The following is a 54,907-nucleotide window of genomic DNA, read 5'->3' as shown; positions in this document are numbered from 1 at the left end:
AGAGCAGGACAACGGCACGCTGCACGGGGTGATTGTGCAGTTCGGTGGACAGACGCCGCTGAAACTGGCCAATGCGCTTCAGGACGAGGGTATCCCAATCCTCGGCACGAGCCCCGATGCGATTGACCTTGCAGAAGACCGCGAGCGTTTTCAGGCGCTGCTGAACAAGCTAGGCTTGCGTCAACCGGTCAACGGCATTGCGTCCAGCCCCGAACAGGCGTTCAAGATCGCGCAACAGGTGGGCTACCCGTTGGTAATCCGCCCGTCCTATGTGCTGGGTGGCCGCGCAATGGAGATCGTGCGCGACGACGCGCATCTGGAACGCTATATCCGCGACGCGGTGGTCGTGTCCGGCAAGAACCCCGTTCTGCTGGACAGCTACCTGATCGGCGCGGTCGAGGTGGATGTCGATGCTCTTTGCGACGGAGAGAACGTGCATGTGGCAGGCATCATGCAGCATATCGAGGAGGCGGGCGTGCATTCGGGCGACAGCGCCTGTTCGCTGCCCCCTTACTCGCTGGATGCTGCGACCATTGCCGAGTTGCGCGTGCAGACCGAAGCCATGGCGCGCGGTCTGAACGTGGTGGGGCTGATGAATGTGCAATTCGCCATCAAGGATGGCGAAATCTATGTGCTGGAAGTGAACCCGCGTGCCTCGCGGACGGTGCCGTTTGTGGCCAAGGCAACCGACAGCGCGATTGCGTCCATCGCCGCGCGGCTGATGGCGGGAGAGCCTCTGTCGAACTTCGCGCAGCGCGCGCCGATCTCGACCGATGTTGCCCCGTCAGACCCGCTGCCCATGGGCGACCCGATGACACTGGCGGACCCGCAAACACCGTGGTTCTCGGTCAAGGAAGCCGTGCTGCCCTTCGCACGCTTCCCCGGTGTCGACACGTTGCTGGGGCCGGAGATGCGCTCCACCGGCGAGGTGATGGGCTGGGCGCGCCGCTTTGACCGCGCATTCTACAAAGCGCAGCTGGGCGCTGGCGTAGACCTGCCCGCCTCGGGCCGCGTGTTCCTGTCGATCAAGGACTATGACAAAGGCCCGATGATGGTCGAAGCCGCGAAACTGCTGGTCGAAATGGGCTTTGCCATTGTCGCCACACGCGGCACGGCCGACTGGCTGGGCACGCAGGATGTGCCCTGCGAGGTGGTCAACAAAGTTTATGAGGGGCGTCCGAATATCGTGGACCTGCTGAAAAGCGGCGAGATCGCGATGGTGCTGAACACGACCGAGGGCGCGCAAGCCATAGAGGACAGCCGCGAAATCCGCGCGGTCGCGCTCTATGACAAGATCCCCTATTACACGACGGCGGCTGGCAGCCACGCGGCGGTGCAGGCTATCCGCGCCATGCTGGAGGGCAATATCGGGGTGCGCGCGCTGCAACACGCTGCGGCGGAATAAACCGCCGCGGTCGCGGGCACGCTGCGCCCTATTCGGCGAGCGGCAAACCACTGGGCAGGCTGTCGGGCGCGCCTATGCGCCCGTCCAGCGAGGCAGGGTCGGACAACGCGTCCAGAAATGCCATCAGCATGTCCATCTCGCCCTCTGCCAACGCTGGCATGCCGTAACGCTTCATGGTGCGGGCGGCGGCAGCTTTGACAGCCCCCACTTGCATCCGGTTGGACAGCGCACCGTAATCCGGCAGCGCGCTGGCCAGTTGCGGCAACACGGCTTGGGGGCTGTAGCGTTCCAGCCCTGCGACAGGGTCCATGTGATGGGTCACGAAATCGCGCAGATCAGAGAACGCGCCTGCGTGGCCCCATGGCCCGTTATGGACAACATTGCGCAGCATCGGCGTGCGAAAGGCATAGGCATCGCCCCGCGATAACGTGACAGCCGCGCGCCCGATATCGCGGGTATAGCCATCGGCGTCCCGCTCTTTTCCCGGCCCGATGGGCGGCTCACCCATGGCGTGGAACTCTTGGTCGCTTAGCAGCGCACCAGAGTGACATTCGGCGCAGCGCGCCTTGCCGAAAAACAGGCGCATCCCCTCGCCCGCTTCGGGCGAAAGCGCGGCCTCTTCGCGCATATACCGGTCGAACGCCGTGTCGTTGGCCCGGAATTCATGGCTGATAAAGGCCGCGATAGCATTGGCGATCTCGTCCATGCGGACACGCGCATCCTGCCCGCGCCACGCCGAAAATGACGTGCGGTAGTCGTCGATCCCGTCAATCCGGGCCGATAGCAGCGCCCATGCACCATCATCGCCATGAATGCGCTCTTCTTTGACGGCTGTCGCAACCCTGTTCTCTGTCGCGCGGCCAGCCATTTCTGCGTGTGACAGCACCGGAAACAGGGCTTGCGCGGCCAAAACAGAGTCGAGCGCCATGTAATCCAACGGCCCCTGCGGGGTGAGCAGCGTCGCGGGGTCGGTGGGGTCACGCTCCACGCGCCCGTCATGGAACAAGACGCGCAGATCGGATACGCCCAAATTCCAAAGCGCGGGCGCGTTGCGCGGAATACGCTCTTGCGCGCTATAGGGGCCAGCGACACTTCGCTCCGGCCCAAGCCCTGCCGCGCCGGTCCCAAGACCCAGTGATACCCCATCGCCGGACCCAAGCGTGGGGTGGTGACAGGTCGCGCAAGAGACATCCTTGTTGCCCGAAAGGATCGGGTCAAAGAACAGATCGCGCCCGATTTCCGCCAAAGCCATATCGATCTGCGCGAACATGTCATCATTCAGCGCCATCGGGGCCGACGGGACGGCAAAGGGGCGCGGCGGCGGACGGCGTATGACCAGCGGCGCCAGCAAACGGCCGCGTTCTGCGGGCAGCACGGCGGGTTGTTGCGGTGCAACGCGCGGGGCTGTCTGCGCCCCGGCATCCGGAGCCTCGACCGTGGCATCAGGGGTGCGCGCGTAAGGCCCTGTGCCAAAGATCTCACCCATCAGCGCGCCGGCACGCGCGTCGCCATGTGCCGCTGCTTGGCGCAAGGCACGATAGGCGGTCGCGAAATCCCCGTCCGACATGGCGGTGAAGCCGGATTCGACTGATTGTGCAATCCCGCCGGATGCCATGACGACCGACATGGCGGCCGCAGGTAAGAGTGATTTGAAAACGCTGCGCATAAAATATCCCCGAGAATTGGCTTCAACAATCCGTGATGACGCCACTCTAGACCAGCCGGTCACACGACCAAAGGAATTTTCGGGTTTGCGGCCATAAAGAGCCGGTTCGCATGAAAAAAGGCCGCCCTGAAGGGCGGCCTTTCGACGTGTTTCATGTGCCGGGCTGGCTTACATCATGCCGCCCATGCCACCCATGCCGCCCATGTCGGGCATACCGCCGCCGCCGTTCGAGCCTTTTGGCTCTGGCTTGTCGGCGATCATGGCTTCGGTCGTGATCAGCAGACCAGCCACCGAAGAGGCGTCTTGCAACGCGGTGCGCACAACCTTGGCGGGGTCGATAACGCCGAATTTGAACATGTCGCCATATTCATCGGTCTGAGCGTTGAAGCCAAAGGTTTTGTCGTTCGATTCGCGGATCTTGCCGGCAACGACAGACCCGTCCACACCAGCATTTTCAGCAATCTGGCGCAGCGGCGCTTCAAGCGCACGGCGCACGATAGAGATACCGACGGTCTGATCGGGGTTCTCGCCTTCCAGACCTTCGAGCGCTTTTGCCCCTTGAACGAGCGACACGCCACCGCCGACAACGATGCCTTCCTGAACGGCCGCGCGGGTTGCGTTCAGAGCGTCATCGACACGGTCCTTGCGCTCTTTCACTTCCACTTCGCTCATGCCGCCCACGCGGATAACGGCAACACCGCCTGCCAGTTTGGCCAGACGCTCTTGCAGCTTCTCGCGGTCGTAATCGCTGGTGGTTTCTTCGATCTGCGCACGGATCTGGGACACGCGTGCCTCGATCTCGGCCTTTTCGCCAGCGCCGTCCACGATCGTGGTTTCGTCCTTGGTGATATTGACGGTCTTGGCAGAGCCAAGCATGTCCATGGTCACGCTTTCCAGCTTCATGCCCAGATCTTCGCTGATCACCTGACCACCGGTCAGAACAGCGATATCCTGCAGCATGGCCTTGCGACGATCACCAAAGCCCGGTGCTTTGACGGCGGCAATTTTCAGACCACCGCGCAGTTTGTTGACCACGAGGGTCGCCAGTGCTTCGCCTTCGACGTCTTCGGCAATGATCAGCAGCGGCTTTTGCGACTGGATCACTTGCTCCAGCAGCGGAACCATCGGCTGCAGCGAGGACAGCTTCTTCTCGTGGATCAGGATGAGACAGTCATCCAACTCGGCGATCATCTTGTCGCCGTTGGTCACGAAATAGGGCGACAGGTAACCGCGGTCGAACTGCATGCCTTCGACAACATCGGTCTCGGTTTCCAGACCTTTGTTTTCCTCGACGGTGATCACACCCTCGTTGCCGACTTTCTGCATTGCATCTGCGATCTGGCGGCCGATTTCGGATTCGCCGTTCGCGGAGATGGTGCCGACCTGCGCCACTTCATCGCTGTCATTGACGGGACGAGCCGATGCCATGATCGATTCGACGACTTTCTTGGTCGCAAGATCGATGCCGCGCTTCAGGTCCATCGGGTTCATGCCAGCGGCAACCGATTTCAGACCTTCGCGCACGATGGCTTGGGCCAGAACGGTCGCGGTGGTGGTGCCGTCACCGGCTTCGTCATTGGTGCGCGAGGCCACTTCTTTGACCATCTGCGCGCCCATGTTCTCGAACTTGTCTTCCAGTTCGATTTCCTTGGCGACCGTGACACCGTCTTTGGTGATACGGGGTGCGCCGAAGGATTTGTCGATCACGACGTTACGGCCTTTGGGGCCAAGCGTGACCTTTACGGCATCGGCAAGAATGTTCACGCCTTTGAGCATACGGTCGCGGGCATTGGTGTTGAATTTGACGTCCTTAGCAGCCATTTCGGTGCCTCCTGGTTGTCTGAATTGGGTTGGTCAGGTGCGAGATCAGGCGATAACGCCCAGAATGTCGCCTTCCTTCATGATCAGCAGCTCTTCACCATCGACGGTGACTTCGGTGCCGGACCATTTGCCGAACAGAACGCGGTCGCCTGCCTTGACGGCGGGCGCGATCAATTCGCCCGAATCCTTGCGGGCGCCATCACCGGTCGAGATGATCTCGCCTTCGGCAGGCTTTTCCTTGGCGGTTTCGGGGATGATAAGGCCACCCTTGGTCTTTTCTTCGCCTTCGACACGGCGGACAAGCACACGATCGTGCAGCGGTTTAAATGCCATCTGAGAACACTCCCTTGGTTCCAGGTTGAATTTGATTAGCACTCATAGGCAGCGAGTGCTAACGGCGCATAGGTAGGCAGGGTGCGACAGGCTGTCAAGCAGCCATCTGTCAAAAATCTTTATGCACGGAACCCTTGAAATTCGGCCTGTCAAACCCTTGTCGCAACAGTGGATGACAAGGCTCAACGCAGCGCCTATAACGCGCCCGAAAACCACAAACATACGGGACAGCACGACATGACCACGCTTGTTTTCGGCCATCTTTCGCCCGACACTGATTCCACTGGCTCGCCCATCATCTGGGCTTGGTTCCTGAACGAGGTGCGGAAAACTCCGGCAGAGGCCGTATTGCTAGGCGAACCCAACACCGAAGCGGCGTTTGTGCTGAAACATTGGGACTGTCCCAAGCCCCGCATCATGACCGAGATTGCCGATGGTACCACCGCCGTCGTCGTCGATACCAACAACCCCGGCGAATTGCCCGGCAATATCAACGAACTGGATGTGGCAGCGATCATAGACCACCACAAGCTGGTCGGCGGACTTGAAACCAAGGGGCCGATCGACATCACCATCCGCCCGCTGGCCTGTACCGCGACCATCATGAACAGCCTGATCGGCAAGCACATGGCGCAAGCCCCCGCATGGGTGAAGGGGCTGATGTTGTCGTGCATCCTGTCGGACACGCTGGAATTCCGCTCGCCAACCACGACCCAGGAAGACCGCGCCATTGCGCATGCTTTGGCCGATGATCTGGGCGTGGACATGGGGGCGCTGGCCAGCGCCATGTTTGCCGCAAAGTCGGACGTGTCAGCGTTTTCAGATGCCGAGCTGTTGCGGATGGATTCGAAGAACTACGAAGTGGGCGGCAAGAAATTCCGCGTCTCGGTGCTGGAAACCACCTCGCCAGAGCAGATCCTGTCGCGCAAGGACAGCCTGATGGCCAGCATGGACAGTGTCGCCAACGAGGATGGCGCCGATCAGGTTCTGCTGTTCATTGTCGATATTCTGCGCGAAGAGGCGACCATGCTGGTGCCCAATGACGTGACGCGCAATGTCGCGGAAAAGTCCTTTGGCGTGTCCGTGTCAGGCGACACTGTCACCCTGCCCGGCGTCATGAGCCGCAAGAAGCAGATCATTCCCGTTCTGGCCGTTTGAAAGACCCGATATGACCCGTATTCTGAGCAGCTTCTCCGAAGTATCGGCAACCTATGACCTTGCCTTGGTAGACCTATGGGGCTGCGTGCATAATGGCGAGGTCATTTACCCGGCCGCCGAGGCCGCGTTGATCGCGTATCGCAAAGCTGGCGGAAAGGTCATTCTGGTCACGAACGCCCCGCGCCCTGAAGCGGGCGTGCGTGAACGGCTCGACGCGATGGGCCTGTCCACCGACGCCTATGATGCGATTGCAACCTCTGGCGATGCCGCACAACAGGCCATGCTGATGGGCGCGGTGGGCACGAAGGTCTGGCATCTGGGGCCGGACAAGGATGACGGGTTCTTCACCGACCTGCCCGATTGGGCCAAGGACCGCCCCGCCATCGAACGCGTCAGCTTTGACGAGGCCGAAGGCATCGTCTGCACAGGTCCGTTCAACGAGTTGACCGAAACCCCCGAAGATTATCGCGGACGATTTCTGGCCGCCAAGGCGCGCGGGTTAAAGCTGCTTTGTGCAAATCCCGATATTGTCGTGGATTATGGCGAAACCCGGATTTATTGCGCGGGCGCGCTGGCGCAGCTTTACGACCAGATGGGGGGCGAAAGCCTGTATTTCGGCAAGCCGCACCCGCCGATCTATGATCTGGCCCGCCGCCACGCACAAAAGCTGGGACTTGCCTTTGCCGAAGACCGGGTGATCGCGATTGGCGACGGCATCCAGACCGATATCAAGGGCGGCATGGCCGAAGGGGTCGATACGTTGTTCATAACTGGCGGGTTGGCAGCGGACGCCTTCGGCGCGGATGTCGAGCAGCCGGAGCAAGCCGCGCTGGACGCTTGGCTGCAATCCGAAGCGCAGTCGCCCAGTTTCGCAATCGGCCGCCTTAGGTAATTGCGGCAGAATGCCGCGCAACATAATTACACCATAAACCCGCCACACTGACATTTTATTACGCAAGCCACTTGCGCGACTCGGCCCAATGGGCTAGTGCTGCACTGCAACATGGCCCGGAACCTTTGAAAGGCGTGATACGATGTTGGACAATGGCATGAATGACAATTTCCCGCGTGGCACGATCTGCATTGAAGATCTTGAGATCGGCATGGCGCGCCATCTGCAAAAGGAAATCACCGACCGCGACATCGAATTGTTCGCAGAGGTGTCCACCGACCGGAACCCCGTTCATCTCGACGATGCTTACGCGCAGGACACGATTTTCGAGGGGCGCATCGCCCACGGAATGCTGACTGCGGGTCTGATTTCGGCCGTGATCGGCGAGCAACTGCCAGGTCATGGCACCATCTATATGGGCCAGTCGTTGAAATTCATGGCCCCCGTCCGCCCCGGCGACGTGGTGCATGCCGAGGTGACGGTTCTGACCATCGACTATGGCAAACGCCGCGTGACCCTTGATTGTCGCTGCACTGTGGGGGATATGACGGTCTTGAAGGGTGAGGCCACGGTACTCGCCCCCAGCCGCAAATTCGACTAAGGGGCGCATTTGCCCCAACGAGGGCAGATGCAGGTTTTCCATCACTGGACAGGGCTTGACGCAAATGCCCGTGGCGCATCCGTCGCCATGGGCAATTTCGATGGGCTGCACCTTGGCCACCGTGCCGTGATCGACATGGCGCGCCGGCCCGACGCGCCTTTGGGCGTGGTCACGTTTGAGCCGCATCCGCGTGAATACTTCGCCCCCGATGCGCCGCCTTTCCGGCTGATGAACGCGCAAGCGCGGGCGCACCGTCTGCAAGTGCTTGGGGTCGACCGGCTGTATGAGCTGCCCTTTGACGAGACGCTCTCGACCCTCACGGCGCGCGCGTTCGCCCAGCAGGTTTTGCATATCGGGCTCGGCATTCGCCATGTCGTGATCGGGGCGGATTTCTGCTTTGGCAAAGGGCGCACGGGCACCGCCGCAGATTTGCAGGCTTTGGGCCATGAGCTTGGCTTTGATGTGACGGTGGCAGAACTCGTCGCGCAGGGCGATGACGTATTTTCATCCACCGCCATCCGCGCGGCGCTGACAGAGGGCGCCCCGCGCCGGGCCGCGCATATGCTGGGCCATTGGCACCGGATCGAGGGACCGGTTCTGCACGGCGAAAAGCGCGGGCGCGACTTGGGCTACCCCACCGCGAACATGTCCATCGAAGGATTGCACCCGCCGCGTTTCGGGGTCTATGCCGTTCTGGTCGATGTGATGGACGGCCCCCATGCCGGGCGCTATCACGGTGTCGCCTCTATGGGTGTGCGGCCCATGTTCGGGGTGAATACGCCCAATCTGGAGACATTCCTGTTCGATTTCACAGGCGACCTCTACGGCGCGCGCCTGTCGGTCGCTTTGGTCGAACATCTGCGCGACGAGGTAGCCTATGCGGGCGTCGACAAGTTAATCACTCAGATGGATGCCGACAGCCTTCAGGCCCGCGCAATCCTGTCGGCGCTTTAGGGTTACTTCAAACGCTGCACGACATAGGTCGACAACTCCGACAGCATCGCGCGCAAGGGCGTGTCTGGCAGGGCCGACAGCGCCTCTTTGGCCGTATCCGACCACGCCAGCGCTTCGGCACGCGTCTCTTCCAATGTCCCGTGGTGGGCGATGATCGCGCAAGCTTGCTCGAAATCACCGTCCTGCTGGTCACCCTTGGCGATGGTGCGCTGCCAGAATGCGCGCTCACCCTCGTCAGCGCGTGCGACCGCGCGGATGACCGGCAGTGTCACCTTGCGCTCGCGGAAATCGTCGCCAATGCGTTTGCCGATACCGTCACCGGCACCGCCAAAATCCAGAAAATCATCGACCATCTGGAAACTGATACCCAACGCGTCGCCATAGGTGCACAGCGCGCGGACCTTGTCCTCGGACGCGCCGGCCAGCACCGCGCCGGATTCGGTTGCCGCCGAAAACAGCGCCGCTGTCTTGCCGCGGATCACGCGCAGATACTGGTCTTCGGTCGTGCCTAGGTTCTGCGCGGTGGTCAGTTGCAGCACTTCGCCCTCTGCGATCGTGGCAGACGCGTTGGACAGAATATCCAACACCCGAAGCGACCCGCAGGCGACCATAAGCTGGAATGCGCGGGCAAACAGGTAGTCGCCCACCAGCACCGAGGATTTGTTATCCCACAGCAGGTTGGCGGTGGCGCGCCCGCGCCTCTGTGCGCTTTCATCGACCACGTCGTCATGAAGCAATGTGGCCGTGTGGATAAATTCGACCGTTGCGGCCAGATGGTGGTGATGCGCGCCTTGATAGTCACACAGTTCCGCCGCCGCCAGCACCAGCATAGGGCGAATGCGCTTGCCGCCCGCCTCTATCAGATGCGCCGTCACTTCGGGAATGCGCGGCGCATGCTCGGACGCCATGGTCTTGCGGATCAGCGCATTCACCGCTGCAAGATCATCGGCCAGATGATCCGCGAGCGCGTCATGTGGCCGGTCTTGTATGTGCTGAGTATCCATCATTTGCATCCTGTCTCGACAAACACCGGGCGGCGCCCCTAAACTATCGCCATGAAAGAGCTTTTGCGCACCACGAACCCGACGATCATTCCGTTTGCCACGGCCTTGTTACAAGGCGAGGGTATAGAGGTGTTCGACGTGGACGTCCATATGCACACACTCGAATCGACCTTGGGCATGATGCCGCGCCGGTTGCTGGTGCGCCGCGAAGATCATTTCATAGCGACTTCCATCTTGCGAGAGAATGGTATCCCGCTGCATGACTGAGTCAAACGACGCGGGTCTGACCCATGATGCCTTTCTGAACGGGCATGTGCGGGCATGGCAGCCGCGCACAGGATACCGCGCAGCAACTGACCCGGTGTTTCTGGCCGCCAGCCTGCCCGCACGTTCCGGTCAATCGGTGCTGGAGCTGGGCTGCGGCGTGGGCGTGGCAAGCCTGTGCCTGAATGCGCGGGTGCCGGGGCTATCGCTGACCGGCGTGGAAGTGCAGGCAGACTATGCCGCCCTTGCGCGACGCAATGCCGCAGAGAACGGCGCAGCGCTGACCGTGGTCGAAAACGACTTGCGCAGCCTACCACGCGACCTGCGCGCCCAAAGCTACGACCATGTGATCGCCAACCCGCCCTATTACGCCAGCAATACACCAGCCGCACAGGATGCGGGTCGGGACCGCGCCCTGCGCGAGGACACGCCCCTTGCCGACTGGCTGGATGTGGGCTTTCGGCGGCTGCGCGATGGGGGCTGGCTAAGTATCATACACCTGACCGAACGCTTGCCCGACATTCTGACACTGCTGAAAGGGCGCACCAGCGTCATGGCACTGCCACTGGCTGCGCGTGCGCAACGACCCGCCCGACGGGTGATCGTGCAGGCCCGCAAGGGCGGGCGCAGCCCGTTTGTGCTGCTGCCACCTTTTGTGATCCATCAAGGCGACCACCACCCCGGCGATGGCGACCACTTCACCGACGCCGTGCGCGCTGTCATGCGCGATCTGGGCGCATTGGACCTTGCGGCGATGGCGCGCGGCTAGGGGATTGCCCCTAAACAGCCCGCGTTGCATAGAAGGGCGATGACCAAGCAACTCGACTACCCCACGATCCGCGAGATCTTTCGCCGCTTCCGCGCGGCGGACCCGGAACCCGAGGGCGAGTTGGAGCATGTCAACGCCTACACGCTGGTGGTAGCCGTAGCGCTATCGGCTCAGGCAACTGATGTCGGGGTAAACCGCGCCACGCGCGGGTTGTTCGCGGTTGCAGATACACCCGAGAAAATGCTCGCCCTTGGGGAAGAGGGTGTCATTGAGCACATCAAGACCATTGGCCTTTATCGCAACAAGGCCAAGAACGTCATCAAGCTAAGCCGCATTCTGGTCGATGACTATGGCGGCGAGGTGCCATCCTCTCGCGCCGCGTTGCAATCCTTGCCGGGTGTGGGGCGCAAGACCGCCAACGTGGTTTTGAACATGTGGTGGCGCATGCCGGCGCAAGCCGTCGATACGCATATCTTCCGTGTCGGAAATCGCACCGGCATTTGCCCCGGACGCAACGTCGATATGGTCGAACGCGCGATCGAGGACCACATTCCCGCAGAATACCAACGACACGCGCATCACTGGCTGATCCTGCATGGGCGCTACACCTGCAAGGCCCGCAAGCCTGCCTGTGGCACCTGCCTGATCCGTGACCTGTGCCAATTCGAGGACAAAACGCTATGAAAACCTATCAGCTTGCCGGGATCGGCAATGCCATTGTCGATGTCATCAGCACCGTGGATGACCGCTTTTTGGAACAAATGGACATCCACAAAGCCATTATGCAATTGGTCGAACGCGACCGTGCAGAGGCGCTTTTTGCTGCCATGGATGACCGCGCTCAAGCCTCTGGCGGATCGGTCGCAAATACCCTTGCAGGCGCGGGCGCGTTGGGCTTGCGGGCCGCGTTTGTCGGACGGGTGAATGACGACGAGTTGGGGCGCTTTTACGCGCAGGATTCGGACGCTGTCGGCGCCAAATTCGTCAACACCCCCGTGACCGGCGGCGAGTTGCCAACCTCGCGCAGCATGATTTTCGTCACCCCCGATGGCGAGCGGTCGATGAACACTTATCTGGGCATGTCGGCAGAGCTTGGCCCCGAGGACGTGGACGAATCCGTCATGGCAGATAGTGAGATCGTCTTTCTGGAAGGCTACCTGTTCGACAAGGACAAGGGCAAAGAGGCCTTCCTGAAAGCCGCGCGCGCCTGTCGCAGCACAGGCGGCATGGCCGGCATCGCGCTGTCGGACCCGTTCTGCGTGGACCGCCACCGCGCCGATTTTCGCAAACTGGTGGCCGACGATATGGATTATGTCATCGGCAATGAGCAGGAATGGATATCGCTATACGAGGCGAATGACCTTGAAGACGCGCTGGCGCAAGCCACGTCCGACTGCAATCTGGTGGTGTGCACCCGCTCTGGCGACCCGGTTTGGATCATCCGCGACGGGGTGCGCGTTGAAATCCCCGTGCAAACCGTGACACCTGTGGACGCCACGGGTGCAGGCGACCAGTTCGCCGCCGGGTTCCTGTTCGGGCTGGCTTTGGGCCGCGACATGGACACCGCCGGCCGCATGGGCTGCATAGCGGCCGCCGAAGTGATCGGCCATCTTGGCGCGCGCCCCAAATCAGACCTGCGTGCGGCGTTCCGTCAGGCAGGTTTGCTGGACAGCTGATCGCGCCGCTTGCGCAGCCCCGGCGCCTTCCCCATATGATAGCGGGACAACTCTGCGGGGGGAAGCAAGATGATGGGCTACACGAAAACCGCCATGCTGATGGCCGCCATGACCGCGCTTTTCATGGGTGTGGGCTATGCCTTGGGCGGCGGTGCGGGCTTGCTGATCGCGCTGGTGGTGGCCGTGGGCATGAACGGCTATTCCTATTGGAATTCCGACAAGGCGGTGTTGCGCATGCACAACGCGCAGGAATGCAACAGCCAGATCCATCCCGAACTGGAACGGATGGTGCATCGGATGGCCGACGCCGCAGACATGCCGCGCCCGCGCGTTTTTGTCATAAACGAGGACCAACCCAACGCCTTTGCAACTGGCCGCAACCCCGAGAACGCCGCCGTAGCCGCGACCACGGGGCTTTTGCAGCGCATGTCGGATGAAGAGGTGGCGGCGGTGATGGCGCATGAATTGGCGCATATCCGCAATTTCGACACACTGATCATGACGATCACCGCGACCTTCGCCGGGGCGATCTCGATGCTGGCGAATTTCGCGATGTTCTTTGGTGGGCGGAATCGGGGGAATATCATCGTGACGCTTCTGGTGATGATCCTTGCGCCCATGGCGGCGGCGGTGGTGCAAATGGCGATCTCCCGCTCGCGCGAATACGAGGCCGACCGGGTGGGTGCCGCGATTTGCGGCAACCCGCTCTGGCTGGCCTCTGCGCTTGAAAAGATTCAGGGCTTTGCCAGCCGGATTGACTATGACCGCGCTGAACAGAACCCGCAAACCGCGCATATGTTCATCATAAACCCGCTGCACGCGTTCAAACGCGACAAGCTGTTTTCGACCCATCCGAACACCGAAAACCGGATCGCGGAACTGGTAAAGCTGGCCGAAGCGCAGGGGCAACGCTTTCAACGCGAGCGCGCGAACCCCTGGGGGTAAGCGCGGTTTTGATGGTTTGACCAAAAGGAGCGGCTGCGCCGCAAGTCTGTGTGTCACCCCCCGCCCTTCGGGCAGGGGGTTCCGGTTTTTTGAGTATTTAGGGCAAGATGAAGGGGCTTATTCTGCCGCAAGGCGGGTGTCGGAAGGGGCCGCGAGTTCCTCCAGGTAGTCGGCGATGGCGCTGGCGATACGGGCTTTGCCCTCGATCGGCGTGACGCCATCCCGGCGCACCATGAGCGCGCGTTGGGCGCGGCCTTTGGTATCCTCGCCGCGCGTGGCGACGACAAGACCTGCGCGGTCCAGCCGTTTGCTTGCAACGCGGATCAGGTCTTCCTCTGTGACCTGTTCAAGGTATTTGAAGGCGACCGTGTGCATGCCGCCGCCCGCATCCATGGCCATGTCGATGACCTTTTCGGTCGGTTCCAGCAGCAAAGGCAGTTCCGCGCTGCCCGAGACGATCTTGCCATCGACCACCTGTTTGGGGCGGTAATCGGCGACACCTGCCGAAAAGATGCCCGCGAACAGGCCCCGTTCGGCGCGCGCAACCACCATATCGCGGTAGTCGTCATAGGTGCGCGCAATGCTCAGCCGCATGGGTGCAGAGGGCCGCCAGGCGCCATCGCCTAGCAAGAGTTCGGCATCGGCGCCGCGCCATGTCAATTCGTCGGCGATATCGGCCCCCAGCCGCCCCCGGAACCGGTTGACGATGCGGCGCACCCCGTCGATGGGCACGGGCGTGGGCCCGGCCGTGACAAGGATGGGTTTACCCCTGAGCGGGGATGTTGACAGCGCGCGGCCGACCGCCGTGCAGATGACATTCGTGTCGGGCAGGTTGTGTTTGCCGTAGGCGTCGCGCGGGGCAATGAAATGCACGCCTTGCCCGGCAAGGCGTTTGGCATTGTCCACAAGCTGGGCATTGTGCATGGACCCATGCATCGTGGGCGCGACCAGAACTTTGGTGCGCCCCTGCTGCAACCGTCCCAAGGCCGAGATAAGGGCGGAAGTCACCAGCGTATCACCGATCCCATGCGCCATTTTGGCGATGGTGTTGTGCGTGGCCGGCGCAACGAGATAGGCGTCGAACGGCGCGTCATCGGACAGGTGTTCGGCGCGCCATGTCAGCCCGTCGACCACGTGCCCAAGACAGGCCCATTCCAGCGCCTCTCGCGCGACATAGCGCAGTGCATCGGTGCTGGCGAACGCGACCACATCGGCCCCGTGACGGCGCAAGGCACGCGCAATTTGTGGGGTCTTCATCGCCGCGATTCCGCCAGTCACCAGAAGCGCGATACGCTTGCCTGCCAGCCGAGTGCTGGCAGGCGGCACGTCATGGTCGCCCATATCGCTCGGGGTGGGGGCGGTATAGTCCCAGTCGAAGCTCATGCGGTTCCGCCTTTAGCTGACAATGCGCAATCCTGCGCCCAGATCGGGATGATCTTCCTCGACCCAATTGCGCCACGAACCCTGCGCGCGGTCAAGCCGTGTATTGAGCGCCTCGAACTGCGCGGGCGAGAAGCGGCTTTTCTTGCTCATCTCGGCGTTCAGATGGGGCACGACCTGAATGTCGAACGGATCCATGTCGTTTTTCTCCGCCGTTGGGCTGTAGGGCTGGCCGTCGGACAGGCGCGCGGGCAGCAGATGCGCGTAGTCGGGGAAGTTCTCGAGGTAAATGCCCATGCTGTCGTCATTATAGGACGAATCGGCGGCGTGCCAGCGTCCGCCCAGTTTCACCGCGCCAAAATAGTGGCGCACGGTCGGGCGCATCATGGCCAGCCACGCTGCCGGCATGAGCTTGCCCAGCACCGACATGGACATCGGCATTTCCACGAACCCGGCTTCCAGACCGGCGGCGCGCATGAGCGTGACTTGCAGGTTCGCCTTGGTCGTGCACATGCCATTGCCGCGTGCCAGTGTTTCGGATGCACGTTCCTGCCAGTTGCCGAAGCGGTAAGGCATGGCCTGCACGAACAGGAAGATCGCCTCTGCCGTGGCGGCGTGTGTTGTCCTACGCAGGCGGGCGGCCTGACGGCGGATTTGCGGATGATCGACATCGCTGAGTGTTTCGGGGTCGGGTAGCTCTTCGGCAGGGGTCGCGGCGGTGAGCGCGCGCGCCGCGGCTTTCAGCGCATTGTCGAGTGCGACATGCATAGGGCGACCGGCTGCACCCTTCCATGCTTCGCCGCTGCGGTCCAGCACCCAGACCACCGCCTTGTCGCCCTTGACGGCATAGCGCGTATTGTCGCCTGTGACATGGCACCCCGGTCCTTGCCACCCCTGTTCTGACACCAGCACACCATCGAGCACGATGTTCAGAGTCTGCGGGCCGCCGAATGTGAAGCTGTCGCCTTCGCAGAGGTGACATACGGCACCAAGGCCAAAAATCCGGGCCGCGACCTGCCCCAGATAAAGCGCGAGGATACTGTCCTCGAACAGCGCAAGTTCACGCGATGCGGGGCGGGCCTGCTGCAATTGGTGCAGATGCATGACAATCTCCTTGTTTCGGGCGCAAAGACCGATTCTTGTTTCGTAACCATGGCCAATTTACAACCATAGGTTACATTGGCACAGATTATTTCTGAACCGTATAGAATTTTGAACAAATTCAGAGAGTGTCGCTAGTTCGGAACCAGTTCCGATCGCCCTTCGGGCGTCAAAAGCCATGCTTTGCGCCCTTCCAGCACCACCGCAGATAGCGGCCCGCCATAGGCGGCGGAGCTGTCTATATTCAGCCGGTTGCGGTAGTGCCGCGCACGAACCAAGGCCGTATGCCCATGCACCACCAATGGCCCGTGATTGCGCGGGTCCAGCAAGAAGGGATCGCGGATCCAGAGCAGATCATCCTCTGACTGCTGGTCCAGCGCCACACCCGGGCGGATACCTGCATGCACGAAGAGCTGTTCGCCCATGTCGATCATGCGCGGACGGGTGGCGATAAACTCCAGATCAGAGTCTGGGACCAGTTCGAGGGCCTCGGCCCGTGCGGTCGCCAGGTCGTCAAGCGCGCGGGCATCGACCCCATAGCTTTGCAAGGTTGTTCGGCCGCCAATGCCAGGGTGCAGGTAGTCCAGCCCCCTGCGCAATCCGGGGTCGTGCCACTCTGGCTGGCGAATGAAATTCACAAGCAGGCGGTCGTGGTTGCCAATCAAAACCTGCCAGTTTTCACCGCGCGCCACGCCCTCGCGCAGGTAGCGTAGCAAACCGGCACTGTCGGGGCCGCGGTCGACCAGATCACCAATATGGATGATCGGGGCCACCGCGCTGCCATTTGCCGCACGGTCACGCGCGATCAGGTCATGCGCGCCTTGCAACAGGGACAGATGCCCGTGAATATCGCCAATCGCGTAAACCTGCTGCACTGCTTTTGTTCCGGATCTGAGTTTCGGGCGCACTCAACACCGCAAAAGGCCCCGGGTCAACCGGGGCCTTTGATGTCGTGTCGCAGCGACTAGTTGGTTTCAAATTCGAGCGGGCGCACCTGCTGGAACAGGTTGGTGCCGCGCAAGGCGGTTAGCGCCGCATCGTTCGGGGCGGCATCCAGATACAGCAGCGCGATTGCATCGCCGCCGGAATCCTTGCGACCAAGGGTAAAGTTGGCAATGTTCACGCCATTGCCGCCCAGCGTGCCGCCCAAGGTGCCGATGATGCCCGGCACGTCCTTGTTGGTGGTGTAGAGCATGTGCGCGCCCACCTCTGCGTCGATATTGATGCCCTTGATCTGGATGAAGCGCGGCTTGCCATCGGAAAACACAGTGCCAGCGATGGACCGCTCGCGCGTTTCCGTTACGACGGTCAGCTTGATATAGGCGTCGAACACGCCCGACTTGGCCTGCGTGGTGGTCGATATCTTGACCCCGCGTTCTTTAGCCAAAACAGGGGCAGAGACCATGTTCACATCGGGGTTGGTGGCTTTCATCACACCCGCGATGGCCGCGCAGCCCAACGCGTCCAGGTTCATTTCCGTGACGACCCCGTCATACAGGATGTTGATCGCCTTGATCGGCTCATCCGTCAATTGCCCTGCGAACGCACCCAGATGCCCCGCCAGCTTGACCCACGGACCCATGACGCGCGCTTCCTCTGCGGTCACGGAGGGCATGTTCAACGCGTTTTCCACGGCCCCGGTCAGCAGGTAATCCGACATCTGCTCGGCCACTTGCAGCGCGACGTTTTCTTGCGCTTCGGTGGTGGAAGCGCCCAGATGCGGGGTGACAACAACACCGGGCAGGTTGAACAGCGGGCTGTCGGTCGCGGGCTCGGTCTGGAACACGTCAAAGCCCGCACCGGCAACATGGCCCGACTTGATCGCCTCGGCCAAAGCCGCCTCATCGACCAGACCGCCGCGCGCGCAGTTGACGATCCGCACGCCCTTTTTGGTCTTGGCAAGGGTCTCTGCCGACAAAATGTTGCGGGTCTTGTCGGTCAGCGGCACGTGCAGGGTGATGAAATCGGCGCGAGCCAGCAATTCATCCAGCTCGACCTTCGTCACGCCCAGCTTTGCCGCGCGCTCTTCCGACAGGAAGGGGTCGTAGGCCACAACTTTCATCCGCAGACCCAGCGCACGGTCGCAGACGATACCGCCGATATTGCCCGCGCCGATCACGCCAAGGGTCTTGTTGAAAAGCTCGACGCCCATGAAACGGGATTTTTCCCATTTCCCGGCATGGGTAGATTCGTTTGCCTCGGGGATTTGCCGCGCAACGGCCATCATAAGCGAGATTGCGTGTTCGGCGGTGGTAACAGAATTGCCGAAGGGCGTGTTCATTACGATCACGCCCTTTTTGGACGCGGCGGGGATATCGACATTGTCGACACCGATCCCGGCGCGGCCGATGACCTTGAGGTTGGTTGCGGCCTCGATCAGCTTTTCGGTGGCCTTGGTGGCGGACCGGATGGCCAGGCCATCATACTGGCCGATGACCTCTAGCAGCTTGTCCTTGTCCTTGCCGATGGACGGGTCGAAGGTCACGTCAATGCCGCGGTCGCGGAAAATCTGGACGGCGGTTTCGGATAGCTTGTCGGATACGAGAACTTTGGGTGCGGTCATGTTGGTCGCGCCCCGGACCTGATCCGGGGCCTCCTGTTGAGGGGGTAAGGGAGAGGTCCCGGGTCAAGCCCGGGACGGGTGTTTGCTTATATCTTGGCGGGCCGTTCAGGCCGCCGTGGAAAGTGCTGCACGCTCGGTGTGATAAGCCCAGTCGAGCCACGGCATCAGCGCCTCGAGATCAGCGGTTTCCACCGTCGCCCCGCACCAGATGCGCAAGCCAGCCGGAGCGTCGCGATACGCACCGATATCCAGCGCCACGCCTTCGGCTTCCAACCTTTTGGCAACTGCCTTGGCAAAAGCCGCGCCGTCGGGAATGCTGTCATCGGTGAACTTGAGGCAAACACTCGTGGTTGACGCCGTCGCCGGGTCCTCGGCCAGATTGGCAATCCACTCATTGGCGGCACAGAACTGGTCGATCACAGCGGCATTGGCGTCGCAACGGGCGATCAGCGCGGGCAGGCCGCCAAGATCGCGCGCCCAGTCAAGTGCCAGCAGGTAATCCTCGACAGCCAGCATCGAGGGCGTATTGATCGTCTCGCCTTTGAAGATGCCCTCAATCAGCTTGCCACCCTTGGTTAAACGGAAGATCTTGGGCAATGGCCACGCAGGCGTGTAGTTTTCCAGCCGTTCGACGGCGCGGGGGCTCAGGATCAGCATCCCATGCGCAGCCTCGCCGCCCATGACCTTCTGCCAAGAGAAGGTCACTACATCCAGCTTGTCCCATGGCAGGTCCATGGCGAAGGCGGCAGAGGTCGCGTCGCAAATGGTCAGGCCCGTGCGGTCCGCAGGGATCATGTCGCCATGCGGCATGCGCACGCCAGAGGTGGTGCCGTTCCAAGTGAAGACCACGTCGGTGTCGTAATCCAGCGCGGCCATGTCAACGATCTGGCCATAATCGGCGGTCTTGACCTCTGCATCCAGCTTGAGTTGCTTGACGGCATCCGTCACCCAGCCCGCGCCAAAGCTTTCCCACGCGACCATCGTGGTCTTGCGTTCGCCCAGCAGCGACCACATCGCCATTTCCACGGCGCCGGTGTCCGACGCGGGCACGATGCCGATGCGGTAATCATCCGGCACGCCAAGGATGTCGCGGGTGCCGTCGATCGCGGCTTTCAGCTTGGCTTTGCCCACGGCAGCCCGGTGAGAGCGACCCAAGGGCGCATCGGCCAGCTTTGTTAATTCAAATGTGGGGATTTTGGCGCAGGGGCCAGAAGAAAAGCGCGGATTGACCGGGCGCTTGGCCGGTTGAACGGGGTCTGTCATGGTATCCTTCCAGATATGTGCCCTTCGTTGGGGAAGGGTGTCCCGCCGCTGGCATTACGCTCGTTCCCGGGGTGGTGCAAGCAAAACTTTTGCTCTAAAGCGCCGCTTGAGCGCGCGAAAACGACGCGCCCCAAAGCCAGAGAGAATCGCCAATGTATGTCGTTACGCTGCTTGCCAATCCGAAGGCTGCCAATCTGAGCGCGGCAACTGTCGAATCGCTGCGCAATGCATGGGGCGGCGGCGTGGCCGAATGGCTAAACCCCGATATCGCCGCCGAATTCCCGCTGGAAGAGGTGCCCGCGAATCGCTGGCAGGTCTGGGAAGACCTGCAAACCATGGGCGTGGACATGGTGCTGCGCCTCTCGCACGGGCGGCGCAAGATGATGTTGCTTGCCGATATGGACAGCACCATGATCGGGCAAGAGTGCATTGACGAGCTGGCCGATGAAGCTGGCGTCGGCACGCATGTCGCTGGTATCACCGCGCGTGCAATGAATGGCGAGTTGGAGTTCGAGGATGCATTGCGCGAGCGGGTTGCCCTGCTGCGCGACCTGCCCGACAGCGTGATTGCCAAGGTTCTGTCGGACCGCATCACCTTTACCCCCGGCGGGCGGGAACTGATCGCCACCATGAAGGCTCATGGCGGGTATGCAGCACTTGTATCCGGCGGGTTCACGGCCTTTACCGCGCATGTTGCCGACGCGCTGGGGTTCGATGAACACCGGGCGAACACTTTGCACACCACCGATGGCAAACTGGCGGGCACGGTGGCAGAGCCGATCTTGGGCCGCGAAGCGAAGGTTGCGGCGCTGCAAGAGATTGCGGCGCGCTTGGGGATTACCCCTTACGAGGTTATCGCCGTCGGCGACGGCGCGAATGATCTTGGCATGCTGGGGCTGGCCGGCGCAGGCGTCGCGCTGCACGCAAAACCCAGCGTTTCAGCGCAATGCGACATTCGCGTCAACCACGGTGATCTGACCGCGCTTTTGTATATTCAGGGCTACCGTGCGGATGAGTTCGTCTGCGAGTGACCGAATGCTCCGTTGCCGGATGCGGCCATGACCGCCAAGCAGGAAATACTTGGTCGGGACGGTGCCGCGATGTCAGCGTAACATTTGCCGGATGCGCGCGTCGATCCGCCGCTGAAAATACCGCTGAACCGGCTTCAGACGCAGCTTGCTGGCTAGACGCGCCCCGAAAAACGGCACCACACCGTAATTTCGAATGCCAAAGCTCCATTTGCCCAGCTTGTGGCGCAAGGTAAGCTGTGCGCGCCGAAAGCGGCTTGGGGCGACCAGGGGTGCCGTGCTGGGCGTATAGCCGCGTGCCGACATCATCGCACCGATTTTGCTTTCCAATTCGGCCACATCGCGCGGAGCGCAGCGATGGGTCCATTGGCGGGCCACGCTCGGGTCCGGCGGCGCATAGGTGGAATGCGACGGGTAACTCAGCATCTTGTCCGAGTATGGCACCCCGATAAACGCGCATATTCGCGCCAATTCGTCGGTCGGGGCATCCATCAGCCCCTCGAAACTCAGCTCGATCCAGTCACCGGCACCCAGCATCGCGCAACTGCGCTCCCAATCCAGTTCGGATTTCACCCAATGGTCGCAAGCATGGTAGAGCGTCCCCGCCCAACCCATGTCGACGCTGGAGCGCGCCACATCGCGCGGGTCGCGCAGGAGGTGAACAACCCGCGCCCCCGGCAATAGCTGCACCGCCAAGGGCAAATCGCGATGCATGCTGACGCATAGAACACCGCGCGATTTGGCGGCAAGCAACCGCAACAGCGCTTGTAGCAGGTCCAGCCCGTCCAGCCCCTCGGGGATCTCTATTTTCTGCGCGCGAAACATCCGGTCCGCGCGCATGGCGGGAATGTCGTAGCGCCACCCTGTCGGTGCATCCGGCGCGGGGCGAATATGGTCGGTCAGGAAGTCGACCTCTCCGGGGTTGTTCAGTTCGGGATGCGCATTCAACATCAGACGCAGCAGGGTCGTGCCCGAACGCAGCGCGCCAAAGACGATGACCGGCGCAAGCAACTCCTGCAGTGCCGCGTCGGCTTGCTTGTTGGACTGGTCTATCGCACTACTATCAGGCATCATCACTTCAAATGGTCTGGTCAACAGGTTGGCGCGCAGTCTGCGTTCATTCTGGTGCAGCGTCCAGTCGCGGATAGGAAAACAATGCAGGTTCCCGAACGAATTACCACCCTTTTGCCCCGAATAACCGCGCTTCGGCAAGACCTGCACGCGCATCCTGAGATTCTGTTCGACTGCCACCGCACCAGCGCGGTCGTGGCCCAGCATCTGCGCGCCATTGGTTGCGACGCGGTGGAAACCGGTATCGGGCGCACCGGTGTGGTTGGTTTGATCCACGGCAAACGTGGTGCGGGCCGCTGCATTGGCCTGCGCGCAGACATGGATGCTTTGCCGATACACGAGGCGACGGGGCTGCCTTACGCCTCTACCGAAGCCGGAAAAATGCATGCCTGTGGCCATGACGGACACACCGCAATGCTACTGGGTGCGGCGCAATACCTGGCCGAAACCCGCGCCTTTGACGGAACGGTGGCCGTGATCTTCCAACCCGCCGAAGAAGGCGGCGGTGGCGGGCGCGAAATGTGTGCCGACGGACTGATGGAGCGTTTTGCCATAACCGAGGTCTACGGCATGCATAATTGGCCCGGTGTTCCGACCGGCCAGTTTGCCATCCGCCCCGGACCGTTCTTTGCCGCCACCGACCAGTTCGAAATTGCCGTCGAGGGGCGCGGCGGCCATGCAGCAAAACCGCATCATTGCGTGGATACCACGGTTGTTGCTGCGCATATCGTGCTTGCGCTGCAATCCATCGTCAGCCGCAATGCGGACCCGACTCAGGAAATGGTCGTTTCGGTCACGTCCTTCGTTACGGAATCGCAGGCGTTCAACGTGATCCCGCAACATGTCACCCTGCGTGGCACCATTCGGACGCTGTCGCCCGAAATGCGCGAACTGGCCGAAAAGCGCCTGCCACAACTGGCAGAGGCCACCGCACAAGCCTATGGCGCCACCGCGCGCGTAAATTATATGCGCGGCTATCCGGTCATGGTGAACACAGGCGCGGAAACAGACTATGCCGTGCAGGCTGCCCGCGCGGTCGCTGGCGATTGTGCCACCGCGCCTTTGGTTATGGGCGGCGAAGATTTCGCCTACATGCTGGAAGAGCGTCCCGGTGCGTATATTCTGGTCGGCAACGGCGACAGCGCCGATGTGCACCACCCCGAATATAACTTCAATGACGACGCCATCCCTGCCGGGTGTAGCTATTGGGCGGAATTGGTTGCCCAACGCCTGCCGCTGGCGGGTTAGGGTTCAACAAAGCGGGGCGATCAGCGCGCGAAGCTGCGCGAGCGGGTCGTCAGTGCCCCAGATCTCTGGCCCGATGGCGAAGAAATCTGTCACGGGTGCCAGATTTTCAACCAGCGCAGGGGTCAGGAACCCATCTGCGACCACAGGCACCTCGATCAGTTCGGACCACCATTCGAACAATTCGCGTTCGGCATGCGCGCCATCGCCCAGCAGGGTCTCGCCCACAGGGCCAAACGCGATGTAATCCGCCCCGGCCTCTCCCGCGGCCATGCCGTCATGGCGTAGGTTGCCGCAATGCGCGCCAATGATGGCATCCGCGCCCAAACTGTCGCGCAGCTTGCGGATGCCGGTGCCAGGGTCAGACAGGTGCACCCCGTCCAGCCCCAACCGTTCAACCATCAGCACATGGTCGGTTATCACCAGTGGAATATCGCGCGCATGCGACAGCTCGCGCAAGGCGTCGCCCGCGCGCAGGATCGCATCCTCGTCCCGGCTCGCAAGTTCCAGCCGCAGGCAAGCCACGGCCTGCGCATCCAGAATGCTGGCCAATTGCGGGATAAAGCTGTCCAGATCAAAGCTGGGCGGCGTGACAAGGTAAAGCTGCGGGATATCCTCGGCCATTGGCTGGGTCTTTCGTCAAAAGGGCTATGGGCCTTCTAGACCGCGCAAAGGCGGGAAACAAGCGTGCCTGACTTGCGACGAAGGGCGCGCCCCGCTAACAGCAGCATAACCGAAAAGGACCGCGCATGACCCCGCAAGACGACGAGATTTTCGAGCAAAACACTCCGCTGATGGTGCTGGTGCGCCCACAGATGGGGCGCAATATCGGGGCGGCAGCGCGCGCCATGCTCAATTTCGGATGCGCCCGCATGCGGGTGGTTGCCCCGCGCGATGGCTGGCCGAACCCGGATGCGGTGGCGCTGGCGTCCGGTGCTTCGCCGGTGCTTGACCGCGCGGGCGTATTCGACGACCTTCCCAGCGCCATTGGCGATTGCGATTATGTCTATGCCACCACTGCACGCGGGCGCGGGCTGACCAAGCCCATCCTGACACCCGAACGCGCAATGGCAGAAGCCCGCGCCATGACCGCAGAGGGTAAGCGCGTGGCGGTGCTGTTCGGACCAGAGCGAGCAGGACTGGAGAATGACGACGTGGCACGGGCCAATGCCATCATCACCGTGCCCGTGAACCCGGCGTTTTATTCGCTGAACCTTGCGCAATGCGTGTTGCTGGTGGCCTATGAATTCCTGCGCCAGACCACGGACACACCGCCCGAAGTGCAGGCGATGGCGGGCACCGATTTCGCCAATGCCGTCGAGCGCGAGAAACTTGGCGACCATGTCGAGGAGCAGTTGGGCGCGACAGGCTTTTTCTTTCCGCCCGCGAAAGCCGCCAGCATGAAAATGGCGCTGCGCAACATGTGGTCCCGCCTGCCGATGACCCGCGCCGATGTTCAGACCTTGCACGGCATCTTGCGGCATATGGCCCGCGCCCGCGACAAGGACTGACGCTTGAACAAGACGCGCGCGGGCACTAGCTTGCGCCGCATATAGCAGGAGTGCGCAGATGGCCGCCAAACGCGCGATTTTCGAAGATGTAAGCGACAGCAAGAAATCCGCCGCTCCACCCCAAGGCGGCGTGATCGACCGGGCGCCGAAAGGCGCGCGCGGCGCGATCCGTGTCTGGCTGATGGTGCTCTTTGCGCTGGTCTGCGTCATGATCGCCGTGGGCGGCATGACCCGGCTGACCGATAGCGGCTTGTCAATTACAGAGTGGCGGCCCGTGACCGGCGCACTGCCACCCCTCTCGGCCGAGGATTGGGCTGCCGAATTCGAGAAATACCGCCAGATCGACCAATACCGCCTGATGAACCAAGGCATGAGCCTTGCTGAATTTCAGGTCATCTATTGGTGGGAATGGGGCCACCGCCAGCTTGGCCGCGTGATCGGGCTGGTCTGGGGCTTGGGGTTCTTGTTCTTCTGGCTGACCAAGCGCATCCCTACCGGCTGGACGCCGCGCCTGCTACTTCTGGGCGGCTTGGGGGGGCTGCAAGGGGCAATCGGCTGGTGGATGGTCGCATCCGGCCTAAACGCGGGGATGGTGTCTGTCGCAAGCTACCGGCTGGCAACGCATCTGGGGCTGGCATTCGTAATCCTTGGGTTCATCGCATGGTACACGTTCCTGCTGAACCGGACCGAAGCCGATCTGCTGAAAGCCCGCCGCGCACGCGAGGGCAAGCTCTTTTCGTTGTCCACCGGCCTGATGCATTTCGCGTTTCTGCAAATCCTGCTTGGCGCGCTTGTCGCAGGTATTGACGCCGGGCGCAGCTATACCGACTGGCCGTTGATGAATGGCGTGTTCTTCCCGCCAGAGGCGTTGGACATGGTGCCGATCTGGCAGAATTTCTTCGAAAACCCAGCCATGGCGCAATTCGTACACCGTATGGCAGGCTATCTGCTGGCGGTCTTCGCGGTGATCGTCTGGCTGCGCGGGCGCAAATCGGCCTATGGGGCCACGCGCGCGGCGTTTAACACGCTCGGGCTGGTGGTGCTGGCGCAGATTGTGCTGGGCATTGTGACGGTGGTGTATGCTGCGCCGTGGCAACTTGGCATCGCCCATCAAGCCACTGCCGTGTTGCTCTGGGTGCTTGTCATCCGCGCGCGGCACCTGTCGCAGTACCCACGTTTCGACAACCTGAGAGGGGCCAAGGCATGAGCGCCTATCACGAGCTTCGCGCGCATCTACGCCAGACCGCCGCTTTAAGCGAAGTCGCGGGGCGGCTGGGATGGGACCAGCAAACCGTCATGCCGCGCGGGGCCAACGGGCAACGTGCCGAAGAGATGGGCGCGATGGAAGATGTGCTGCACGCACGGCGCACCGACCCGGCCTTGGGCGATCTGCTGGAGCAAGCCGAAGCCCCCGACACCGTTGGCACAGCCATTCTGCGCGAGGCAAAGCGCGACTATGCCCGCAACACCCGTGTGCCCGCCAGACTGGCCTCTGAACTTGCGCGCGTGACGGCCCTGGCCCAAACGGCATGGGAAGACGCGCGCGCCAATGATGATGTGGCCGCATTCCTGCCTTGGCTTGAACAGGTGGTCGCGCTGCGCCGCGAGGAAGGTCACGCGATCGCTCAGGGCGGCGACGCCTATGACGCGCTGATGCAGGATTACGAGCCGGGAAGCTCTGCCGCGCAGGTTGCCGCGATCTTTGACCGCATGCGCCCTCGTCTGGTCGATTTGCGCGACCGCATCCTTGGCGCGCCCACGCCCCCTGCCCTGCAAGGCCATTTCCCCCAAGAGGGTCAGTTGCGGCTGGCGCATGATCTGGCGCGCCGCTTCGGGTATGATTTCGAGCGCGGGCGCATTGATCTGGCCGTGCACCCGTTCTCAAGCGGGTCCGGCTCTGATGTGCGGATCACCACGCGCGTCGCAACGGATGACCCGTTCAATTGCCTGTATTCCACACTGCACGAGGTCGGCCACGCCACCTACGAGCAGAATATTGACCCCGACTACGCGCTAACCCCTTTGGGCCATGGTGTGTCGATGGGCGTGCATGAAAGCCAGAGCCGGATTTATGAAAACCAGCTTGGCCGCTCGGCTGCCTTCACGGGCTGGCTGTTCGGTGCCATGCAATCCGAATTCGGCGCACTGAACATCGACAGTGCGGATGCCTTCCACGCTGCCGTCAACCGCGTGCATCAGGGCTATATCCGCACCGAATCTGACGAGGTGCAGTATAACCTGCACATCATGCTGCGGTTCGATCTGGAACGCGCGCTGATCGACGGCTCGCTTGCCCCGTCAGATCTGGAAGAGGCGTGGAATACCCGCTTCCGGGCCGATTTCGGCTTTGCGGTGGACCGCCCCGCCAACGGCGTGTTGCAGGATGTCCATTGGTCTGTCGGGCTGTTTGGCTATTTCCCGACCTACGCGCTGGGCAATATCTATGCAGGTTGCCTGAACGGCACGATGCGCGCCGACTTGCCCGATCTGAACCAGCATGTGGCCAAGGGCGATCTTTCCGCCGCCACCGGCTGGCTGGCCGACCGCGTTCAGAGGCATGGCGGTCTGCGCCCGTCGGTCGAGACAATTGCCCATGCCTGCGACGGCACGCCCCCCGATGAAGAGCCCTTGCTGGCGTATCTGGAGGCGAAATTCGGCGCGATCTACGACCTGTGACGCAAGTGCGCGTCGCGCCTGACACACAAAAACGGCGCCGATCCCGGCGCCGTTTCTCTTTTCTGCAAGGCACCAAGGTCAGCCAAAAATATCGGCGGTGATCCCGTTGTACCAGCCGATGCTCTCCTCGTAGGTCTGGCGGCGCAGATCGGCCTCTTCGCCGGTCTGGCTGATAAAGCTGGACACGGATTCGATCTGTTCCGAACCCGCCTCATAGCTTGCGCCAACCTTGACACCGTCATCAGTGGCGATCAGCGACCAGCAGGTGTTCGAATAGCGCGCCGGGAAGATGCGGCTGCCCGTCAATTCGCCGCGCACCACATTGGCAACGACCTTGGCTTGGCTGTTGGCCGAGAAGCCCGATTTCGGCATTGCACCCTGCTGTGCGGCATCGCCCAGAACGAACACGTTCTCATCCATGGTAGAGCGCATGTCGGACGGTGTGACCGGTGCCCAGCCCGCATCGTTGGTCAGGCCCGCAAGTTCCGCGATCTTGCCCGCCTTTTGCGCGGGGATCACGTTGCACACATCGACGGATTCAACCTGACCGTCGATGACGACTTCCATGGAATCGGGGCGCACTTCCACATTCGCACCGCCAAAGTCTGGGCCGATACGCGTGATCATGCCGCCGTAGTGCTTGGCCCAGCCTTCCTCGAACAAAGCCTGCTTCGAGAAGTTCTGCTTCGGATCCACGATCAGGATTTTCGCGGTCGGATTGGACTGCGACAGCATATGCGCAACCATCGACACACGTTCGCCCGGGCCGGGAGGGCAACGGTAGGGGTTGGGCGGTGCGACCATGCAGAATGTGCCGCCTTCGCGCATGTTCTCTATCTGGTTTTTCAGCAATTGGACCTGCGTGCCGGACTTGTAGGCATGCGGCATCATGCTTTGCTTCGTGATATCCCAGCCCGCCACAGCATTGTCGACAAAGTCGATACCGGGTGCCACGACCAGCTTGTCATAGGGAACAGAAGAGCCGGATGCGAGCGTGACGGTCCGCGCGTCGCGGTCCACACCAATCGCCCAGTCATGAATGACGTTGACACCGGCTTGTGCAATGCCTTCATAGCCATGGCCAAGTGCATTGTAATCCCAGAACCCGCCCAGATACAGGTTAGAGAAATAGCAGGTGTAATACCGTTTTGTCGGTTCGATCAGTGTGACATCGACCGCGCCATCACTGTCTTTTGCGACATAGCGCGCGACGGTGCCGCCACCCGAGCCGCCGCCGATCACGACCACACGCGGGCGCGCTTGTCCCATGACCGCCGGCGCCGCCATAACCGCGCTCGCCGCCGAGACGCTGGCCAGAAATGTTCTGCGTTGAAGCTTCATTGGTTCTCTCTCCCATGTTTCGCCACGGTTCGCGGCGAATTTGCGCCCATCTCCTCCCGTCGTCCAGCCTCCCCCGCGCCAGTGGCGCACCGCAGGACGGGTCAGGGTTCCGCGCAGGGCGTAGAGCGTGGAACCGGATTATTGGCCGCACGCGATCCGCGGAACGGCACTTGGGACCACGCCAAAACGGCGTGGTCCCGCGTTTTTATTCATCCAACGCCGCGAAATATGCGGCAAGAGATGCGATTTCCTCTTCACCCAACCGGGCCGATACGGATTGCATGACAGCATGCGGGCGTAGCTTTTCCTTGTAGGCGTGCATTGCTACAACGAAGTCTTCCTCGGGCCAGCCGACAATGCCGGGAATCCCCTCATTCGCGCCACTGCGCTGGTGGCAGGTGCTGCATTCCTGACTTAGGTATTCACCATATTCCACGTCACCTACGATGGCCAATATCTCTGGCGACAAATCGACCTCTGGACGTATTGCCGTTGGCGCGGCTTCAGGAATGTTCTGCGGCTGATCCGAGAATACGCGCAGATAGGCGACCAGATCAGAGCGGCGCTCTTCGTCCTTCAACCCGCGATAGGACATGCGGGTGCCCGACACCAAGGCCCGCGGGTTTTCGATATAGGCATGCAGGCGGCGCAGATCCCATGTCAGACCGTCACGCCCCTGCCGTTCCAATGCGCCGGAATAGCGGAAATCTTCATGGCTGGCGGCGCCACGGTCGAAAATATGGTTCAGATGCGGGCCGATCCGGTGGGTCGCGCCCTCACCGACCTGATGGCAACTGGCGCATTCGCGGCGATAAACCTCTGCCCCTGCTTCGGCGTCGCCAATGGCAACGGCCTGCCCAAGCGACGCGGACGGGGCCAGAACGGCCCCGACGCTGAGTGATACGGAAAGGAACAGTCCCTTCATACAAGCCCGCTCAGTTAGAGTGAGAGGTAAGATACGCGATCAGCGCCGCGCGTTCATCCGCATCGCGCACGCCACGGAATGCCATACGATTTCGATCAATGTAGTCTCGCGGATTTTCTAGGAACGCGTCAAGGGCTTCGTCGGTCCAGACCATGCCCTCCTCGGCTTTCTCTGCAAAGGCAGGGGAGTAGCGGAACCCGTCGACTTGACCGGCCACCCGCCCGACCACGCCGTTCAGCATGGGTCCGGTGCCGTTGCGGGCCCCGTCGCCAACCTGATGGCACGACCGGCACTGGCGGAATGCGCTTTCGCCTGCTTCGACCATTGCCGGGTCAAGGCTTGCGACCTGAACCTCTTCGGCAGCGGGTTCGGCGGCGGCCTCTTCCATAGGCGCGGCATCCGTCGCCGTGTGGTCCATGGACGCTTCTTCAACCATCTCGCCCGGTTCGACCACCGTGCCATCCAGCAACAGGCGCGGGAAGGGTGGCGTCACGGCAATGTCGCTTGCTCGCTTGCTGATTTCCACGGGCTCGCCGCAATCGCTCATGCAGGGTTCTGTCACGAATAGCGGGAACTCGGTGTCCAGACGGTCATCGACAATGAACCCGTCGGCATTGGGCATCTGGATATCGGTGAAGTTCTCATGGCTCAGTTCAAAGTCATCCTCGACGATCCCGTTGGAATACAGGATGTATGCGGTGATCGCATATGTCTCGTCATAGGTAAGGATCTGGGCCGCGCCGAAGGGCATGGACCGGTGAACATAGTCAAATACGGTCGAAAGGTACGGCCAGTAAGACCCAACGGTTTTGACCGGGCGCGGGTTTGTCAAAGTGCCCTGCCCGCCTGCGATCACAGGCCATGCGCCAGCACCTTCGGCGAAATCGCCGTGGCATGATGCACAATTGTTGATCCAGGCTTCTTCGCCGTCATAGACGTCGCCACGGCCCTCTGGCAGGCCAGTGCCATCGGGCAGGACAGCGACGTCCCAGGCCTCTATCTCTTCGGGCAATGCGGGGCGGCCCAAGCCGAATTCCTGCGCCAGAACCGGCGCAGACGCCAAGGTTGCAAGCGCCGTGGCAGCAATCAGTTTACGACACTTCGACATTTTCAGCTTCCCCATTCTCGTTGACATGCCAAGTCTGGATGCCGTTGTTGTGGTAGACGGATTGCAGGCCGCGCACCGCGCGCAACTGGTCCTTGGTGGGCTGGACATAGCCGGTTTCATCCACCGCACGCGATTGCAGCAGCATCGGCTTTCCGTCCCAGACATGGTCGACATAAAAACGCGTCAGCGCCATCGACTGGGCGTCGCCCGCGATACGGGCCTCGACCCAGTTGACGCCCCCATCCATGGACACATCAACGCGGGTGATCTTGCCACGCCCGGACCATGCCAGCCCGGTGATGACCATCGGGCCGGGGCCATGGCTGGCAGGGGCCTGCGGCGAGGGAGAGGTGACGACGGATTTCGCGTCCATCTCCCACGTCCATTTGCGGGCTGTGCCATCGGCCAGCAGATCGGTATATTTGCTGGTTTCCTCACGGGCTTCGACGGCCTGGTCATAGACACCAATGCGGCGCAGCCATTTGACCCACATGTTGCCTTCCCAGCCGGGCACGATCAGGCGGACGGGGTAGCCATGCTCCATACGCAGCGCCTCGCCATTGGCGTAAAAGGCGACAAGGCAGTCATCCATCGCCTTTTCCAGCGGGATGGACCGACCGTTCGAACTGGCGTCATGGCCTTCAACGAATATCCACTTGCCCTCTGGCTGGACGCCCGCCTCTTCCAGCAGAACCCGCAGCGGCACGCCGATATATTCCATGTTGTGTATCATGCCATGGGTGAATTGCGCACCGTTAAGCTGTGCGCCGCCCCATTCCATGCCGCTATTGGCGGCACATTCACAAAACGCAACGCGGCTTTCGCGCGGCAGGCGCATGAGGTCGGCAAAGGTAAAGACCAACGGACGATCAACAAGGCCGTTGATCATCAAGCGGTATTCCTGCTTGCTCATCTCGATCGCACCGGAATGGTGACGCTCGAACGCGCAACCCTGCGGGGTGATCGTGCCTTCCAGCGCGTGGATCGGCGTGAAGTTGATGGAACTGATCGGGTCCGCGGTCAGCCATTCCACGTTGCGGCGCACAACATGTTCTTCGAAATGGATGGGCATCCCGTAGGGCGTGGCATCCACGGCTTCCCCGGTGAAAGAGGCGTAGGGCTGCACTTCCGTAATCAAAGGGTCAGGCGTGTTGGCCCGTGCGCCTGTCGCCCCAAGAGCCGCGCCGCCGGCGGCAAGCCCTGCCGTGCGCAGGAAATCGCGGCGGCTGGCACCGCCGACCTTGTGCGGCGCGTCATTGGACTGATCTGTCATGACGAAGTTCCTTTTGCTGGTCTAGGCAGGCCCAGGCCCACCCCGGTTGAATATTACAGGCCCGACACTTGCACCGATGTATTCGGCGTCAGCGATACGCGCTCAATCTTGCGGATGTGGTCCTCGACCACGTCCCAGATCTGCGGGCCTTCGGTTCCCTCGTTCACACTGGCCCAGCCGCCCACCGTATAGGTGCGCGCCGGATCGATAGGATCGCCAGTCGACAGCAGGGTCATACCGGAAATCCGCTCACCAATCGGTTTGGAAATGTCGATCTTGTATCCAAGACCCCCCATGCGGACCATGTCGCCGCCCTGCTGGAAATAGGGGTCGGGGTTGAACAGGTTATCACCGACATCTTCCAGCACGACCTTCAGGAACTCGCCCGTCATCTCGGTCCGGTAGCATTGGCCATAAGTCATGCTTGTCACCGAATGGATGTCCTCGCGGGTGATCGGGTCACCCGGCATCAGGCTTGCGCCCCAGCGCACGCCCGGCGACATGGCGATTTCAGTGTCACGCTCGGACATGATCGCATCGCAGATCAGGTCGTCCCATGTGCCGTTGAAATTGCCGCGACGATACAGAAGGCTATCAGTGTGGCCGATCACTTCTTCCAACTGGTCCTTGAACGGCGCGCGCTCATTGTCAATCAGGGTGGCCATCTCCGCGTCGGGCGTGATGACATCAGAGAAGATCGGGATCAGCTTGCTGCGGAAGCCCATCATCCGGCCATCGCGCACGTCCAGATCCAGACGGGTCACGAATTTGCCGTGGCTGCCGCTGGCGATCAGCAGGGTTTCACCGACGATCACGGGTTCGGGCAGCGCGTCATGCGTGTGGCCGGTCAGGATAACGTCAATCCCGGTCACACGGCTGGCCATCTGGCGGTCCACATCGAAGCCGTTATGAGACAGCACAACGACCAGATCAGCCCCCTGCGCGCGCACCTCGTCAACCATTTCCTGCATCCGCGCATCACGAATGCCAAAACTGAATTCCGGGAACATCCAGCCGGGGTTGGCGATGGGCATATAGGGGAAGGCTTGGCCAATCACCGCAACCTTCGCGCCGCCACGCTCGAACCAAGTGTAGTCGGGGAATTCGGCGGGTTCATCCCACTCGGCATCGAAAATATTCTGGCCAAGGAAGGGGAAAGGCAGACCGTCAACGATTTCCATCACGCGGTCGGTGCCGAAGGTCCATTCCCAATGGCTGGTCATCGCGTCGACGCCCAGCTTGTTCATGACGTTGACGACGTCCTGACCTTTGGTCATGTAGCTGGTCATCGACCCGTGCCATGTATCGCCGCCATCCAGCAGGATCGCGTCGGGGCGGTCAGCCTTGATAGCGTTCACAACGGTCGCAACGCGGTCCATGCCACCCATACGCCCGTAGGTTTTGCCCAGCGCGACAAAATCTTCATAGGTCAGCGCATAAGCCTCGGGCGAGCCGGGCTTTAGATTGAACATCTCGATGAAGTCCTTGCCGACGACATGCGGCGGCTTGCCCTTCACATCGCCCACGCCGACATTCCATTCCGGCTCGCGGAACCAGATCGGTTTCAGATGAGCATGAATATCCGTGATGTGGATGATCGACAGATTTCCGAACGTGTCGAATTTCAGCAGATCATCCTGCGTCAGCGTCTGCTGCGCGGCCAGTTTGCCCCAGTTGCCGTAACCGGAAATGCCGTAGAGCGCAGAAGCCGCGACAGAGGCTTGCAGGAATTCGCGCCTGGAAATCATGAGAGGGTTCTCCTTGTGGCGGTTGCCGCGTCGGGAGGCACGCAACATGCCAATCTTCGTAAGTGTGAATATTGTCGATTAAAAAAAACCGACCGCAGAACGGTCGGGGCGCAGTTCAAATGCGCCCCGCCTGATCATATCAGTTGCGGACAGCAACCCCTTCGGTATCCAGACCAAGGCCGCGCGAGGCTACATAGAGCTCTAGCTCGCGGAACTCTTGCGAGCCCATAGCGAAGGATTCGGCCCGCGTATCGCGGATACACCCGCGGAACCGGTTATGGGTCGAGATCAATTTGCCCTGCTTCAGGCGGTAGGTCGGAAACCCGTTGATCTGCCCTTGGCTCAGGTGGTCGGCACGGATGTTCATGCCGTAGTTTTCCTCGTGACAGCTTGCGCACGACAATTCCAACTGGCCAAAACGGGTGTAGTACATGTCCTTCCCGCGCTCCCAGAACGGTTCGGCTTCGCCGTCGATCTGGACCGCCACTGGCATACCGCGCGATTGCACAGAGATATACGCAACCATGTTGTTCAGGTCGCCACTGTTCCACTTCAGCGCGTCGGCTTCCATGCGCTCGGTCCGGCAATTGTTGACGTAGTCTTCAGTCGACCACAAATCACCATTGTCGTTCACCTTGGGCATGACGGCGCGTACGCCTTTCATGGACTCGGCTGCGTCACCATGACAATCCGCGCAGGATTTTCCGGCGGCGCCCTCAACCGTGTTCCAAGCGTCTTGACCCGCTTCTACACCCAGCATAGCCGGGTTTTCGAAGTCGTCCATTTGCAAGGAGCGCGTTTCATCTGTCCGGAACAGCCAACCCGAATATATTTCGGGCACAGCACCATCCAGATGAGCGGCAGGCTCTGCCCGCACTTTCACGTTCAGCTCACCCTCGATGATAAGCTCAGCATCCGGATGCGGGTCTGCACTGGCGGCACCACTTAGTGCAACCATGCAGACTGCCGCAGAGGCCATCAGCTTGTTTAGGGTAAAGGTTTTCATACGTCTCCTCCCAGACTGGCGCAAAACCAAATTGAATTAACCGAACGAAAGTTCTTTCGTTTCGGTGTAGACCGCGCCGCCATCCTCATACCAGGTGAAGACGACTTCGGTGGCTTCACCAATCATAATGTCGAACTCGACATACGGGTTCGCGGAAACAGCGCCTTCAAGCGCCATATCAAGCACCATTTCACCACCATACTCGCAGGTGAAACGGTTGATAATCATGCGTGGGATCGTGTTGCCATCCGAGTCTTTGCGCAGACCGGTTTCCATGACATGGCTCACCAACGTTTTTATTTCGGCGGCTTGGCCAGCCTTTGCGGTACGCGGCAGGCGGATGCGGGGTTTAACGTCAGACATAATGTCTCTCCTAGTATATCGTTGGCAGTGGCTTGGCGCTGGTTCAGCCGCCGCACCCGCCGATTGTGACCTTCACTTCGACCGCGGCTTGCTGGAAGCTGCCATCGGGCATTTTGGCCACGGCAACAACGTCCTGTGTGCCACCGAGGCGAATGCGGGTAGACGCACGGTGCGACCCGGCGGCAGGGCCGAATTTGAACACCGCAACACCCGGTGTCGGGTTGCCATCGGCATAAAGCGCAATCTCGGCAGCGCCCGGCGCTTCGACCGAAATCGGCACGGTGTTGCCGTTCTCAGCAATCTCTGGCGCGGTAATCATCACGCCGCCTTCGGATACCGAAGCACCGCCGGTATAGGCCGCGATTGCATCATCAGCCGCTGCGTTCACGCTGATCGGGATCAGGGTGATGGTTGCGGCGCCAAGGCCCATGGCCATTGTTTCGCGTCTTGTAATCATGGAGTTATCCTTTCGCAGTAGGCTGGATCGAAACGGCCAAGGGCCGCGTCAGTATTCGGTCAGCGTGGTCAGATAGGCGACCACGTCCTCAATCTGTTGTGCTGTCAGCAACGTCGTGAAGGTCTCGGGGTTATAGGCCTTCGCTGTGTATGCGTCGCCGGGGCGGATATAGTCATCCGGGTTGTCATTGTAGAAAACCGGCATAATGCTTCCGGGGAACACTTGCTTTGCATTCGCGACGATGCCGCGTAGTTCAGCTTCACTCCAGCGTGCGCCCACACCGTCAAAGCTGGGGCCGACATTGCCTTGAAACGCGACGTCAGGCATGGCTGAGTTTTCATGGCACGCGACACAATTGCCAAGCGATCTTTTTACAAGCACCTCGGCCCCTTTGGCGGGGTCTCCGGCTGTGCCGGACAAGGATGCCGGGATCGCGATTTCGTCTTCCCAGACGAGATCGGCAGGTTTTACTTCGGCCGATGCGGATGCGCCCGCGACGACGAGAGCCGTCGCCAGTGTTGCGCTGATGAAACGTGGATTCATGGATGTCCTCCCAGACACGCTGTGTGGTTTTGGCGCTCTCCCAAGCTCACCGTTCAGTTACTGTAGACCATGGGATGCCGTTGCCGCAAATGAAAATTCGATTTTTTGCATATTCTTTTACGAGAATGAAGAAACCCACCTGAGAGAATCACAGGTGGGTCCATAACTTCAACAATATCAGCTACTTATTGCGCTGCGCGCATTTCTTCCAGACGCCGCGCGACGTATTTCTGAAAGTGCTCTTCGCCCTCATAGCCCTTCTCAAGCACCCATTCCAGCATCAGACGAGTGCTGCCGCGCTCGAACGCGCCGGGCATGACAACCGACGCCGAATCTCGCAATCCACCCGATTCGGGGGCGGTTTCGGGCGCGAAGATCAAGGTCGGCGTGAACACCACGCCCCAGTGCCGCGCCATGTCGCGTTCTTCCAGAACAGTGCCGTCGAAATCCGTCACTTCCAGATTGCCGAACAGGTTCATCTGAATAACGTAAAACTCTTCCGACAAAAGCTGCTCGATCGCCGGATCGACATACACCTCTTCATGCATCTTGGTGCAGTAGATGCAGCCGCGCTGTTCGAACATCAAAAGCAGGCGCTTTCCTTCGGCGTTGGCATCGGCCAGATCGTCGCGCAGGTCGCGGAATGTCTCGACGAACCAGTCGGGCTTGTGCAGACCATCCTCGCCCAGCGGCACAGCGGCGGCGGGACCGGTCAGCATCAGGCCAGCCAACATGGCGTAAACAAATTTCAGCATCGTTTCCTCCCAGTTTTCAACCCAAAGTTGCCGTCCACGGCATGTTGCGGACCATCCAGTCTGCAATCAAGCTGATCGAATCGGTCGCGATCAGAACCGCGAAGACCACAAGCATACCCCCCATCACCTTTTCCACATGCGCCAGTTTCGAGCGATGCTTGCCGACCCAATTCAGGAACGGACGCGCAAACAACGCGGCGATGACAAAAGGGAAGGTCATGGAAATACCATAGACCGCCAGCAAGAGCCCGCCGCGCCAGACCTCTCCCATGCCCGATGCAACCATCAGGATCGCCGCCAGCGCGGGGCCGACACAGGGGGTCCATCCAAAGCCAAAGGCCAGCCCCATCACATAAGACCCGACCACCGATTTCGGCGCGCCGACATTCTCTATCCGGGCCTGCCGATACAGAAACCCGATCTTGATAACACCCAGAAAATGCAGGCCAAACCCCAGCAAAACAGCCGCGGCCACCCATTTCAGAATGTCGCGATAGGCGATGAACGCCTGCCCCAAGGCAGTCGCCCCCATGCCCAGCAGCACGAAAATACTGGTCACGCCCAGCGCAAACGCGACAGACGACAGCACCAGCCGTTTTTGAGCACCCGGCGCAAGGCCGCCTTCGTCGCGCAGCTCCCCCATCGACAAACCAGCCATGTAGCACAGGTAGAACGGAACGATGGGCAGAATGCAGGGCGTGAAAAACGACAACAGCCCGGCAAGCGCAGCCCCGGCGTAACTGATATCGAACATGTGAGCGCGCTCCCCGGTTTTGGCCACTCATGCAGGTTGCACGGGCCATAACAACATATTACATTGTTCTTATGTTAAATAGTTTTCGTCAACTCGCAGTTTTGCTCGGCGCGGCTTTTTTTGCGCTCGCTTCCGTGTCCGCGTCTCTGGCAGAGTCGGACACGGGGCTGCGGCTGCTGATGATCGAACAGCCCGGTTGCGCCTATTGCGTGGCGTTCAACCGCGATATTGCTCCGATCTACGAAATATCAGAAGAAGGGGTGTTGGCCCCGCTGGTTCATGCTGACCTGCGCAAAGACTTGCCAGAGGGTGTCACGTTGAATTCTCGTCCCTATGTCACGCCCACATTCATCCTGATCGGGCCGGACGGGACAGAGATGTCGCGCATGACGGGGTTTCCGGGCGAAGATTTTTTCTGGCCATATATCGCCCAGATGATCGCTGACGCGCGCCAAACACTCGGCCCGCCTGCCCTGAACTGAGGGGTTTGTCCCACATCCGGCCAGAATCCGCGGGGGTGAACTCGTCACGCGCCCAGACATCTGTTACAATCTGTCAACAACAACGCGCCGAGGTGGCGCAGAATGACAGTAGCGGGCGGAACGAGACCCTTGCCAGACGGGCAATCACTTGAACATGGCGACCCGAGAGAGTCGGATCGTTCCTCGACGGAAGTGTCGCTTCCGCCGACTTCTGCGGTCGCGCATGACGATTTGCAGGCAGAGGCCCGCGCGGCAGCCGATTTCTTGAAAGCGATGGGGCACGAGGGGCGGCTGTTGATGCTCTATCATCTATGCGAGCGTGATTGTTCCGTCACCGAGTTGGAAAAGCTGATCTTGTCGCGCCAAGCCGCCGTCAGCCAGCAACTGGCCCGGCTGCGTCACGAAAAACTTGTGACGACGCGCCGCGAAGGCAACCAGATCATCTATTCGCTGGCGGATGATCGTGTCCGAGATGCGGTGATGATGATGCAGCGTATGTTCCGTCATACCAAACCCTGATCCAGATCAAGGCAGCTTTGCTCGCCTCTCTATAATGTGCCGCACACTCGTATGATATGGGGCGTGCACAGATGGATCTGATTCCGATTGTCGATTACCTGGGCGAAAGCACCGTCGAGGCCCTGATGGGCCTGATGGTCGGCATGGTGTTCGGCGTTGCCGCGCAACGGTCACGCTTTTGCCTGCGGGCGGCCACAGTGGAATTCGCGCGCGGCGAGATGGGACCGCGCATGGCAATCTGGCTGCTGACCTTTTCGACCGCTGTGGTCTGGGTGCAGGGCGCGCAGATGCTGGGGCTGTTCCGGGCCGACGACGCACGCCTGATGGCCGTGGCCGGATCATGGTCCGGCGCGGTAATCGGCGGGCTTATGTTCGGCGCGGGCATGGTTCTGGCGCGCGGCTGCTCGGGGCGGTTACTGGTGCTGGCCGCGACAGGCAACCTGCGATCAGTCATCGCGGGCATGGTATTTGCGCTGGTCGCGCAGATGGCGATGTATGGCTGGCTGGCGCCGCTTCGCGTTTGGTTGGCAAGCCTTTGGACCACATCCGGCGGGCGCAATGTTCACCTGATGGACATGGTTGGGCTGACGCAGAACCTTGGCCTGTGGCTGGGCTTGGCCAGCGCGTTTTTCGCCCTGTTCCTAGCCTTTCGCCCTGTTCCTAGCCTTTCGCCACAAGCTGACATGGACCTCGTTGATCTTTGCCTCTGGCGTGGGCTTTGCCGTGGCGCTTGGCTGGATTGCCACGTGGACGCTGGCCCAGATCGCTTTTGACCCGATCAATGTGACATCGGCAACCTTCACCGGCCCATCGGCCAACACGCTGATGTTCTTTCTGGAACCCGCACCAAGGCTGCGTTTCGATATCGGGCTGGTTCCGGGCGTGGTGCTGGGGGCGTTCTTGGCCGCGCTGTTCGCGGGCGAACTGAAATGGCAGGGCTATGACGGAGCCGACGCCATGCGCCGCTCGCTATTCGGGGCCGGGCTGATGGGCTTTGGCGGCATGCTGGCTGGCGGCTGCGCCATCGGGTCGCTGACCGGGGCTTCGGTCTTTGCTACAACCGCCTGGTTGGCGCTGCTATGCATGTGGATCGGCGCGGCGCTGACCGATTTTCTGGTAGATCAGCGCGGACAACGTGGCTTGCCAGTGGCCGTATAAAACGCCGCAAGGCCGGGCGCGGAAGGATCCGCGCCCGTTCTCAGATCACTCCCATTCCATTTCGGAAAACACCACGCCCGCGTTGCGGGTGGCGAGTTCCTCGAACGTGTCCAGATGTGTATAGGGGGATTGGTCGACATAGTAAGATGTCGTCAGATCGCCGCCTTCGTCCAGATGGTCCGCAATCTTGCCCCGCAGATACACCAGATAGTCATGGGTGTAGCGCCGCACTTGCGCCAGATTTGTCGGATGGCCATGACCCGGGATCACATAGGTCGGGTTCAGCGGCTCTAGCGCAGTTTCCCAAGTCTCTATCCAGCAGCTTGTGCAGGTGCCCTCGAAAATCGGCGGCATCCGTTCCTGAAACGCAATGTCGCCCGCAATCATCAAGGATTGATCGGGCAGCCAGACCTGCGTGTCGCCGGGGCTGTGCGCAGGGCCAAGGTGCAGCACCTCTATGCGGACATCGCCCATCGAAGCGTCGTAGCTATCCTCGAACGTCAGCGTCGGTGCCATCGGGTCAGTGCCTTCGGCATTCTCCTGCGCGTAATTCTGAAGGGCTTGCAACGCCTGCCCGGCGTCGTTTTCAAACTCTTCCGCAGCGTCCACATGGCCCAGAACCGGCACCCCTTGGTCGATCCAGTAGTTGTTGCCCAACATCGCATGGCCCTGCCCGTTCTCGGCAATCACCAGCTTTACCGGCTGGTCGGTGCGCTCGCGGATTTCCGAGTGCAGGGCTTCGGCCAGCTTGTAGGACGCGCCTGAATTGACGACCACCACCCCGTCGCCCGTGATGATAAAGCTCAGGTTGTTGTTGTGGCCCGCGTTTTCATAGGTCGGTGGCGCAGTCGCCCCGATGGACGACCAGACATTCGGGATCACCTCGACCGGCTTGTTATACAGAACCGATTGCGGATATTTATCGGCAATATCCTCAGATGCAAGCGCGGTGCCCGTCCACAAAATAGCGGTCAGGCTGAGAAGCATGGTGCGTGTCATCGCTCAAACCTCCGCGTTGAAACGGTAGCCGCCGGTGGCGAGTTTTTCGGCACGGCCCAAACCGCCATCCCCGACATGGAACCCCGCGACAAGCAAGTCATCGGCGGTGATGCGGTCCAGAAGTGCGACGCGGGTGCTGCTGCCGGTCTCCGGATCCTGATCTGCCGCCGACGGGAACTCCGGTCGCTCGAACGCGATATGACCATTTCCGATCGCATCACCCGTGACCAACACACCCTGATTGCCCAGTTGCACCTGATAAGACATATGGCCGGGCGTGTGCCCCGAAGAGGCAACCGCCAGAACGCCGGGCACGACCTCGGCGCCATCCTCTACCAGCACGACCTGATCTGCGATCACATCCAGCCTGCGGGCCGCGCCCACCGCAAATGACTGGCGTTCCGCCCCAATCGTGTCGATTGTGGCCGGGTCGGTCCAGTAGTCCCACTCCGCGCGCCCCATGATGATCTGCGCATTGGGCAGGAACGGTTCGTCAAAGTCATCAAGCAGCCCCCATATATGGTCGGGGTGGCCATGTGTGATGACCAGGTGGGTCACATCGTCAGGGGAAACGCCCATATCGTCGAGGGTGTCGGGCAACATGCCCGCGCTGGACATGAAATCGCTTCCGGCGCCCACATCGAACAAGACGGTGCGTTGCCCATCGCGCAACAGCGTGTGATTGCATGGCGGGGTCATCTGGTCGGCTGACAAATCGTATCGGCTGCGAAGTTCGGCCAGAAATTCGGCTGGAAGCGCCTCTAGCGTGGAATCGCCCGGCAGCACCAGATTGCCGTCTGATACCATATCCAACCGCGCACCGCCCTGTTCTAAGGACGTGCGCGCAAAGGCGCGGCGGGGCAATAGGCCCTGAGCGGCCAGACCGGCAGCAATGGTCGATTGCAGGAAAAAGCGGCGATGCATGTGTAAACTCCCTCATGATCATCCCGCACGCAGGGGCGGGAAGGTTGCCGGAAAAGCGAGGGAGAGCGCGGGTTTCCGTAGAGAACATGTAATATCGTGAATGTGCCGAATGCAAGCCCGCTTAAAGGTTGCGCATCTCCAATTCGCGGGCGACTTCGGCGCGCACCAGCTTGCGGATGTTGCGGGTGATGCGTTCGCCCAACTCGCCCTGCAATTCCTGCCGCACGATCTGAGCAACAAGCTGCTCTAGCGCGCTCTCGTCCAGCACGGCATCATCCGCATGGTCGCTGCCGCCCTGCGCATGAGCGGCCGGTTGCGGTGGCTCGGTCCGTGAAATGGACAAGGCCTGCTCCAAACGCGCGAGCGTCGCGTCCAATGCGTTGTCGGTGATCGACTCGGTCAAAGCCTCTGCTGGCGCCGACTCAGTGGTTTGTGCATCTGTCGCCAAGGGTGCGGCAGGCCGGACTGGGGGCGACGCAACTGGGGTTGGAGATAGATGTCCGGCTTGCGCAATACGGGTCAAAAGCGGCGCGCGGCTGGGCGCATTGGCGAATTCTGGCTGCGCCAGGCGCATCTCTGGCCTTGGATTCTGGGTGCCGGCTTCCGCATCGGCCACGGTTTCGGGCGCTTGCGCCGCGTCCGTGACAGGTGCCGCGTTGTGCGGTGGGGCTGTTCTCTCCTGATCCGCCGCTTCGACTCTGTCGTCATCCGCAACATCGACACGCAGGGCAGAGGTCAGCACCAGCTTGCTAGGCTCGGCCTTCGCAGGCGCCTGTTGTGCGGAGCGGTCATCGTGCGAGACCAGACGCCGGATGGATGAAAGGACATCCTCGATCTCGTGCCGCGACATTGCTTCTGTCATTGTCCTTGCCCTTTCCCCGACCCGTCACCGCATGGGACATGTCGCGGTCTTGCGCCGCGATTTTCATCCCAAGCGCCCAAAGTAGCGCGTCCGGTGCCGCCAGACAATCACCCAGTTTCGCAGAGGGTTACTCTGACTTGTTCAGCGCGCGCAGAACCCGGTCCAGCGCCTCGCCCTGCGCCGACAACGCTGGAGCATCCTTCACCGCGTTGTAATATGCTTCTGGATCGTAAGTGGTGATCCCAAGCCCCAGATGATCCACCGTCAAAAGCCCCATGCTTGCCAACAGGTTATAGGTGGCGGTCTGAAGCCCGGCTTCGGCCTGAAGCAGCGTGGTGCGCGCGTTCAGAAGGTCGTTTTCGGCATTCAAAACGTCCAGCGTGGTGCGCGCGCCCAAGCGCGCTTCCTCGCGCGTGCCCTCGAACGCGCTTTGCGACGCTGCCACCTGCTGGCGGCTTGCGCTGATCCGCGCGCGCGTCACATCCAGATTGGCCCACGCCAAGCCAACATTTTGCAACACCTGAGCAACGGTCTGGTGCAGGCCAGCGCGGCTGGCGTCCCGCCGCGCAAGCGCTTGCCGTGACAATGCACGCAACTGGCCACCTTGGTAGATCGGACGCGCATATGTGATGCCAGCCGTCAAGCTGGTGGTGTCGTTCGTCGCGCTTGAAAAGCTCTGCCCGATCCCGGCTGACCCGGTCACAGACCCATGCCGTTGCGCGGCCACGCGCTCGGCATTCATCTCGGCAGCCGTCACTTCGAACTGCGCTTGCATGATGTTGGGATGAGTGCGGCGCGCAATATCCTGTGCTGCCTGCAAAGAGGCCGCAGTCCGTGGCAAGGCTGGTGCTGCACGCAGACTGCGCGGATACGACCCTGTCACCAGCTTGTATCCCTCGCGCGCCGCAGCCAGATCGCCTTCGGATGCCGCAAGTTGCGACCGGGCCGCCGCCAAGCGCGCCTCGGCCAGTGACACATCGGTGCGGGTCACCTCGCCCAGTTCGAACCGCTCGCGCGCCGCGCCCAATTCGCGCGTGATAACCCGAACTGTCGCCTGTTGTAGCAGAACCGCTTCCGTGGCGGTGCGCACATCCATGTAGGCCGATACCGCGTTGAACAGAACCTGCTGCTCTACGTTGACCAGCGCCTGACGCGTGGCCAAAACCTGCGCCTTTGCCGCTTCTTTGGCAAGGTTGCCGCGCCCGAAGTCGATCAGCGTGACATCGGCACTCAGGTTGAACGAGAGCGACAAGGACGACGCGCCCGCTCCCGTCTGCGTGCGTCCCTGGATACTGGTTGCGAAATTCACTACCGGGCGCAGGCTGGCAACGGCAATCGCGACATCCTCATCGGCTGCACGCAGCAACGCACGGTTCTGATCCAGCAGGTTGGAATTGCGGTACGCTGCAACGAAGGTATCGGCCAGCGACTGTGCCATGACGGGGAGCGGCGTGACCAGCACAGCCGCAAGGAACAGGGCGCTTAGATGTCGGATCATGGTCGCGGCCTTTTCTTGGTTCGAATTCAGAGGGTAAAGGCGCGGGCACGGTCGAAACCGGGCAGAACAGGCGCGCTGGCATTGAACGCATCGCGCCATGCAATGTGCCCTTGCCGCTTCACACCAAAACGCACCACGCCCAATGCCCCTTCCATGAACAGGCAAGCAACGCGCCCCCCGTCACGCAGTTGATCGGTCAATGCCGAGGGAAACTCTTCGGCGGCACCCTGCACGATGATCGCATCATATGGCGCATATTCCGGCGCACCATCTGCCAGCGGCCCGGTATGCAACACGACTGTATCACAACCGCTGGCGGCCAGCGCTGTTTCCGCATCGGACGCAAGCGCCTCATCCTCTTCGACGGCGACCACGCCTTGCGCCATCCGCGCAAGCACAGCAGACGAATATCCGGTCCCACACCCGATATCGAGCACAAGGTCCGCATCGCCGATTTCCAGCCCATCCAGCATCTTGGCGAAGGTGCGCGGCTCCAGCAGAACACGGCCCGCCCCAAGGTCGACATTGTTGCCCATATAGGCCGCCTCTATCAGGCGTTCAGGCGTGAAAACTTCACGCGGCACCCGCAGCATTGCATCGATGATCGGGAATTTCGTCACATCCGAAGGGCGCACTTGCGTGTCGACCATGATGGTGCGGCGGGCGGTGAAGTCCGTCATAACGTGAACTCTCCAGTTCAGTTTCTGTCTTAGAGTGCTTGCCACAGAACGCCCTCCATCGCAACATGACATAGCGCCTGACTGCGGGGTTTTGGGCGCGGGGCCTGCGTGCTAGGCGGGGGCGTAGCAACAGAGGAAGACAACCATGCACTATGCCGTTTATCTTGCGGGCGAGATTCACACCGACTGGCGCGACTCGCTGATCGCAGCCTCGGACGGGCTGCCCGTCAGCTTCACTGCACCTGTCACTGACCATGCCGCATCCGATGATTGTGGCGTGGCGATTCTGGGGGCAGAGCCGGATAAATTCTGGCATGACAACAAAGGTGCCAAGCTGAACGCCGTCCGCACCCGCAAAGCCATAGAGGAAGCCGACATCGTCGTCGTGCGCTTTGGCGAGAAATACAAGCAATGGAACGCGGCTTTTGACGCCGGATACGCGGCGGCACTCGGCAAATCGCTGATCGTGATGCACGGGGCCGACCATCAGCACGCGCTGAAAGAGGTGGATGCCGCCGCACTGGCCGTGGTCGAAACGCCCGAACACGTGGCCCAAATCCTACGTTATGTAACCGAAGGCACCCTACCGCGCTGATTGCGGCTTTACAGACCTGTCACCCGCGCACAATAAGCTGTCCACCATCATCAAACCAATGGGGATACACCATGCTTAACGAGTTCAAGGCTTTCATCATGCGCGGCAATGTCATGGATATGGCGGTCGGCATCATCATCGGTGCGGCGTTTACCGCGATCGTCACGTCCCTTGTGGATGATCTGGTCAACCCGCTGATCGGTCTGGTCATTGGCGGAGTGGATTTCAGCGCCATCAGCTTTGGCTTGGGCGACGCGCAATTCATGGTCGGCAATTTCATTAATGCCGTCATCAAATTCGTGATTGTGGCATGGGTGGTGTTCCTGTTGGTCAAAAGCGTGAACAGCATGGCCAACATGGCCAAGAAAGAAGAGGCCGTTGCGGAAGAAGCGCCCAAGGGTCCGACCACGGAGGAACTTCTGGCGGAAATTCGCGACTCCCTGAAAGCACGTTGAACCCTGCGGGCTGGCCTGTCTGGCCAGCCCTTGCCAAACACGTCAGCGCGCGGTAAGCGCGCCCTGCCCTGATGTATAGGGCACAAGTCTCCGCAACCTTGTAAAAACGGACCAGATCATGACCCGCACTTACCTGCCCGGCGTACTCGCCATGGCGGCCATTGTTGTCGCCTCGAATATCCTCGTTCAATTTCTGTTCGGAAACTGGCTGACATGGGGGGCGTTCACCTACCCGTTGGCATTTCTGGTCAATGACGTGATGAACCGCGTCTATGGCCCGGCAGCCGCGCGGCGCGTCGTTTGGGTCGGCTTTGCCGTGGGCGTCGCCTGCTCGCTGATCGGCACGCAGATCATGGGCGAATTCGGCCCGCTGGTGACATTGCGCATCGCGCTGGGGTCCGGCACCGCATTCCTGATCGCGCAACTCGTCGATGTGGCCATCTTCAACCGCCTGCGCGATGACAAACATGGCGGGCCGTGGTGGCGCGCGCCGCTGGCGTCGACGCTGGTTGGCTCGACCCTGGACACTGCCTTATTTTTCAGCATCGCGTTTTCGGCGACCCTGATTTTTCTGGAACCGGCCAATGACGTGTCCTGGGCCGGTGAAATCCTGCCGGTGTTGGGATTTGGCCCCGAATTGCCGCTTTGGGTCTCGCTCGCCGTGGCCGATTGGGCGGTCAAACTGTCATTGGCCCTATTGGCGCTTGTGCCCTTCCGGCTGATCGTTTCGAAAATGACGCAACCTGTCGCATAATTTCTTTTGACAAACACAAAATATGTGCCACCATCACCCTATCAGCAACGTAATGAAAGGAGGTGGTCCAGTGTCTAGAGTGATGTTGGAGAGAGGTGCGAAGACAGTCAGAGGGGGCAAATCCTGACGGCAGCCCTGATGGGGAACCCTTTTTGATTGAGCCGTGCTCTAATTCGGCTCCATCTCCTGAAACTCGTTATGGGCCGTCCAAAATTTGGGCGGCCCTTTCGATTGGAAAGCGAAAACACGATGCGCGTGACCGACGAAATCACCCTGCAAGATTGGGAACTGACCGAGACTTTTACCCGCGCGCAAGGCCCCGGCGGGCAGAACGTGAACAAGGTATCCTCTGCGGTGGAATTGCGGTTCGAGGCTGCCCGCAGTCCGAACCTGCCCGACCCCGTCAAGGCACGGTTGCGACGGCTGGCCGGGCGGCGCTGGACACAGGATGGCGCATTGATCTTGCGGGTCGAAGACACCCGCAGTCAGGTCCGCAACCGAGAGATCGCGCGCACCCGTCTGGCCGAGCTAATTCGCGCCGCACTGGTCGCCCCGAAAAAGCGGATCGCGACCCGCCCAAGCCTTGGCGCGAAGCGCAGAAGAATGGATGCCAAAACCCGGCGCGGGCAGATCAAGGCGCTGCGCGCACCACCTGACGGCGATTGAATCCACGACTTGCACCCTGTGATCCAAACTGTCATGAAACTGTCATGAAACTGTCGCATTGCGGCGGGATATGCCCGACACCGGACCCTCTTCCATGCCCAATGACATTCGCAGCATTATCTCTGGCCGCGCGGCGCCAGCCTTCGTGCAGGTCGCGGCGCTGTGCTTGCAGCAGGGGAAAAGCGGGCTGGAGGTGTTGCTGGTAAAAACCTTGCGCACCGGGGGCTGGGTTATCCCCAAAGGTTGGCCAATGCCCGGCAAAACCCTGTCAGAGGCAGCCGCAATAGAAGCGTGGGAAGAGGCTGGCGCCACTGGGAAGATAGAGTCCAACCCGATCGGCAGCTTTAGCTACACCAAAATACGCAGCAGCGGATTTCCGGTGCAGTGCCGTGCACAAGTTTTCCTGATGAAACGGGCAGAGACAACGAAAGACTATCCCGAGGCCGACAAACGCACCCGCCAATGGACCCGACTTGATACTGCTGCGACGATGGTGCGCGACCCAGAACTTGCCGACTTGCTGACAGGGCTTGAAAATGCCCCGCCCAAAGGGTGCTAAAGGCTGCCGAAGCGCTGCATTTTTCAGGCTAGTTGACGCAGTACCAGCTAAGCCAATTCAAAGCTCTCAGGGCATCCGCCTTGAACGCGCTTTAGCTGCGACGGACACGAATGATGACGTCTACGCGCGCAATCTCTGCCCCGTCAGGCGCGGCGGGCAGGCGCGAGATTTCCAGATCGGCCGCTGGTGCATCGCTTAATTCCTGCGAGTCTTCCCAGAAGAAATGCGGATGATCCTCGGTGCATGTGTCGAAATAGGATCTTTGACCATCGACCGTGATCTCATTCATCAGGCCCGCGTCACAGAACGCCCGCAGAGTGTTGTACACCGTCGCCAGCGATACGCTTTCACCACGTTCCTTTGCAGCCATGAACAGCCCTTCGGCGGTCACATGGCGGTCGCAGCCGTCCCCAACCAGAAGGCCCGCCAATGACAGCCGCTGCCGCGTCGGACGTACCCTTGCACGGGCAAGCCAACTTGCGCCGGTTTCAAGGGCTGTATCGGTGATGTCTGCGAAATTCGTGTCCATGACCTTTAAATAAGCGTGAAATTCGCAGAATTCAAATGAAAACAGGTCGCAAGCCGCGCAGCGCACCCTTGCAGCCTGTCAAATGGGGGTGATAGACCCGTTCAACCGCGTCAAGGCCAGCAACAGGAGAGTGCACCATGTCCCAATTTCCAACCTCTTTCGACAAAGAGGGCCTGCTGGCCTGCGCCCGTGGCGAACTGTTCGGCCCCGGTAATGCGCAACTGCCCGCGCCGCCCATGTTGATGATGGACCGCATCACGGATGTATCCTCGGATGGCGGATTGCACGGCAAGGGGCATATCACGGCGGAATTCGACATCACCCCCGACCTGTGGTTTTTCGAATGTCACTTTCCCGGCAACCCCATCATGCCCGGCTGCCTGGGGCTGGATGGGTTGTGGCAACTGACCGGCTTCAACCTTGGCTGGCGCGGCTGGCAAGGGCGCGGATATGCGCTTGGCGTGGGCGAGGTGAAGCTGACCGGAATGGTCCGCCCCGATCGCAAGATGCTGACCTACAAGGTAGATTTCACCAAGGCACTCCAGACCCGCCGCCTGACCATGGGCGTGGCGGATGGCGTGGTCGAAGCCGATGGCGAAGTGATCTATCAGGTCAAGGACATGAAAGTCGCCCTGTCCGAAGGCTAGATATCTGCGCGGCGTGCGGCGGGCCTGGTTCGTCAGGAATATTCACCAATTTGATTCAGATCACGACATTTTGCCCAAATCCGTTTACACAGTCACCAACGGAAAGCGGGAAAAGATGCGCCTGACAACACGAACCAATCTGGCCCTGCGGGTCTTGATGACCTGCGGGATCAACAGCGGCGCAAAGCTGCGCACAGCGGATATTGCCGAACGGTGCAATGCATCGGTCCATCACCTGTTGCAGGTTGTCCACACCCTGCAAGAGCACGGCTTTGTCGATACGCTACGCGGTCGCGGCGGTGGCTTGCGGCTCGCACGCGACAGTGGCGAAATCTCTATCGGCGAGGTGTTTCGGATCTTCGAATCCGGCACGCCATTTGCAGAGTGTTTCTCTGAAGAGGGCAACACCTGTCCCTTGGTCAGCGCGTGCCGTTTGCGGAACTACCTGACCCGTGCGCTGGATGCGTTTTATCATGAGCTGGACATGATAACCCTGCGCGACCTTGTGCGCGGCAATTGCGGGCTGCACGAATTGCTGGACATGGCCCCCCAAGCACCCGCGAATTGCGAAACAGCCTCATAACGATACCAAGACAAGATCGCGCTTGCGGCTTGCTCTGAGAGCGTGCCTGCCCTAGACAGGCGGGCGGCTTAGATACAAGGGGGGACGCCAATGCGTCGCGTTGTCATTACAGGTTTGGGTGTGATTTCACCCATCGGAAATAACGCCGAAGAAGTGTCGGACAGCTTGCGCAAGGGGCGCTCCGGGATTGTCTTTGCGCCCGAATATGCCGAGCACGGATTCCGCAGCCAGGTCAAAGGCGAACCCAAGATCGTGCTGGAAGACCATGTCGACAAGCGCAACCTGCGTTTCATGGGGCCGGGTGCGGCCTATAATTTCCTGTCCATGCAGCAGGCGATTGCCGATGCCGGGCTGGAACAGAGCGACATTTCCAACCCGCGCACTGGCCTCGTGACAGGGTCGGGCGGGCCATCCACCTCGAACCTGTTTCAGGCACACAAAATCGTGGTCGAAAAGGGCAGCCCCAAGCGCATGGGGCCCTTCATGGTCACGCGCTGCATGTCCTCCACGAATTCGGCCTGTCTGGCCACACCGTTCCAGATCAAGGGTGTGAACTACTCGATCACCTCGGCCTGTTCTACGTCGGCGCATTGCATCGGCAACGGTGCAGAGCTGATCCAGATGGGCAAGCAGGACATTGTCTTTGCCGGTGGCGGCGAGGAACTGGACTGGACCCTGTCCTGCCTGTTCGACGCGATGGGCGCGATGTCATCCAAGTATAACGACACCCCCGAAAGCGCAGCCCGCGCCTTTGACGCGACCCGCGACGGGTTCGTGATCGGCGGCGGTGGCGGCATGCTTGTTCTGGAAGAACTGGAACACGCCAAAGCGCGAGGTGCCAAAATTTACGCAGAGGTCACGGGCTATGGCGCGACATCGGACGGGCATGACATGGTCGCGCCCTCTGGCGAGGGCGGCGAGCGGTCCATGCGGCTGGCGATTGACACCCTGCCCGAGGGCCGCAAGGTGAGCTATATCAACGCGCACGGCACCTCTACCCCGGCGGGCGACGTGACCGAGGTGGACGCCATCCGCCGCATATGGGGCGAAGGCAACGTCCCGCCCATCTCATCCACCAAATCGCTGACAGGCCATAGCCTTGGCGCAACAGGTGTGCATGAGGCGATCTATTCGCTGCTGATGATGCAGGGCAACTTCATTACCGCATCCGTTAATGTGACCGAGCTGGACCCCGCGATCCGCGAAGGCGAAATCGCCACATCGCTGGTCGAGGATGTCGACCTGGATTCGGTCCTGTCCAACAGCTTTGGTTTTGGCGGCACCAACGCGACGCTGCTCTTCAGCGCCTACCGCGACTAAGGGGACTGTCATGGCAGGCTTGATGCAAGGCAAACGCGGGCTGGTGATGGGCGTGGCCAATGAGCGCTCTATCGCATGGGGCATCGCGCAGGCGCTCGCCTCTGAGGGGGCAGAGCTTGCGTTCAGCTATCAGGGCGAAGCCTTCGGCAAGCGGGTGGAGCCGCTGGCCGCCAGCGTCGGATCTGACCTGTTGCTGGATGTCGATGTCAGCGATGACGCGTCCATGGATGCGGCCTTTGCCGCACTAAAGGACCGCTGGGGGCAGATGGATTTTCTGGTCCATGCGATCGCCTTTTCCGACAAAGCCGAACTGACCGGCCATTTCCGCGACACGACCCGCGCCAATTTCGCCCATTCGCTGAACATAAGCTGCTACAGCTTCATCGACGCGGGCCGCCGCGCCGCGGACCTTATGCCAGATGGCGGCTGCTTGCTGACCGTGACCTTTCAAGGGTCCAACAAGGTAACGCCGTTCTACAACGTGATGGGCGTGGCAAAGGCCGCGCTGGAAAGCGCCACCCGCTATCTGGCCAATGACCTTGGGCCGGACGGTGTGCGCGTGAACGCAATCAGCCCCGGCCCGATGAAGACACTCGCCGGCGCGGCCATCGGCGGTGCGCGCAAGACCTATCGCCACACCGAAACCAATGCGCCCTTGCGCACGAATGCCACGCTTGCCAGCGTTGGCGGGGCCGCAGTATTTCTGGCCAGCGACTATGGCGCACATACCACGGGCGAGATTGTGCATGTCGATGGCGGCTATCACATCATGGGTCTGCCGCAGGTGGAAAACCTGTAAGGGGGCTTCGCGCCCCCTCTGGGCGGCTTCACCGCCCATTCACCCCCGCGGAGTATTTCTGGCAAGATGAAGACGCTTGCCCAGCAACAGGCCCAAAGCAGCACCGCCGAGTGATAGCGCAAGCGTCGTCACGACATAGAGCGCCGCAAAGGCATAGTCGCCCGCTTGCAGCAAGATGAGCGTTTCCAGCCCGAACAGGGAAAAGGTGGTAAATCCGCCGCAAAAGCCCGTCATGGCAAAGGCGTGCCCACGCGCGTTCAGCGGCAAGCTCGCCAGCATACCGATCAGCACCGAGCCTGCGACATTGGCCAGCAAGGTCCCGCAGAGCGGCAGGAGCCACCACAGCCCTGCGCGTGCCGCCGCGCCAAGCGCCGCCCCGAGTGCGACCGGGGCCATCATAGACCAGCCCATAGACCAAGGGCCACAGCCGCCACGGCCACTGCAACAGACCCCACGACATTCGCCGCCGCCCGGAAACGCGCACCGCCTTGCCACATCTGCAAGCTTTGCAAGGCGAAACCGGACACTGTGGTGTATGCACCCAGAACCCCCGTGGCCAAGAACAGCCACAGCGCGCTGTCAGGCGCCGCCCGCGCCGCAAGGTAGCCCAAGGCCAGACTGCCAGTTCCATTGACCAGCATCACACCCGCCGCGCCACGGATGCGCGTGCAGAGCCATGCGCGCGCCATGCCGCCAAAGCCGCCGCCCGCCATAACCGCAAGAATTGAGCCAAGACCCGGTTCCATCCCTCTGTCGTAGCGCAAGCGGTGACGAAGCCCAATGCCGAAACGCGGGGCCGTGATTGACTTTGGACGTATCGACACGCTAAGCCCCAAGCGCCATACCATGAGGTTGCAAACCGTGCCGATCCAACTCGCCGATGATGCCGTTCAAGCGGGCCGCGATGTGCTGCTGACCGAAGCCCGCGCGCTAGAGCAGATGGCGAACCAGTTGGGCATGGCCTTCGGGCAGGCAGTGGCACGGCTTACGCAACTCAAGGGGCGGCTGATTGTGGTCGGGATCGGCAAGTCTGGACATGTCGGGCGCAAGATGGCCGCGACCTTTGCCTCTACAGGGACGCCCGCGCATTTTGTCCACGCCTCAGAAGCCAGCCACGGCGATCTGGGCATGATCACGCAGGATGATTGCTGCATCCTGCTCTCGAATTCGGGCGAGTCGCGCGAGTTGAGCGATGTCATCAGTTACACACGCCGCTTCAACATACCAATGATCGCGATCACCCGCGTGCCCGACAGCACCTTGGGCAGCCGCGCCGATATCGTTCTGGCCCTGCCCGATGTGCCAGAGGCCTGCGCGATCGGAATGGCGCCAACCACCTCGACCACGGCGAGCATGGCCTTGGGCGATGCGCTGGCGGTTGCGGTGATGAAGCGCAAGGGGTTCGACCCCGAGCATTTCCACATGTTCCACCCCGGCGGCAAATTGGGCGCGCAGTTCCTGAGGGTCGCGGACCTGATGTATTCCGGCGACGCGCTTCCGTTGGTCGGCGAAGACACACCGATGTCGGAAGTGCTGATGCGCATGACCGGCACGGGCTATGGCGTGGCGATCATTGTCGCCGGCGCGCGCTTGACAGGGATCATCACCGATGGGGACTTGCGCCGCAATATGGACGGTCTGATGACCCGCTGCGCCCGCGACGTGGCTACCCATAACCCCAAGACCATCGCCCCCGATGCGCTGGTATCCGAAGCGGTCGCGGTGATGAACGGCAAGAAGGTCAACGCACTGTGCGTGGTCGATGATGGCGGCGACGTGAAGGGGATGATCCGACTGCATGATTGCCTGCGCGCGGGGGTTGTGTGACATGACCTCAATAGTGGGAAACGAAAGAGATTTGGTCTGGAGCGGAGGCATATCCTCCCGACAAAGGGACACTACGGCATGAAAAAAATTGGTGAATATTGGGTGCCGGATGTCGATACCTTCTGGTTCAAGAATATGCGCAAGACCCGCAAGAACTATGAAAATGGCGGGCACGGAACCCAGCTTCACCACCTGACAGAAGCAATTGATGCGATGCGCAAGCTGGCAGGGGCAGATCGTCTTGGACAGGGGATCGCGATAGATGCCGGTGCGAATGTCGGAGCATATGCGCGACATATGGCAGCGCATTTCGCACATGTGAACGCATTCGAGCCTGCACAGGATACATTCGATTGTTTGGCGCGCAATATCGACGATTGGGGGCTCTGTGATAAGATTACTGCCCACCAGAAGGCGCTTTCAAACAAGTCGGAAGGTGTCAGTATGGGCACGCCGGGGCTTTTTCGACGCTCGATTTCACGCGAGGTGTCGGGCGCGGGTGACATTCCAGCCGTTTCGCTCGATGCCCTGAACCTTGGCGCGGTTCTGTTCCTGAAACTTGATGTCGAAGGCTACGAGATGAAAACGCTTCAGGGCGCGACGGAGATGGTGGAACGCGAGCGTCCCTTCGTCATGATGGAGATGAAGGAACGCAAGATCGCCAAAGGAACCGCAGATATGGCCGCGCATGAATTCCTGACGGAACGCGGCTACACCGTTTGCGCGAAGCTTGGCACGCCATTTGTGGATTGGCTTTATGCGCCCCCCACGCCGTAAAAGTCGCGCTTGACTAGCGCAGCAGCGCGGGTGCCAGCCGGTCGCCGAAGCTTGCGCGGCCCTCGGTGCTCAGATGGTCGGCGTCAGTCCAGAAACTGCGCTCGCAGGTCAGAAAATCCTGTGGCATTTGCAGCTTCACCAAGTCCATCTGGTCAACGACGGTCACATTCGCCAAATCGCCACCAATGCGCGCGACAAGCGCCGCAAGCCCGGCGAACAGCTCCTGTTGTCCGGGACGCAGCGCAAATGGATGGTCGCAGCCTTTTCGCATAATGTAGCTGTCGGGGATATGCGGCTCCTGCCGGGGTGTCAGCCAGAAAACAGGGACAAATTGCGCGATATCCTCGACATATGACCCGATTGCACGGACAGCATTCTCGCGCAGGACAAGAGACGCGGTGGCGATCCTGTCCTCTGGGGCGAACCGCATGAACAACCGTTCACTGCTACGCCCCGCGCGATCCTGAACCATGTGCTGCCCGGCGGTTTCGAAGATCACGCGCTCGAATACCCTATCAACCTCCGAAAGCAGATCCAGAAAGCTCTGATATACTCCGAGTCCTGCAGAAGCCGAATTTGTTGACTTGACTGCTGGGTTTGGAACGATTCAGCTATTGCTTATGATCCGCCCTGACTTTCTTTCCTCACCAGCCCGCCTCGAGCTTGAGGCTTGCG

General features: G+C 61.0%; 58 protein-coding genes and 3 pseudogenes (1 of these 61 cut by a window edge). 29 read left to right on the top strand and 32 right to left on the bottom strand.

Annotated elements, in window-relative coordinates:
* On the top strand, window positions 1-1,405 hold the end of the coding sequence (gene carB / locus ROE7235_RS00300; protein WP_121092661.1) for a carbamoyl-phosphate synthase large subunit. It extends 1,940 nt beyond the left edge of the window; 1,405 of the gene's 3,345 nt are visible here — the last part of the coding sequence; its start codon lies beyond the left edge, outside the window; its stop codon occupies window positions 1,403-1,405.
* Between the two features lie 28 nt (window positions 1,406-1,433).
* Here carB and ROE7235_RS00295 read toward each other — a convergent pair whose 3' ends face one another.
* The 3 genes from ROE7235_RS00295 to ROE7235_RS00285 form a co-directional block, all read right to left on the bottom strand.
* The gene (locus tag ROE7235_RS00295) at window positions 1,434-3,032 is read right to left on the bottom strand and encodes a cytochrome-c peroxidase (protein WP_183073224.1); all 1,599 of its coding nucleotides are present in this window, start codon (window positions 3,030-3,032) and stop codon (window positions 1,434-1,436) included.
* A 207-nt stretch (window positions 3,033-3,239) separates the two neighbouring features.
* Window positions 3,240-4,892 (bottom strand): chaperonin GroEL, encoded by a 1,653-nt coding sequence (gene groL / locus ROE7235_RS00290; RefSeq protein WP_121092659.1) that lies wholly within the window; start codon window positions 4,890-4,892, stop codon window positions 3,240-3,242.
* Window positions 4,893-4,937: 45 nt separating this feature from the next.
* Window positions 4,938-5,225 carry a co-chaperone GroES gene (locus tag ROE7235_RS00285; protein WP_121092658.1) on the bottom strand — a complete coding sequence of 96 codons (288 nt, stop codon included), beginning with the start codon at window positions 5,223-5,225 and terminating at the stop codon, window positions 4,938-4,940.
* A 237-nt stretch (window positions 5,226-5,462) separates the two neighbouring features.
* On the opposite strand from ROE7235_RS00285, the gene ROE7235_RS00280 reads away from it, so the two are divergent.
* From ROE7235_RS00280 to ROE7235_RS00265, 4 genes are all read left to right on the top strand, one after another.
* Window positions 5,463-6,383 (top strand): manganese-dependent inorganic pyrophosphatase, encoded by a 921-nt coding sequence (locus tag ROE7235_RS00280; protein WP_121092791.1) that lies wholly within the window; start codon window positions 5,463-5,465, stop codon window positions 6,381-6,383.
* Between the two features lie 10 nt (window positions 6,384-6,393).
* Complete coding sequence (locus tag ROE7235_RS00275) at window positions 6,394-7,275, top strand: TIGR01459 family HAD-type hydrolase (RefSeq protein WP_121092657.1); 882 nt, start codon at window positions 6,394-6,396, stop codon at window positions 7,273-7,275.
* Window positions 7,276-7,432: 157 nt separating this feature from the next.
* Window positions 7,433-7,876: a MaoC family dehydratase gene (locus tag ROE7235_RS00270; RefSeq protein WP_121092790.1), complete on the top strand. Its 444-nt coding sequence runs from the start codon at window positions 7,433-7,435 to the stop codon at window positions 7,874-7,876.
* Between the two features lie 27 nt (window positions 7,877-7,903).
* Window positions 7,904-8,830, top strand: coding sequence for a bifunctional riboflavin kinase/FAD synthetase (locus ROE7235_RS00265; RefSeq protein WP_121092656.1), 927 nt, complete (start codon window positions 7,904-7,906; stop codon window positions 8,828-8,830).
* 2 nt (window positions 8,831-8,832) lie between these two features.
* On the opposite strand, the gene ROE7235_RS00260 is transcribed toward ROE7235_RS00265, so the two are convergent.
* Window positions 8,833-9,834, bottom strand: coding sequence for a polyprenyl synthetase family protein (locus ROE7235_RS00260; RefSeq protein WP_370743410.1), 1,002 nt, complete (start codon window positions 9,832-9,834; stop codon window positions 8,833-8,835).
* Window positions 9,835-9,885: 51 nt separating this feature from the next.
* Between ROE7235_RS00260 and ROE7235_RS00255 the strand changes: the two genes are divergently transcribed.
* From ROE7235_RS00255 to htpX, 5 genes are all read left to right on the top strand, one after another.
* Window positions 9,886-10,101, top strand: coding sequence for a putative signal transducing protein (locus tag ROE7235_RS00255; RefSeq protein WP_121092654.1), 216 nt, complete (start codon window positions 9,886-9,888; stop codon window positions 10,099-10,101).
* Window positions 10,094-10,867, top strand: a complete 774-nt coding sequence (locus ROE7235_RS00250; protein WP_121092653.1) for a tRNA1(Val) (adenine(37)-N6)-methyltransferase — start codon at window positions 10,094-10,096, stop codon at window positions 10,865-10,867. The genes ROE7235_RS00255 and ROE7235_RS00250 overlap by 8 nt, the downstream gene beginning before the upstream one ends.
* A gap of 39 nt (window positions 10,868-10,906) precedes the next feature.
* Window positions 10,907-11,551, top strand: coding sequence for an endonuclease III (gene nth / locus ROE7235_RS00245; RefSeq protein WP_121092652.1), 645 nt, complete (start codon window positions 10,907-10,909; stop codon window positions 11,549-11,551).
* Entirely contained in the window at window positions 11,548-12,543 is a 996-nt protein-coding gene (locus ROE7235_RS00240; protein ID WP_121092651.1) for an adenosine kinase, read from the top strand. The genes nth and ROE7235_RS00240 overlap by 4 nt, the downstream gene beginning before the upstream one ends.
* 72 nt (window positions 12,544-12,615) lie before the next feature.
* Window positions 12,616-13,488, top strand: a complete 873-nt coding sequence (gene htpX, locus ROE7235_RS00235) for a zinc metalloprotease HtpX (protein WP_121092789.1) — start codon at window positions 12,616-12,618, stop codon at window positions 13,486-13,488.
* A gap of 117 nt (window positions 13,489-13,605) precedes the next feature.
* Here htpX and ROE7235_RS20910 read toward each other — a convergent pair.
* The 6 genes and pseudogenes from ROE7235_RS20910 to ROE7235_RS00210 all read right to left on the bottom strand — a co-directional run.
* Window positions 13,606-14,250, bottom strand: a pseudogene (locus ROE7235_RS20910) (phosphopantothenoylcysteine decarboxylase domain-containing protein); the annotation flags it as partial.
* A gap of 75 nt (window positions 14,251-14,325) precedes the next feature.
* Window positions 14,326-14,829 (bottom strand): annotated as a pseudogene (locus ROE7235_RS20905) (flavoprotein); the annotation flags it as partial.
* Between the two features lie 54 nt (window positions 14,830-14,883).
* Window positions 14,884-15,972, bottom strand: a complete 1,089-nt coding sequence (locus ROE7235_RS00225) for a transglutaminase-like domain-containing protein (protein ID WP_121092649.1) — start codon at window positions 15,970-15,972, stop codon at window positions 14,884-14,886.
* Window positions 15,973-16,103: 131 nt separating this feature from the next.
* Window positions 16,104-16,844 carry a metallophosphoesterase gene (locus ROE7235_RS00220; protein ID WP_121092648.1) on the bottom strand — a complete coding sequence of 247 codons (741 nt, stop codon included), beginning with the start codon at window positions 16,842-16,844 and terminating at the stop codon, window positions 16,104-16,106.
* 89 nt (window positions 16,845-16,933) lie between these two features.
* Window positions 16,934-18,532 carry a phosphoglycerate dehydrogenase gene (gene serA, locus ROE7235_RS00215; RefSeq protein ID WP_121092647.1) on the bottom strand — a complete coding sequence of 533 codons (1,599 nt, stop codon included), beginning with the start codon at window positions 18,530-18,532 and terminating at the stop codon, window positions 16,934-16,936.
* A 105-nt stretch (window positions 18,533-18,637) separates the two neighbouring features.
* A complete protein-coding gene (locus tag ROE7235_RS00210; RefSeq protein WP_121092646.1) occupies window positions 18,638-19,795 on the bottom strand; it encodes a phosphoserine transaminase in 1,158 nt (385 codons plus the stop codon).
* A gap of 152 nt (window positions 19,796-19,947) precedes the next feature.
* Here ROE7235_RS00210 and serB point away from each other — a divergent pair, with 152 nt between their 5' ends.
* Complete coding sequence (gene serB, locus ROE7235_RS00205; protein ID WP_121092645.1) at window positions 19,948-20,826, top strand: phosphoserine phosphatase SerB; 879 nt, start codon at window positions 19,948-19,950, stop codon at window positions 20,824-20,826.
* 72 nt (window positions 20,827-20,898) lie between these two features.
* On the opposite strand, the gene ROE7235_RS00200 is transcribed toward serB, so the two are convergent.
* On the bottom strand, window positions 20,899-21,894 hold the full coding sequence (locus ROE7235_RS00200) for a sulfotransferase family protein (RefSeq protein ID WP_183073223.1): 996 nt from the start codon (window positions 21,892-21,894) through the stop codon (window positions 20,899-20,901).
* 84 nt (window positions 21,895-21,978) lie between these two features.
* Between ROE7235_RS00200 and ROE7235_RS00195 the strand changes: the two genes are divergently transcribed.
* Window positions 21,979-23,142, top strand: coding sequence for a M20 aminoacylase family protein (locus tag ROE7235_RS00195; RefSeq protein ID WP_121092643.1), 1,164 nt, complete (start codon window positions 21,979-21,981; stop codon window positions 23,140-23,142).
* Between the two features lie 3 nt (window positions 23,143-23,145).
* Here ROE7235_RS00195 and ROE7235_RS00190 read toward each other — a convergent pair whose 3' ends face one another.
* On the bottom strand, window positions 23,146-23,763 hold the full coding sequence (locus tag ROE7235_RS00190) for a thiamine phosphate synthase (protein ID WP_121092642.1): 618 nt from the start codon (window positions 23,761-23,763) through the stop codon (window positions 23,146-23,148).
* A gap of 125 nt (window positions 23,764-23,888) precedes the next feature.
* Here ROE7235_RS00190 and ROE7235_RS00185 point away from each other — a divergent pair, with 125 nt between their 5' ends.
* Genes ROE7235_RS00185 through ROE7235_RS00175 form a run of 3 tightly spaced genes read left to right on the top strand, consistent with a single transcriptional unit; the run spans window position 23,889 to window position 27,326 of the window.
* Entirely contained in the window at window positions 23,889-24,650 is a 762-nt protein-coding gene (locus ROE7235_RS00185; RefSeq protein ID WP_121092641.1) for an RNA methyltransferase, read from the top strand.
* 58 nt (window positions 24,651-24,708) lie between these two features.
* Window positions 24,709-25,857, top strand: coding sequence for a heme A synthase (ctaA, locus tag ROE7235_RS00180; RefSeq protein WP_121092640.1), 1,149 nt, complete (start codon window positions 24,709-24,711; stop codon window positions 25,855-25,857).
* Window positions 25,854-27,326, top strand: a complete 1,473-nt coding sequence (locus ROE7235_RS00175; protein ID WP_121092639.1) for a carboxypeptidase M32 — start codon at window positions 25,854-25,856, stop codon at window positions 27,324-27,326. The genes ctaA and ROE7235_RS00175 overlap by 4 nt, the downstream gene beginning before the upstream one ends.
* A gap of 78 nt (window positions 27,327-27,404) precedes the next feature.
* Here the strand turns inward: ROE7235_RS00175 and ROE7235_RS00170 are convergent, their stop codons facing one another.
* The 11 genes from ROE7235_RS00170 to ROE7235_RS00120 all read right to left on the bottom strand — a co-directional run bounded on the left by ROE7235_RS00170 (window position 27,405) and on the right by ROE7235_RS00120 (window position 37,599).
* Complete coding sequence (locus ROE7235_RS00170) at window positions 27,405-28,667, bottom strand: NAD(P)/FAD-dependent oxidoreductase (protein ID WP_121092638.1); 1,263 nt, start codon at window positions 28,665-28,667, stop codon at window positions 27,405-27,407.
* Between the two features lie 205 nt (window positions 28,668-28,872).
* A complete protein-coding gene (locus tag ROE7235_RS00165; RefSeq protein WP_121092637.1) occupies window positions 28,873-29,592 on the bottom strand; it encodes a c-type cytochrome in 720 nt (239 codons plus the stop codon).
* 10 nt (window positions 29,593-29,602) lie between these two features.
* A complete protein-coding gene (locus ROE7235_RS00160) occupies window positions 29,603-30,715 on the bottom strand; it encodes a c-type cytochrome (protein ID WP_245963834.1) in 1,113 nt (370 codons plus the stop codon).
* The gene (soxC, locus tag ROE7235_RS00155; protein WP_121092635.1) at window positions 30,684-31,973 is read right to left on the bottom strand and encodes a sulfite dehydrogenase; all 1,290 of its coding nucleotides are present in this window, start codon (window positions 31,971-31,973) and stop codon (window positions 30,684-30,686) included. Before soxC ends, ROE7235_RS00160 begins: the two co-directional genes overlap by 32 nt.
* Before the next feature lie 53 nt (window positions 31,974-32,026).
* Window positions 32,027-33,721 carry a thiosulfohydrolase SoxB gene (gene soxB / locus ROE7235_RS00150; protein WP_121092788.1) on the bottom strand — a complete coding sequence of 565 codons (1,695 nt, stop codon included), beginning with the start codon at window positions 33,719-33,721 and terminating at the stop codon, window positions 32,027-32,029.
* Between the two features lie 139 nt (window positions 33,722-33,860).
* Window positions 33,861-34,727 carry a sulfur oxidation c-type cytochrome SoxA gene (gene soxA / locus ROE7235_RS00145; protein WP_245963833.1) on the bottom strand — a complete coding sequence of 289 codons (867 nt, stop codon included), beginning with the start codon at window positions 34,725-34,727 and terminating at the stop codon, window positions 33,861-33,863.
* 36 nt (window positions 34,728-34,763) lie between these two features.
* Window positions 34,764-35,090 (bottom strand): thiosulfate oxidation carrier complex protein SoxZ, encoded by a 327-nt coding sequence (gene soxZ, locus ROE7235_RS00140; RefSeq protein ID WP_370743405.1) that lies wholly within the window; start codon window positions 35,088-35,090, stop codon window positions 34,764-34,766.
* Window positions 35,091-35,133: 43 nt separating this feature from the next.
* Entirely contained in the window at window positions 35,134-35,547 is a 414-nt protein-coding gene (gene soxY, locus ROE7235_RS00135) for a thiosulfate oxidation carrier protein SoxY (RefSeq protein WP_121092633.1), read from the bottom strand.
* Between the two features lie 48 nt (window positions 35,548-35,595).
* Window positions 35,596-36,090: a sulfur oxidation c-type cytochrome SoxX gene (soxX, locus tag ROE7235_RS00130; protein ID WP_121092632.1), complete on the bottom strand. Its 495-nt coding sequence runs from the start codon at window positions 36,088-36,090 to the stop codon at window positions 35,596-35,598.
* Between the two features lie 185 nt (window positions 36,091-36,275).
* On the bottom strand, window positions 36,276-36,845 hold the full coding sequence (locus ROE7235_RS00125) for a thioredoxin family protein (RefSeq protein ID WP_121092631.1): 570 nt from the start codon (window positions 36,843-36,845) through the stop codon (window positions 36,276-36,278).
* Window positions 36,846-36,861: 16 nt separating this feature from the next.
* Window positions 36,862-37,599 (bottom strand): cytochrome c biogenesis CcdA family protein, encoded by a 738-nt coding sequence (locus tag ROE7235_RS00120; protein WP_121092630.1) that lies wholly within the window; start codon window positions 37,597-37,599, stop codon window positions 36,862-36,864.
* Window positions 37,600-37,733: 134 nt separating this feature from the next.
* Here ROE7235_RS00120 and ROE7235_RS00115 point away from each other — a divergent pair, with 134 nt between their 5' ends.
* The 3 genes and pseudogenes from ROE7235_RS00115 to ROE7235_RS00105 all read left to right on the top strand — a co-directional run bounded on the left by ROE7235_RS00115 (window position 37,734) and on the right by ROE7235_RS00105 (window position 39,758).
* Complete coding sequence (locus ROE7235_RS00115; RefSeq protein ID WP_147434141.1) at window positions 37,734-38,081, top strand: thioredoxin fold domain-containing protein; 348 nt, start codon at window positions 37,734-37,736, stop codon at window positions 38,079-38,081.
* A 102-nt stretch (window positions 38,082-38,183) separates the two neighbouring features.
* Window positions 38,184-38,600, top strand: coding sequence for an ArsR/SmtB family transcription factor (locus tag ROE7235_RS00110; RefSeq protein ID WP_121092628.1), 417 nt, complete (start codon window positions 38,184-38,186; stop codon window positions 38,598-38,600).
* 71 nt (window positions 38,601-38,671) lie between these two features.
* Window positions 38,672-39,758, top strand: a pseudogene (locus ROE7235_RS00105) (YeeE/YedE family protein).
* A 45-nt stretch (window positions 39,759-39,803) separates the two neighbouring features.
* On the opposite strand, the gene ROE7235_RS00100 reads toward ROE7235_RS00105, so the two are convergent.
* From ROE7235_RS00100 to ROE7235_RS00080, 5 genes are all read right to left on the bottom strand, one after another.
* Window positions 39,804-40,757 (bottom strand): MBL fold metallo-hydrolase, encoded by a 954-nt coding sequence (locus ROE7235_RS00100; protein ID WP_121092627.1) that lies wholly within the window; start codon window positions 40,755-40,757, stop codon window positions 39,804-39,806.
* Window positions 40,758-40,760: 3 nt separating this feature from the next.
* A complete protein-coding gene (locus ROE7235_RS00095) occupies window positions 40,761-41,681 on the bottom strand; it encodes an MBL fold metallo-hydrolase (protein WP_121092626.1) in 921 nt (306 codons plus the stop codon).
* Between the two features lie 121 nt (window positions 41,682-41,802).
* Window positions 41,803-42,543 carry a hypothetical protein gene (locus ROE7235_RS00090; protein ID WP_121092625.1) on the bottom strand — a complete coding sequence of 247 codons (741 nt, stop codon included), beginning with the start codon at window positions 42,541-42,543 and terminating at the stop codon, window positions 41,803-41,805.
* A gap of 127 nt (window positions 42,544-42,670) precedes the next feature.
* Window positions 42,671-44,041, bottom strand: a complete 1,371-nt coding sequence (locus tag ROE7235_RS00085) for a TolC family outer membrane protein (RefSeq protein WP_183073222.1) — start codon at window positions 44,039-44,041, stop codon at window positions 42,671-42,673.
* Between the two features lie 26 nt (window positions 44,042-44,067).
* Entirely contained in the window at window positions 44,068-44,721 is a 654-nt protein-coding gene (locus tag ROE7235_RS00080; RefSeq protein ID WP_121092624.1) for a protein-L-isoaspartate O-methyltransferase family protein, read from the bottom strand.
* 145 nt (window positions 44,722-44,866) lie between these two features.
* On the opposite strand from ROE7235_RS00080, the gene ROE7235_RS00075 reads away from it, so the two are divergent.
* From ROE7235_RS00075 to ROE7235_RS00055, 5 genes are all read left to right on the top strand, one after another.
* Entirely contained in the window at window positions 44,867-45,316 is a 450-nt protein-coding gene (locus ROE7235_RS00075; protein WP_121092623.1) for a YtoQ family protein, read from the top strand.
* Window positions 45,317-45,387: 71 nt separating this feature from the next.
* On the top strand, window positions 45,388-45,771 hold the full coding sequence (mscL, locus tag ROE7235_RS00070; RefSeq protein WP_121092622.1) for a large conductance mechanosensitive channel protein MscL: 384 nt from the start codon (window positions 45,388-45,390) through the stop codon (window positions 45,769-45,771).
* 118 nt (window positions 45,772-45,889) lie between these two features.
* Entirely contained in the window at window positions 45,890-46,525 is a 636-nt protein-coding gene (locus tag ROE7235_RS00065; RefSeq protein ID WP_121092621.1) for a queuosine precursor transporter, read from the top strand.
* Between the two features lie 249 nt (window positions 46,526-46,774).
* Window positions 46,775-47,191 (top strand): alternative ribosome rescue aminoacyl-tRNA hydrolase ArfB, encoded by a 417-nt coding sequence (gene arfB / locus ROE7235_RS00060; RefSeq protein ID WP_121092785.1) that lies wholly within the window; start codon window positions 46,775-46,777, stop codon window positions 47,189-47,191.
* 94 nt (window positions 47,192-47,285) lie between these two features.
* Window positions 47,286-47,750 (top strand): NUDIX hydrolase, encoded by a 465-nt coding sequence (locus ROE7235_RS00055; RefSeq protein ID WP_183073221.1) that lies wholly within the window; start codon window positions 47,286-47,288, stop codon window positions 47,748-47,750.
* A gap of 91 nt (window positions 47,751-47,841) precedes the next feature.
* Here the strand turns inward: ROE7235_RS00055 and irr are convergent, their stop codons facing one another.
* A complete protein-coding gene (gene irr, locus ROE7235_RS00050; protein WP_121092619.1) occupies window positions 47,842-48,279 on the bottom strand; it encodes a Fur family transcriptional regulator Irr in 438 nt (145 codons plus the stop codon).
* 137 nt (window positions 48,280-48,416) lie between these two features.
* On the opposite strand from irr, the gene fabA reads away from it, so the two are divergent.
* From fabA to ROE7235_RS00030, 4 genes are all read left to right on the top strand, one after another.
* Window positions 48,417-48,926: a bifunctional 3-hydroxydecanoyl-ACP dehydratase/trans-2-decenoyl-ACP isomerase gene (gene fabA / locus ROE7235_RS00045; protein ID WP_121092618.1), complete on the top strand. Its 510-nt coding sequence runs from the start codon at window positions 48,417-48,419 to the stop codon at window positions 48,924-48,926.
* 115 nt (window positions 48,927-49,041) lie between these two features.
* A complete protein-coding gene (locus ROE7235_RS00040; RefSeq protein ID WP_121092784.1) occupies window positions 49,042-49,509 on the top strand; it encodes an RrF2 family transcriptional regulator in 468 nt (155 codons plus the stop codon).
* A 90-nt stretch (window positions 49,510-49,599) separates the two neighbouring features.
* Window positions 49,600-50,829 (top strand): beta-ketoacyl-ACP synthase I, encoded by a 1,230-nt coding sequence (fabB, locus tag ROE7235_RS00035; protein WP_121092617.1) that lies wholly within the window; start codon window positions 49,600-49,602, stop codon window positions 50,827-50,829.
* A 10-nt stretch (window positions 50,830-50,839) separates the two neighbouring features.
* Entirely contained in the window at window positions 50,840-51,628 is a 789-nt protein-coding gene (locus ROE7235_RS00030; protein ID WP_121092616.1) for an enoyl-ACP reductase FabI, read from the top strand.
* A 39-nt stretch (window positions 51,629-51,667) separates the two neighbouring features.
* Here the strand turns inward: ROE7235_RS00030 and ROE7235_RS00025 are convergent, their stop codons facing one another.
* Together ROE7235_RS00025 and ROE7235_RS00020 are read right to left on the bottom strand one after the other, a co-directional pair.
* On the bottom strand, window positions 51,668-52,027 hold the full coding sequence (locus ROE7235_RS00025) for a fluoride efflux transporter FluC (protein ID WP_220669526.1): 360 nt from the start codon (window positions 52,025-52,027) through the stop codon (window positions 51,668-51,670).
* The gene (locus ROE7235_RS00020; RefSeq protein WP_183073220.1) at window positions 52,024-52,392 is read right to left on the bottom strand and encodes a CrcB family protein; all 369 of its coding nucleotides are present in this window, start codon (window positions 52,390-52,392) and stop codon (window positions 52,024-52,026) included. Before ROE7235_RS00020 ends, ROE7235_RS00025 begins: the two co-directional genes overlap by 4 nt.
* 82 nt (window positions 52,393-52,474) lie before the next feature.
* Between ROE7235_RS00020 and ROE7235_RS00015 the strand changes: the two genes are divergently transcribed.
* The gene (locus ROE7235_RS00015) at window positions 52,475-53,455 is read left to right on the top strand and encodes a KpsF/GutQ family sugar-phosphate isomerase (protein ID WP_121092613.1); all 981 of its coding nucleotides are present in this window, start codon (window positions 52,475-52,477) and stop codon (window positions 53,453-53,455) included.
* 78 nt (window positions 53,456-53,533) lie between these two features.
* Window positions 53,534-54,232, top strand: coding sequence for an FkbM family methyltransferase (locus ROE7235_RS00010; RefSeq protein WP_121092612.1), 699 nt, complete (start codon window positions 53,534-53,536; stop codon window positions 54,230-54,232).
* 13 nt (window positions 54,233-54,245) lie between these two features.
* On the opposite strand, the gene ROE7235_RS00005 is transcribed toward ROE7235_RS00010, so the two are convergent.
* Complete coding sequence (locus tag ROE7235_RS00005; protein WP_121092611.1) at window positions 54,246-54,731, bottom strand: hypothetical protein; 486 nt, start codon at window positions 54,729-54,731, stop codon at window positions 54,246-54,248.
* Between the last annotated feature and the right edge of the window lie 176 nt (window positions 54,732-54,907).

It is taken from the genome of Roseinatronobacter ekhonensis, from assembly GCF_900499075.1.
Taxonomy (GTDB): domain Bacteria; phylum Pseudomonadota; class Alphaproteobacteria; order Rhodobacterales; family Rhodobacteraceae; genus Roseinatronobacter; species Roseinatronobacter ekhonensis.
The sequence above is the reverse complement of the archived record's forward strand: the minus strand, read 5'-3'. Positions and strand labels throughout refer to the sequence as shown.

What these genes read in the sequence shown, in the direction of transcription:
- ROE7235_RS00285 (WP_121092658.1), bottom strand. Translation starts at nt 5,225, where the DNA reads ATGGCATTTAAACCGCTGCACGATCGTGTGCTTGTCCGCCGTGTCGAA.
- fabA (WP_121092618.1), top strand. Translation starts at nt 48,417, where the DNA reads ATGTCCCAATTTCCAACCTCTTTCGACAAAGAGGGCCTGCTGGCCTGC.
- serB (WP_121092645.1), top strand. Translation starts at nt 19,948, where the DNA reads ATGTATGTCGTTACGCTGCTTGCCAATCCGAAGGCTGCCAATCTGAGC.
- ROE7235_RS00195 (WP_121092643.1), top strand. Translation starts at nt 21,979, where the DNA reads ATGCAGGTTCCCGAACGAATTACCACCCTTTTGCCCCGAATAACCGCG.
- ROE7235_RS00175 (WP_121092639.1), top strand. Translation starts at nt 25,854, where the DNA reads ATGAGCGCCTATCACGAGCTTCGCGCGCATCTACGCCAGACCGCCGCT.
- ROE7235_RS00240 (WP_121092651.1), top strand. Translation starts at nt 11,548, where the DNA reads ATGAAAACCTATCAGCTTGCCGGGATCGGCAATGCCATTGTCGATGTC.
- ROE7235_RS00170 (WP_121092638.1), bottom strand. Translation starts at nt 28,667, where the DNA reads ATGAAGCTTCAACGCAGAACATTTCTGGCCAGCGTCTCGGCGGCGAGC.
- soxY (WP_121092633.1), bottom strand. Translation starts at nt 35,547, where the DNA reads ATGATTACAAGACGCGAAACAATGGCCATGGGCCTTGGCGCCGCAACC.
- ROE7235_RS00080 (WP_121092624.1), bottom strand. Translation starts at nt 44,721, where the DNA reads ATGACGGACTTCACCGCCCGCCGCACCATCATGGTCGACACGCAAGTG.
- ROE7235_RS00110 (WP_121092628.1), top strand. Translation starts at nt 38,184, where the DNA reads ATGACAGTAGCGGGCGGAACGAGACCCTTGCCAGACGGGCAATCACTT.
- ROE7235_RS00055 (WP_183073221.1), top strand. Translation starts at nt 47,286, where the DNA reads ATGCCCAATGACATTCGCAGCATTATCTCTGGCCGCGCGGCGCCAGCC.
- ROE7235_RS00065 (WP_121092621.1), top strand. Translation starts at nt 45,890, where the DNA reads ATGACCCGCACTTACCTGCCCGGCGTACTCGCCATGGCGGCCATTGTT.
- soxA (WP_245963833.1), bottom strand. Translation starts at nt 34,727, where the DNA reads ATGAAAACCTTTACCCTAAACAAGCTGATGGCCTCTGCGGCAGTCTGC.
- ctaA (WP_121092640.1), top strand. Translation starts at nt 24,709, where the DNA reads ATGGCCGCCAAACGCGCGATTTTCGAAGATGTAAGCGACAGCAAGAAA.
- ROE7235_RS00030 (WP_121092616.1), top strand. Translation starts at nt 50,840, where the DNA reads ATGGCAGGCTTGATGCAAGGCAAACGCGGGCTGGTGATGGGCGTGGCC.
- ROE7235_RS00090 (WP_121092625.1), bottom strand. Translation starts at nt 42,543, where the DNA reads ATGACAGAAGCAATGTCGCGGCACGAGATCGAGGATGTCCTTTCATCC.
- ROE7235_RS00120 (WP_121092630.1), bottom strand. Translation starts at nt 37,599, where the DNA reads ATGTTCGATATCAGTTACGCCGGGGCTGCGCTTGCCGGGCTGTTGTCG.
- ROE7235_RS00295 (WP_183073224.1), bottom strand. Translation starts at nt 3,032, where the DNA reads ATGTCGGTCGTCATGGCATCCGGCGGGATTGCACAATCAGTCGAATCC.
- soxC (WP_121092635.1), bottom strand. Translation starts at nt 31,973, where the DNA reads ATGACAGATCAGTCCAATGACGCGCCGCACAAGGTCGGCGGTGCCAGC.
- ROE7235_RS00040 (WP_121092784.1), top strand. Translation starts at nt 49,042, where the DNA reads ATGCGCCTGACAACACGAACCAATCTGGCCCTGCGGGTCTTGATGACC.
- ROE7235_RS00210 (WP_121092646.1), bottom strand. Translation starts at nt 19,795, where the DNA reads ATGACAGACCCCGTTCAACCGGCCAAGCGCCCGGTCAATCCGCGCTTT.
- mscL (WP_121092622.1), top strand. Translation starts at nt 45,388, where the DNA reads ATGCTTAACGAGTTCAAGGCTTTCATCATGCGCGGCAATGTCATGGAT.
- soxB (WP_121092788.1), bottom strand. Translation starts at nt 33,721, where the DNA reads ATGATTTCCAGGCGCGAATTCCTGCAAGCCTCTGTCGCGGCTTCTGCG.
- htpX (WP_121092789.1), top strand. Translation starts at nt 12,616, where the DNA reads ATGGGCTACACGAAAACCGCCATGCTGATGGCCGCCATGACCGCGCTT.
- serA (WP_121092647.1), bottom strand. Translation starts at nt 18,532, where the DNA reads ATGACCGCACCCAAAGTTCTCGTATCCGACAAGCTATCCGAAACCGCC.
- ROE7235_RS00085 (WP_183073222.1), bottom strand. Translation starts at nt 44,041, where the DNA reads ATGATCCGACATCTAAGCGCCCTGTTCCTTGCGGCTGTGCTGGTCACG.
- ROE7235_RS00015 (WP_121092613.1), top strand. Translation starts at nt 52,475, where the DNA reads ATGAGGTTGCAAACCGTGCCGATCCAACTCGCCGATGATGCCGTTCAA.
- ROE7235_RS00225 (WP_121092649.1), bottom strand. Translation starts at nt 15,972, where the DNA reads ATGCATCTGCACCAATTGCAGCAGGCCCGCCCCGCATCGCGTGAACTT.
- soxX (WP_121092632.1), bottom strand. Translation starts at nt 36,090, where the DNA reads ATGAATCCACGTTTCATCAGCGCAACACTGGCGACGGCTCTCGTCGTC.
- nth (WP_121092652.1), top strand. Translation starts at nt 10,907, where the DNA reads ATGACCAAGCAACTCGACTACCCCACGATCCGCGAGATCTTTCGCCGC.
- ROE7235_RS00265 (WP_121092656.1), top strand. Translation starts at nt 7,904, where the DNA reads ATGCAGGTTTTCCATCACTGGACAGGGCTTGACGCAAATGCCCGTGGC.
- ROE7235_RS00200 (WP_183073223.1), bottom strand. Translation starts at nt 21,894, where the DNA reads ATGCCTGATAGTAGTGCGATAGACCAGTCCAACAAGCAAGCCGACGCG.
- irr (WP_121092619.1), bottom strand. Translation starts at nt 48,279, where the DNA reads ATGGACACGAATTTCGCAGACATCACCGATACAGCCCTTGAAACCGGC.
- ROE7235_RS00255 (WP_121092654.1), top strand. Translation starts at nt 9,886, where the DNA reads ATGAAAGAGCTTTTGCGCACCACGAACCCGACGATCATTCCGTTTGCC.
- arfB (WP_121092785.1), top strand. Translation starts at nt 46,775, where the DNA reads ATGCGCGTGACCGACGAAATCACCCTGCAAGATTGGGAACTGACCGAG.
- ROE7235_RS00095 (WP_121092626.1), bottom strand. Translation starts at nt 41,681, where the DNA reads ATGCATCGCCGCTTTTTCCTGCAATCGACCATTGCTGCCGGTCTGGCC.
- ROE7235_RS00160 (WP_245963834.1), bottom strand. Translation starts at nt 30,715, where the DNA reads ATGGGGAAGCTGAAAATGTCGAAGTGTCGTAAACTGATTGCTGCCACG.
- ROE7235_RS00275 (WP_121092657.1), top strand. Translation starts at nt 6,394, where the DNA reads ATGACCCGTATTCTGAGCAGCTTCTCCGAAGTATCGGCAACCTATGAC.
- ROE7235_RS00250 (WP_121092653.1), top strand. Translation starts at nt 10,094, where the DNA reads ATGACTGAGTCAAACGACGCGGGTCTGACCCATGATGCCTTTCTGAAC.
- ROE7235_RS00075 (WP_121092623.1), top strand. Translation starts at nt 44,867, where the DNA reads ATGCACTATGCCGTTTATCTTGCGGGCGAGATTCACACCGACTGGCGC.
- ROE7235_RS00190 (WP_121092642.1), bottom strand. Translation starts at nt 23,763, where the DNA reads ATGGCCGAGGATATCCCGCAGCTTTACCTTGTCACGCCGCCCAGCTTT.
- ROE7235_RS00270 (WP_121092790.1), top strand. Translation starts at nt 7,433, where the DNA reads ATGAATGACAATTTCCCGCGTGGCACGATCTGCATTGAAGATCTTGAG.
- fabB (WP_121092617.1), top strand. Translation starts at nt 49,600, where the DNA reads ATGCGTCGCGTTGTCATTACAGGTTTGGGTGTGATTTCACCCATCGGA.
- groL (WP_121092659.1), bottom strand. Translation starts at nt 4,892, where the DNA reads ATGGCTGCTAAGGACGTCAAATTCAACACCAATGCCCGCGACCGTATG.
- ROE7235_RS00010 (WP_121092612.1), top strand. Translation starts at nt 53,534, where the DNA reads ATGAAAAAAATTGGTGAATATTGGGTGCCGGATGTCGATACCTTCTGG.
- ROE7235_RS00100 (WP_121092627.1), bottom strand. Translation starts at nt 40,757, where the DNA reads ATGACACGCACCATGCTTCTCAGCCTGACCGCTATTTTGTGGACGGGC.
- ROE7235_RS00125 (WP_121092631.1), bottom strand. Translation starts at nt 36,845, where the DNA reads ATGCTGAAATTTGTTTACGCCATGTTGGCTGGCCTGATGCTGACCGGT.
- ROE7235_RS00025 (WP_220669526.1), bottom strand. Translation starts at nt 52,027, where the DNA reads ATGATGGCCCCGGTCGCACTCGGGGCGGCGCTTGGCGCGGCGGCACGC.
- ROE7235_RS00280 (WP_121092791.1), top strand. Translation starts at nt 5,463, where the DNA reads ATGACCACGCTTGTTTTCGGCCATCTTTCGCCCGACACTGATTCCACT.
- ROE7235_RS00165 (WP_121092637.1), bottom strand. Translation starts at nt 29,592, where the DNA reads ATGAAGGGACTGTTCCTTTCCGTATCACTCAGCGTCGGGGCCGTTCTG.
- soxZ (WP_370743405.1), bottom strand. Translation starts at nt 35,090, where the DNA reads ATGTCTGACGTTAAACCCCGCATCCGCCTGCCGCGTACCGCAAAGGCT.
- ROE7235_RS00185 (WP_121092641.1), top strand. Translation starts at nt 23,889, where the DNA reads ATGACCCCGCAAGACGACGAGATTTTCGAGCAAAACACTCCGCTGATG.
- ROE7235_RS00260 (WP_370743410.1), bottom strand. Translation starts at nt 9,834, where the DNA reads ATGGATACTCAGCACATACAAGACCGGCCACATGACGCGCTCGCGGAT.